The following is a 55,863-nucleotide window of genomic DNA, read 5'->3' on the forward strand; positions in this document are numbered from 1 at the left end:
TGTGTTCCGGCGGGGCCCTCGTAGGGGGGTGGGTCAGGCACGGCCCGTGGTGCGGAAGCGCCGGTACAGGGCGGCTCCGGCCAGGACCAGGGCCCCGCTGCCCGCCAGCGCGGGGAAGGTGGCGTCGGCGCCCGTGCTGGCCAGGGCCGTCACCACCTCGGACTGCGCCTCGCTCCGCTCGCCGGACGCGGCCTGGGCGGCCGGCTCGGGCTCGTGCTCGGGTGCCGAGGGCACGTGCCGGGGCGGCTGCGCCGCGGGCTCCTGCGGGGAGGCGGGCTCCTCGCCGTGCGTGTCGCCGGGGCCGTTCACGGACGTGTTGCCCAGGACCGGGTTCCCGATGCCGACGACGTCCACCGTGTTGCCGCTGACGTTCACCGGCAGATCGACGGGGAGCTGGACGCCGTCGCCGGAGACCAGGCCCGGCGACTGGGCCGCCTCGGCGTCCGCGGCCGCACCCGAGGAGGCGTGCTCGTCGCCACCGCCGCCGGTGTTGGCGCAGGTGTTGCCCGCCGCCGGGTTCAGCAGTCCCACCACGTTCACGGTGTTCCCGCACACGTTCACCGGCACGTCCACCGGTAGCTGGATGGCGTTGCCACTGGCCGCGCCGGGCGAGCCGACCGCAGCCGCGTCCGCCGAGGAGTCGGCGTGCGCCGGCATCACCACGGCCATCGCGCCGGAGGCGGCGGCGAAGGCGATCACCCCGTTTCGGGCAACCCGTCTCATAGGTCCCTGCCTTCCAGACATCGTCACGGGCCCGTCGCCCGCATCAGGTAGAACGCGGGCGAAGCGGTCCAGTAATGGCCGATCGCCCTTTCACCCCATCGGGCGGCCAGCCGCTCCGACTGTCGGGAAATCGGCTGAACCGGTGCACCCGCGAGGTCCTGACCACGGGCTGTCGCGCTGCGTCACCCGTCCGGAGGCGGCCCCGGGTGAGCCCGCCTATCGTGAGCGAGGGCGCCGGTTCCCGACCGACGACGGGGCGTCCGGGAGGCACTGATGCTGGCCAAGCTGTCGACGCGTCCCACGGTGCGCCGCTGCGCGCTCGCCGGAGCCGCCGCGCTGACCCTGCTCGCCGCGGGACTGCCCGCCGCCGTCGCCGAGGGCGACGACGGACCCGACCTGTCCCGGTTCTACGACCAGACGGTCACGTGGTCGGCGTGCGAGGGCGACGACATGCCCGACGACCTCCAGTGCGGCAAGGCGACCGTCCCGCTCGACTACGCGCACCCCGGCAAGGGGACGCTCGACCTGGCACTCGCCCGCTACCGCGCGACGGGCGACAAGCAGGGTTCGGTGGTGCTGAACTTCGGCGGCCCCGGCGGCGCGGGGGTCCCCCAGCTCGCCTACGGCGGCAAGGAGTTCATGGACCTGACCGACCACTACGACGTGGTCACCTTCGACCCGCGCGGCGTCGGCCGCTCCTCGCCGGTGAGCTGCGGGGCGGGCCAGGAGGACGCCTTCGCGGCGACCGTCGGGGGCCCGCCCGACCTCGGCGACCCGCGGACCGTCCTCGACCGGTTGAAGAAGGCGGCCGACCAGTGCGCCGCGCACTCCGGTCCGGTCCTGCCGTACATAGGCACGGTGCACGCCGCCCGGGACCTGGACGTGCTGCGCGCGGCGCTCGGCGACAAGAAGCTCAACTACCTGGGTTTCTCCTACGGGACCCGGCTCGGCGCGGTGTACGCGGCCGAGTTCCCGCACCGCGTCGGCCGCATCGCGCTCGACGGCGTCGACACGCTGACCGAGCCGCTGGCCGAGCAGGGACTCGCCGGGGCCGCGGGCCAGCAGGTCGCGCTGGAGGACTTCGTCACCTGGTGCGTGAAGGACATCGCGTGCCCGTTCGGCACCGACGCGCGTGCCGCCCGCGACGAGGTCGTCCGGCTGGTGCGCTCGCTGGACGACGATCCGGTGCCCTCGGACTTCGGGCCGCCGTTCACCGGGCAGGACCTGGTCGCGGCGCTCAGCCAGGCGCTGTACAGCGAGGAGTGGTGGCCGTCGCTGGAGCGGGCGCTGTCGCAGCTCGTCGAGAACGGCGACACCAGCGGGGTGATGACCTTCGCCACCGGCGGCATGACGCTGCCCGTGCGGTCCCCGCGGCCGACGCCGGGCGCCCTCGTCGACGAGGAGGACGTGCCGCTCGACAACCTCCCGGCGGCGCTGATGGCGATCAACTGCGCGGACGACCCCGACCGCCCCGCCGCCGGGCGGATCGCCGCCGACCTGCGCCGGCTGCGGGCCGAGTACGAGCAGGTCTCGCCGGTCTTCGGCCGCTACCGGCTCACCCAGGTCCTGATGTGCTACGGCCGCCCCGCGGGCACCGACTACATACGCGACGAGGTCAAGCGCGTCGACACCCCGAAGATGCTGCTGGTCGGCACGCGTGGCGACCCGGCGACCCCCTACCGCTGGACGGAGGAGACCGCGCGGCGGCTCGGCCCGTCGGCGGTCGTGCTGGACAACAAGGGCGAGGGGCACACGGGGTACGGCTCGTCCAAGTGCGTGCACCGCAAGGTGGACGACTTCCTGATGTACGGCTCGCTCCCGCCCAGCGGCAGTTCGTGCCTGTCCGAGCGCGAGGACTGAGCGCCCGTCAGGCCCGCTCGGTGACGAACGCATCGAGGACGGCGGTGAGTTCGGCAGGCTTCTCGACCGGCAGCTCGTGGCCGGCGTCGAGGACGCGGACGGTGGCGTCCGGGTACGCGGCGGCCAGCTTGAGCATCTGCCCGACCGGGAGCTGGACGTCGTGGTAGCCGTGGACCATCAGGGTGGGCGTGCGGATCTCTGCGGCCCGGTCCAGCACGTCGAAGCCGCGCATGGCGCCGTACAGCGTCATCACCACCTCGCGCGGGGTGTCCGCGGAGTCCCTGATGTACCGCCGGACCTCCTCGCGCGGGTAGCCGGGCGCGAAGGCGCGCTGGATGTTCGCGGCGACGAACAGCTTGAACGGCACCAGGGTGGAGACGGCCATCAGCAGGCCCCGCGCCCGGTTGTAGGCCATGCGGCCGATGGAGTTGACCAGCACCATCCGCTCGACCCGCTCGGGGTGTTCGAGCGCGATGGTCTGCGCGATCATCCCGCCCATCGAGTGGCCGACCAGGACGCACCGTTCGATCTCCAGGTGGTCCAGCAGGGCGATGACGTCCCGCGCCAGCTCGCCGATGGTCCGCACCCCCGCCCCGCCGCTGTCGCCGTGCCCGCGCAGGTCGAGCCGCACCACGCGCCGCCGCTGGGCGAAGTGCGCCACCTGGTGGTCCCAGCGGTGGCGGTTCGCGGTCCAGCCGTGCACGAACACCAGCGGCACCCCGCCACCGTCGCGCGGGCCCTCGTCGTCGTACGCCAGCGGTGCGCCGGCGACTTCGAGCTGCGGCATGGGTGCCTCCTGCGGGTGCGGTCCTGGACCGGGGCGGCCGCGGCCGGCCCCTGCGGTTACTGACGCGTACGGTAACCGGCGGGCGGGTGCGGCGTCACCGCGTCCGGGGTGCGGAAGACCATGGTCACGAGGCGGTTTGCACCCATTCGCCCTATCGTGCTGTGCATGGAGCACGCACTCAGCCCCGCCGTCCTCTCCGAGCTGCGCCGCCCGCGCCCCTACCCGGCGGTGTCCGTGCTGACGCCGACGCACCGCCGCGGACCCGACACCGCCCAGGACCCGGTGCGGCTGCGCAACGCCGTGGCCGCGGCGAAGAAGCAGCTGGAGTCGGACCCGGCGGTCACCCGCGAGCGGCGCGTGGACGTGGTGGACCAGCTCGACCGGGCCCTGTCCGAGGTGGACCTCCGGGAGGCCGAGGACGGACTGGCCATCTTCGCCGCTCCGGGCGAGCACCAGGTGTGGACGCTGGCGCGGTCCGTGCCCGAGCGGGTGGTGCTGTCCGACACCTTCCTCACCCGGAACCTGGTCTCGGCGCAGGCCGCCGAGCGGCCGTTCTGGGTGCTGTCGGTCTCCGCCGACCGGGTCACCCTCTGGAACGGCGGCGCCGGCCAGGTCGCCGAGGAGCGCTCCGGCGGCTTCCCCCTGACCCGCGGTCAGGAGAACTTCGACGCCGAGCGGCTGGAGCGGGTGGGCAACCTGCCGAGCACCTTCCGCGACGAGGGCACCCGCCACTTCCTGCGCGACGCCGACACCGCGCTCGCCGGCCTGCTGCGGGAGAACCCGCGTCCGGTGTACGTCACCGGCGAGCCGGCCGCGCTGTCCCTGCTGGACGAGTTCGGCGGCGCGGCCCGCGACGCCGTGCACGTGCCGCGCGGCGGCCTCGCCCACGGCACGCCGGAGGCGGTGCGGCAGGCGGTGCGCCCGCTGCTCGAGGAGGAGGCGCGGCGGCAGAACGAGGCGGTGGCCCGGGAGCTCGAAGCCGCCCGCGGGCACCGCACGTTCGCGGCCGGCGTCGACGAGCTCTGGCAGAGCGCCCGGGAGGGCCGGGTGCGCCTGCTCGCCGTCGAGGAGGACTACCGGGCCACCGTGCGCGACGCCGGCGACCACCTGGAACCGGCCGACGGCGACGACCTCGACGCCCGCGAGGACATCGTGGACGAGATCGTCGAGCAGTGCCTGGAGACCGGCGCCGAGGTGCGCTTCGTCCCGGACGGCACGCTCGGGGACGCCCGGGGCATCGCGGGCGTCCTGCGCTACTGACCCGCCCCGCGCCACCGGCCGGTCCTCCCGGGGCCACCGGCCGCCCCCGGCCTGCGCGCATGACACCCTGTGGACCGTGCGGGCGGGATGCCGCGCGCGTGTACGGCCCCGCTCACGGGCCGGGTGGGTGCGGGCTGGGGAAGGAGCCGGGATCGTGTCGGAGCTGCTGGGAGTGGCCGTCCTGGGTGCGGGCCACATGGGGGCCGACCACGTACGACGTCTCGACCGGGGGGTGAGCGGGGCCAGGGTGGCCGCCGTGGCCGATCCCGACACCGGGCGCGCCGAGGAGGCGGCCGCCGGGATCGAGGGGGTCACGGTGCACGCCGAGGCCGAGGCGGCGCTGGACGCGCCCGGCGTCGGGGCGGTGCTGATCGCGTCCCCGGGTCCGGCGCACGAGGAGGCCCTGCTGGCGGCCTTCGCGCGGGGACTTCCGGTGCTGTGCGAGAAGCCGATGGTGCCGGACTCCGACGGCGCGCTGCGCGTGGTCGAGGCGGAGGCGCGCGGCGGGCGCCGGCTCGCGCAGGTCGGCTTCATGCGCCGCTACGACGCCGAGTACCGGCGGCTGAAGCGGGTGCTGGACGGCGGGCGCCTGGGCCGGCCGCTGATGCTGCACTGTGTGCACCGCAACGTCTCCTCGCCGCCCGGCTTCACCAGCGCCATGCTGATCGACAGCTCCGTGTCGCACGAGATCGACGCGGCCCGCTGGCTGCTCGGCCAGGAGCTCACCGCGGTGACCGTGCTGCGCCCGCGCCCCTCGGCCGGCGCTCCGCAGGGCCTGCTGGACCCGCAGTTCGTGCTCTTCGAGACGGACGGCGGCGCCCTCGTCGACGTGGAGATCTTCGTCAACTGCGGCTTCGGCTACCAGGTGCGCTGCGAGGCGGTCTGCGAACACGGCAGCGCCCGCGTCGGCGAGGACCACGGCGTGCTGCTGACCACCGCGGGCACGGCCGGAGCCGAGGTGCCGCAGGACTACCTGGTGCGGTTCGCCGACGCCTACGACCGCGAGGTGCAGGCCTGGGTGGACGCCACCCGGCAGGGCCGGGTCACCGGCCCCACCGCCTGGGACGGTTACGCGGCGTCCGCCGTGGCCGAGGCCGGCATCCGCGCGCTGGAGAGCGGCCGGCGCACTCCCGTCGACCTCGCCCCGCGCCCGGCGCTGTACGGCACGAGTCGCTGAGCGTTCCGGCCGGGGGGCTGCTGCGGGGCCACGGGGCCACGTGGTCAGACGCCGTCGAAGAGGGCGGTGAGCCCGCGGTCGACGTCGGCGCCGACGTCCTCCTGCCCGGCCGCGACCACGGCGTAGCTGCGCAGCAGGAAGCGGTGCAGCGCGGCCGTGTCGAACCGGACCAGGGCCAGGCCGTGCGGCGAGTGCAGCTCCAGCACCGTGCGGTGCGGTCCGCAGGGCCAGATCCGCACGTCCCCCGTGCCGGCCGAGCCGCCCAGCCCCTCCTCCAGCAGCGCGCGGCCGAAGGTCCAGGTGCAGCTCTCGCCGTCCAGGCTGACCTCGGCCGGGAAGTCGATGTGGACCGCCAGCGGGTCGCCCGAGGCGTACCGCAGGGTGGCCGCGACGGGCAGCTCCCGCTCCTCGGCGGTGATCAGCCGGGCCTGGGCGGATTGCTCAAGGGTGATGTCCATGTCTGTACGAGCGCGCAGGGGGTCATCCGTACACCGCAGCGCCCCGGAATCGATGTGACCTGCACCACACCTGGATGAGTGGACCCGCCCGCGCGGCATCCCTCGCGACCCCACCGCCCCCGGCGGCGACGCGGCACGGCCCACACGGTGGAACGCACGAGCGACGAACACCTGACCGGTGGACCGACGGGCCCCTCGCGTCCCTCAAGTCACGTACGCCGTCTACGACTTGGCCGGGCCGGGAGGTACGCCGGCGGCGCAGCCGCAACCATCCGGGGAAGACGCTGGCATATGCCGGAAGCACCACCGTATCGTGTGTCGCCGAATCCCTTACACGGCGTCGCGGGCTGTGCAACAGTCGTAACGGCCCTCCCGCCCGCCCTGGTTCCCCCGTCCCCGCATCGGAGCGCGTCATGCCGTCCCACCTCTCTGCGGATCGCCCCGCCGCCCAGCCGCCCGGACGCGGCTCGGTGGAGGCGCTGATCTCGCAGACGCGGCGGCTCAAGGGCGAGGTGGACGCCGTACGACGCGACGCGCAGGGCGACGGGGCCGACCCGCAGGGCCGGTGGCGGCGCGCCCTGTACGACCTCGCCCTGCACCAACTCGACGACCTAGACCAGCACTTGGCACAACTGCGCGAGGGCCCCCCGGCCCCGCCCGCCCCGGACACCGACCGTGACGGCGACGGCCGCCCCGGCTCCGTGCCCGCGGGCGACGCCCTGCTGAGCCGGGTCGGCAGTGCCGAGTGGAACCTGCTGACGGACGAGGCGGTGTGGTCCGGCGAGCTGTACGAGATCCTCGGGCGCGACCCCGCCGCTCCCGCGCTCACCCTCGACGAACTGCCGTCCCTCGTCCTGGAGGAGGACCGGCCGCGGCTGACGGCGATGGTGACGGACTGCCTCGTCGACGCGCGGCCCATCGACGGGGAGTTCCGTGTGGTCCGCGCCGGCGGCGAGGTCCGCGCCGTGCACATGATGGGCGAACCCGTGCTCGCCGCCGACGGCAGCGCCGCCGCGATGTGGGCGGTGCTGCGGGACGTCAGCGCGCTGCGCCGCAGCCGGCAGGCGGTCGGCGAGACGCGTGACGCGCTGCACCGGCAGGACCGGGCGCAGACCGGGCACCGGGTCACGGTCCAGCCGCAGGGAGCCGCCCTTCCCCCGTGGCGCGGCTCCCTGCGGCTCCCGCACCGAGGACCCCGCTCGCTCGACCTCGCCGCCCACCACCTGCCCGCCACGGCCGGCCCGCCGGTCGGCGGCGACTGGTACGACGTGCTCGAACTGCCGGACGGGCAGGCGGTGTTGAGCGTCGGCGACCTCACCGGACACGGTCCTGCCGTCGCCTCCGGCACGGCGATGCTGCTGGGCGCCCTGCGCGGCATGGCGCTGGCCGGCACCGGGCCCGACCGGCTGATGACCCTGCTGAACCAGGTGCTCGACGCCACCGCGCAGCCCGCCCTGGGCAGCGCGGTGTGCTGCCGGTACCGCCCCGAGGACCGCACCCTGACCTGGGCGCAGGCCGGACACCCCGCCCCGCTGCTGTTCCGCGACGGGACGGGGCGCCGGCTCACCCCACCGCAGGGCGTGCTCCTCGGCGCCACCGCGGGCGCCGTCTACGGACAGGCGGAGGAAAGACTGCGGGAGGGCGATGTGCTCCTGCTGCACACCGACGCACTGGTGCCCACGCACGGCGACACGTCGGCCGTGCACCGCCTCCTCGGCCTCGCCCCGCACCTGACCGCGGCGCGCACCGCACAGGACTGCTCACGGCTGCTGGCGGCCGAGTTCGGCGCCACCGCCCGGACGGACGACGCGTGCGTGCTGGTGGCCCGGGTGACCTCCTGAGCCACTCCCCGGCGCACCCCGCGCCCGGCACCCTCACGCCGGTGCCGAACTCCCCCTGTTCCCCTTCGTCCTGGGCAGCGCCAGCATGATCTCCTCGCGCAGCTCGCTGATCTTCGGGGACGAGGAGTACTGCGCGGTGAGCCGGTACATCTGGCGCAGCCGGTCCCAGGTGCGGCGCGAGGAGTTGGCGCCCATCGACATCAGCGCCAGCCGGGCGTAACGCGCCGCCTGTTCCGGGTCGTCGGCGATGAAGCAGGCCGAGGCCATGGACAGGTGGTCGAAGATCTTCGACCGCTCCCGCCCGTCGACCCGCAGCGCCAGTGCCTTCCCGGCGTAGTGCTGGGCGTGCACGGCGGCGTCCGGCTCGAACTCGGCCAGCGTGCGGTACGCCAGGGCCTGCATGCCGTAGAGGTCCTCGGCCTTGAACGTCTGCATCCAGGGCGGCGGTTCCACGTCGCCCCGGTCCGCGACGAACAGGTCCTCGGCCCGGCCGAGCGTGCGGCGCATGGCCTGTCCCTTGCCCATCGACGCCTGCGCCCACGCCTCGATGGTGTGGAACATGGCCCGGGTGCGGGGCAGCACCCGGTCGCCGGAGCCGGACTGGGCGAGCTTCATCAGGTCCAGGGCCTCGTCGGGCCGGCCCAGGTGCACCATCTGGCGGGCGGCGCGGGACAGGGCCTCGCCGGCCCGGGGCCGGTCGCCGCCCTCGCGGGCCGCGTGCGCGGCGATGACGAAGTACTTCTGCGCCGTGGGTTCCAGGCCCACGTCGTGCGACATCCAGCCCGCGAGGACCGCGAGGTTGGCCGCGACGCCCCACAGGCGGCGCTGCAGGTGCGGCGGGTGGTGGTAGGCGAGCATGCCGCCCACCTCGTTGAGCTGGCCGACCACCGCCTTGCGCTGCAGGCCGCCGCCGCGGGCGGCGTCCCAGGCGCGGAACACCTCGACGGAGCGCTCCAGTTCCTCGACTTCCTCGTGCCCGACGGGGGCGGCCTCATAGCGGTCGAACCCGGCGGGGTCGGCGTGGAGGGGACGGTCGAGGACGGGAGCGTCGGCGGACAGGGTCGGATCGGTGTGCAGCCAGTCGTACATGGCGCTGCTGAGTGCGGAGCCCGCGGTGAGCGCGACACCCGCGCCCACCAAGCCGCGTCGGTTGAGCATGAGGTCCATTCCCGTGAATTCGGTGAGGACCGCGGCGGTCCGCTCGGGCGCCCACGGCACACCGTCGGGATGCTCCACATTCCCGTCGCCCTGCCGTTTCCCCGTGCGCCCGTGCCGGACCAGACCGAGGTCCTCGATGGTCACGACACGGCCGAGACGCTCGGTGAACAGGGCCGCCAGCACCCGCGGCACCGGATCGCGCGGGATCTCGCCCGTGTCGATCCACCGCCGCACCCGCGAGGTGTCGGTCGCCAGCTGGGGGTGGCCCATGGCCGCCGCCTGCCGGTTGACCAGCCTCGCGAGTTCCCCCTTGGACCAGCCGGCCAGGCCGAACAGGTCCGCGAGGCGGGTGTTGGGTTGTCCGCTCACGTCAAAGCCCCCAGGTTCTCGGCTGAGTTGACAGTAGCCCCGGCACAGTTGCCGGGCGACTATTCGCCAGGGTCCGCCAGGGTGCGCCAGATGGTGTGCCAGGGGACGACGGGTGTCAGGTAGGAATGCGCCACCCCGACCCGGTCGCTTGTCACATGACGGACGCACTTCCCCAGGGTGCACCCGGGCGGCCGGCCGGGGCAGCGCATTCGATGTCGAGGCACACGAAGGGATCTGTTTCGCCCATGTACACAGCATCGTCCTCCGTGTCCGCACCGCTCCGGCCGCTCCGTCCCCGCCAGGGCGGTGGCCCCTACCTCGACCCCTCCGCGCGGTCGGCGCCGCCCGCGCTGGTGGGCCGCCAGCGCCGCGCGCCGGGACTCGGGGCCCAACCGCTCAGCGGGAGACTCGACTTGTCCGGCCCCCAGGGCGCCCAGTTGCGCACCGCCCTCGCGTCGGTGCACCGGATCTGTCCCGAGTTCGCCCCCGTGCAGGTACTGCGCCGCAGCGGGCGCTCGGTGCTCCTGGTCGGCACGACCGGCCGCAGCACGGCCGTCGCCAAGTGTTTACTCGACCCCTCCCCCGCCCGGTCCGAGCACATCCGGCGGGAAATAGCCGCGTACCGCACGTTCGTCCGGCACCGCCCCCCGGTGCGGGCGCCGAGGCTGATCGCGGCGGACCCGGACAACTGCACGCTGGTCATCGAGCGGATGCCCGGACGGGCCGCCGCGCTGACCCGGCACCCCCTGCAGGTCCCGCCCCGCGCGGACATCAGGGCGGCGCTCGGCGCGATCTGCCGGCTCAACGCCTGGCGGCCGCCGGCGGGCAGCTTCGACGCACCGCTGGACTACGCGGCCTGCGTCTCGCGCTACTACGAGCTCGGCCTGCTCACCGACCGGGACCTGGGCGACCTGCAGAAGCTGCTGCACGGCATCGCGGCGAGCGCGGGCCGGCACGGCATGGGCCAGTTCTGCCACGGTGACGCCCTGCTGTCGAACGTCCTGCTGTCGCCGGCCGGCCCGGTGCTGGTGGACTGGGAGCACGCGGGCTGGTACCTGCCGGGCTACGACCTCGCCACGCTCTGGTCGGTCCTGGGCGACGCGCCGGTGGCCCGCCGCCAGATCAGCCAGCTCGCGCAGTCGGCGGGCCCCGCGGCCCGCGACGCCTTCCTGGTGAACCTGATGCTGGTGCTGACCCGGGAGATCCGCACCCTAGAGACGGCCGTACAGCGTTCGCTGCACGACGCCGCCCCGACGGCGGCCGGGGCCCAGCCGGGAGCCGCGCCGTCCGGCGAGGAGCAGCGGCTGCTGCTGCGGCGGCTGCACGACGACTGCCAGCTCGCGCGGCGAGCGGTGCGCGCCGCGGTCGGCACTCGCTGAGGCCGAGGGAACGGAAGGCCCGTGCTGTGCCGCGGCGACGGCGCACCACGGGCCTCCGTCCGTCCCGATCTTGGCAGCCCGCCCGCGACACCCCCATTGGTGTAAGCCACTGAAGCACCGCAGGCCCGCGGGCCGCCGCCACGAAACTCGCCGAACCCCCTGGTGACGAGGGAAATCACCGGTGTGTGGGCATGATTGACGGATCGTCGGCCAGCCGATACCACTGACACGCTCGGCCCCGCCCGCACCCCCACGCACCCCCGTTCCAGGAGGCCGCTTTGCGAGGATCCCTCACCCCCACCCGGAGAACCGTCGGCACGGCGGCGGCCGCAGCCCTGCTGCTGCCCCTGCTCGGCGCGGCCCCTTCGGGCGCGTCGCCGTCGGAACCGGCCGCGTCCGGCACCCTCCAGCAGGCGTTCGCCCACGCCGCCGCCGAGTACCACGTCCCGCAGAGCGTGCTCCTGGGCGTCTCCTACCTCCAGTCGCGCTGGGACGCCCACGCCGGGGCCCCGAGTGTGACCGGCGGCTACGGTCCCATGCACCTCACCGATGCCCGGACCGCGCTCGCCGCGGCCGAGCACCACGCCGGGGGCACCGAGGACGCGCGCGGCGACAGCGCCCGCCCGGCCCTGCGCCCCGAGGTGACGCTGCCGAAGGCCGACGAGCTGCCGGCCCGCCTGAAGACGCTGCCCCAGGCGGCCGGCCTGACCGGGCGGAGCGACGCGGACCTGCGCACCGACCCGGCGGCGAACATCGAGGGCGGCGCCGCCCTGCTGGCCGCCGACCAGCGCGCGCTCGGCGAACCGCTGAGCGCCGACCCGGCCGACTGGTACGGCGCGGTGGCCCGCTTCTCCGGCGCCGACGACACGGCGACCGCGGCCGCCTACGCCGACGACGTGTTCGACGTCATGCGCACCGGTGCCCGCCGCACCACGGACTCCGGCGAGCCGGTCGCCCTGGCCGCGCGGCCGGGCCTCGCGCCCGACACCCGCCAACTGCGGCGCGCCGGGCTGCGCGCGGGCTCGGCGGAGGGCACCGAGTGTCCCGCGTCGGTGTCGTGCGAGTGGATCCCGGCGCCCTACGAGCAGTTCGGGGACAACGACTACGGCAACCACGACCTGGGCGACCGCCCGGCCTCGCAGCGCATCCGCTACATCGTCATCCACGACACGGAGGGCGCCTGGGAGGGCGTGCTCAACCTGGTGCAGGACCCGACCTACGTGTCCTGGAACTACACGCTGCGCTCCACCGACGGCCACATCGCCCAGCACGTGAAGGCCAAGGACGTGGCCTGGCACGCGGGCAACTGGTACGTGAACGCCGCCTCGATCGGCCTGGAGCACGAGGGCTTCCTCGCCGCGCCGGACGCCTGGTACACGGAGGCGATGTACCGCGCCTCGGCCCGGCTGGTGAAGTACCTCTCCGTCCAGTACGGCATCCCGCTGGACCGGCAGCACATCCTGGGCCACGACACGGTGCCCGGGCCGACCACGTCGACGGTGCCGGGCATGCACACCGACCCGGGCCCGTACTGGGACTGGGCGCACTACTTCGAGCTGCTGGGCCACCCGCTGCGGCCGACGCCCACCAAGAGCCGTTCCGTGGTGACCATCCGGCCGGACTACGCGGCCAACCAGCCGGTGTACACCGGCTGCACGACGGCGGGCGAGCCGTGCGCGGCGCACGGGTCCAGCGAGGTGCGGCTGTACTCCGACCACGACGAGAACGCGCCCCTGATCAAGGACATCGGCCTGGGCACGACCCCGACGACCGGCGTCAACGACCTGTCCTCACGGGTCTCCACGGGCCAGCAGTACGCGGTGGCCGACCGCTGGGGCGACTGGACGGCGATCTGGTACCTGGGGCAGAAGGCGTGGTTCCGCAACCCCGCCGAGCAGCCGACGGCGGTGCCCGCGGCGGGTCTGGTGATCACGCCGAAGGAGGGCCTGGACAGCGTCCCCGTGTACGGCCGGGCCTACCCGGAGGCGTCCGCCTACCCCGCGGGCGTGCCGGTGCAGGCGGTGTCGCCGCTGCGGTACACGGTGCTCAAGGGCCAGCGGTACGTGGTGGGCGACCGGGTGCCGGGTGAGTACTACTACGCGGTCACCTTCACGACGGACTCCCACCGGGTGGTCGCCGGCAAGGACCTGTACTACGAGATCCAGTACGGCCACCGGGTGGCGTTCGTCCGGGCCGCGGACGTGGACGTCGTCCCGGCGGCCTGACCCGCCGGGCCGCCTCAGCCCTGCTGGAACAGCTCCGCCGGGAGCGGCTTCAGCAGGGCGTACAGGTCGTCCGTGATGGGGCGGTCCCAGGCCGCGATGGTGACCAGGACGTTGTCGCTGCGGTCGAACTGCACGCAGGAGATGCGGCTCTCGGAGAGCTTGAGGCGGCGCACGATCAGCAGGTTGTCGCCCTGCATGACCGGGACGTCCTCGACGCCGACGACGGTCACCTCCTCGTCGTTGCCCAGTGCGAGGAGCAGCTGGGCCACCTCGAAGGGCACCTCGCCCTCGGCGACCTCGCGGGCCGGGGAGCCCTCGGGCAGGTTGCCGATGATCATCGCGGGGCCGCGGCCGCCGAAGAGGTCGTAGCGCAGGTAGACGCCCTGGCAACTGCCGTCGGGGGCGGGCAGCAGGCCGGCGCCGAGGTTGCCGGGCCAGTCGCCCGGGTCCATGGCCAGTACGTCGAAGTCGGGCCCGGCGGGCGTGGCGCTGCGGCGGCGGAGGAACGACATGCCGCCATGGTACGGGTCCGGGGGCCGTCGACGCCGTGCGGGCCGCGCGTCCTCCGGGGCGGTGACGGGAGGGGCCGCCGGGTGCGCGGGGCGGCTCATTCCTCGACGGGTGAGGGGGGCACCACCACGACGGGGCTCGCCGCGTGCAGCAGGACCGCGTGGGTGACGGAGCCCAGCATGCGGGTGGGCGCGAGGAGGCGGCGGCGGTGGCGGCCGACGACCACCAGGTCGGCGTCCTGGGAGGCGGCGACCAGGTGTCCGGCGGCGTCGCCGGGCGCGGGGCGGGCGTCGGCGCGGACGCCCGGGTGGCGTGCGCGGTGGGGGGCGAGGAAGCCCTCGGCGAGGGTGCGGGTCTCGTTCTCGATCACGCCCTGGTCGACACCGGCCGGGACGAGTTCGCCGGGCGCCGACCAGGTCTGGACGGGCCACGGGTAGGCGGCGACCGCCTGGACCCGGGCGCCGCGCAGGACGGCCTCGGTGAACGCGAAGTCGAGGGTGCCGTCGTCGGGGGCGTCGACCTTCAGGCCGACGACCACGCGGGGCCCGGGCTCCTGGAGGACCGCGTCGTCGACCTGCCGGCCGGGCCGGGGCACCACGACGACCGGGCACTCGGCGTCGCGGGCGGCGGTCAGCCCGTTGGAGCCGAGCAGCAGGCCGGCGAAGCCGCCGCGGCCGCGCGAGCCGAGCACCAGCAGCCGGGCCTCCGCGCCGAGCCCGGGCAGCAGTCCGCCGGGGGCGCCGTCGAGGGCGATGTACTCGGTGTCCGGCACCTGCCCCGCGGCCTCGACGCGGGCGCGGGCGTCGAGCAGGACGGGGTCCTCGTCCGGGGCGGGCGGGACCACGATGGGGGCGCCGGGCTGGGTCCAGGCGGCGTAGTGGCGCACGTGCGCCACGCGCAGCGGCGCGTCGCGCAGGCGTGCGGCGTGGAGGGCCCAGTCCAGGGCGCGCAGACTGTCGTCGGACCCGTCGACCGCCGCGACGACCGGCAGACTGCTCATGATCCTCACCTCCGGAGTGCGACCGTGCTCCTGCTGGGGCCACCTTCGCGCAGGTGCCCGCCCCGGCAGGGCCTCGCCGCGTCGCGTGTCCGGAAAACGGGCCACAACACGCCCGGATGGCGCCCCGGCCCGCCGGCGTGCGGCGGATCAGGTGAGGTCGAACTCCCCTTCCCGCGCCCCCGACACGAACGCGCCCCATTCGGCGGGCGTGAAGATCAGGGAAGGGCTCTCGGGCCGGCGGCTGTTGCGCATCGCGATGAACCCCTCGACGAAGGCGATCTGGACATCCCCCAGGCCGCGGCTGCTGGACTGCCAGTCGGCGTTGCTGAGGTCCAGCTCCGGCTTGTCCCAGCCCACGACCCGCTGCTGCTGGATGGTGCTCTCGGCCACGTCCGTGCTCCTCCCGGTTCCGTCGTCCGCGGCCAGCCTAGCGATCGTGCCGTACCGCGGACAGAGCACATGAGCGGGACTTCCAGGACTTGTGGGACCCGGGGCCGGCGTGCCGCGGGCGGCCCGAGGGTCTGACGGGCCCCGGGAGGACCAGGTCGTAAGGTGCGCGGCACCGCCGCTCCGGTCAGGAACGCGTCGACCCGCTCCGTGAACCACTCGGGGTCGTCGAGCCACGGGTAGTGAGCGGCGCCGGGCTGCACGACGAAGCGGGCGCCGGGGAAGGCCTCGGCCGCCCGGCGGGCCAGGTCGGGCCGGGGACCGCCGTCCAGGGCGCCGGCGAGCACCAGCACCGGGGCGGCGCACCGGGCCAGCGCGGCACGGGTGGCCGGCGGGTCGTAGGCGCCGTCGGAGCCGTACACCTCGGCGGCGGCGTCGTTGCACTGCTCGTCGGCGGCCGCGTCGTGCGCGATGGCCGCGGCGTCCCAACGACCGTGGAAGAAGGGGGAGATGACCGGGTCGTACTCCGCCGGGTCCCGCAGCCACGCCTCGAACGCCGGGAACGCGTCGGCGAACCAGGGCTCCCCCCGGCGCAGCCGTGCGGCGGCGAGCCGGTCCTCGGCCGTGGGCCGGCAGCCCAGCGCCCAGGGGATGGCGGTCACGAGGACCAGGCGTGCGACGCGCTCGGGGTGACGGGCCGCGTACAGCATGGCCAGGCTGCCGGCGGCGGAGTGGGCGAGCAGGTCCATCCGCTCCAGTCCGAGGTGCCGGCGCAGCGCCTCCACGTCGTCGACCAGGCGGTCGCAGCGGTACGTCGCCGGGTCGGCCGGGACCTCGGAGTCCCCGGTTCCCCGCAGGTCGAGGAGGTGCAGCCGCCGGCGGTCGGCGAGACGGCCGAGGTCGCCGAGGTAGGCGGAGGCCCGCATGGGACCGCCCGGCAGGACGACGAGCGGCGGACCCTCCCCGCGGACGTGGAGGGCGAGGCGGGTCCCGTCGGGCGCGGCGAAGGTCGGCACACCGCGAGATCCTCCGGTCGCGCGCCGGGTGTCCGCAACGGCATTTCGGCGCAGGCGAGAAAGTCGCCCCGGACTCTTGCCAGCGGGCCCGACCGCCTGAATTACTGATCCCGGGTGGATCGACCGAATGATCGGTCGCCCGGTATGGCGTGTACGCAAGGGTTCGGTGCGGTTCGGAGGTGTGGCGTCCATGGCGGAGACGCGGGAACTGTGGGACGCGGGGGAACGGCTCGACGTCGAGGCGCTGCGGGCGCTGCAACTGGACCGGCTGCGGGCGTCGTTGCGGCACGCGTACGCCAACGTGCCGTTCTACCGGGAGGCCTTCGACAAGGCCGGTGTCCGTCCCGACGACTGCCGGTCCCTCGCCGACCTGGCCCGCTTCCCGTTCACCACCAAGGCCGACCTGCGGGAGCACTACCCGTACGGGATGTTCGCCGTGCCGCGCGACCGCGTCCGCCGGCTGCACGCCTCCAGCGGCACGACCGGGCGGCCGACGGTGGTCGGCTACACCGACGCCGACCTCGCCATGTGGTCGGACATGGTGGCCCGTTCGATCCGGGCGGCGGGCGGCCGGCCCGGCGACACGGTGCACATCGCCTACGGCTACGGCCTGTTCACCGGCGGCCTCGGCGCCCACTACGGCGCGGAGCGGCTCGGCTGTACGGTCGTCCCCGCGTCCGGCGGCATGACGTCCCGTCAGGTGCAGTTGATCCGGGACCTGGAGCCCCGGATCATCATGGTCACCCCGTCCTACATGCTCACCCTGCTCGACGAGTTCGAACGCCAGGGCGTCGACCCGCGCTCCACCTCGCTGGAGGTCGGCGTCTTCGGGGCGGAGCCGTGGACCGAGGAGATGCGGCGGGAGATCGAGGAGCGGTTCGGGATCGACGCCGTGGACATCTACGGCCTGTCGGAGGTGATCGGTCCCGGCGTCGCGCAGGAGTGCGTGGAGACCAAGGACGGCCTGCACATCTGGGAGGACCACTTCTACCCCGAGGTCGTCGACCCGTTCACCGGCGAGGTCCTGCCCGAGGGCGAGGAGGGCGAGCTGGTCTTCACCTCGCTCACCAAGGAGGCCATGCCCGTCGTCCGCTACCGCACCCGGGACCTGACCCGGCTGCTGCCGGGCACGGCGCGGGTGTTCCGCCGGATGCGGAAGGTGACCGGCCGCAGCGACGACATGGTGATCCTGCGCGGGGTGAACCTCTTCCCGACCCAGGTCGAGGAGATCGTGCTGCGCACCCCGGGCGTCGCCCCGCACTTCCAGCTCCGCCTCACCCGCGAGGGGCGCCTGGACGCCCTCACGGTCCGCGCGGAGGCCCGCCCGGACGCCTCCCCCGACGACCGGGTCTCGGCCGCCCGCTCCATCGCGGCGGCCGTCAAGGACGGCATCGGCGTCTCGGTCGCGGTGGAGATCGTCGACCCGGAGTCGCTGGAGCGCTCGGTGGGCAAGATCCGGCGAATCGTTGACGAGCGGGTCGAGCGGGACGAGCGGGTCGAGCGGGTCGAGCGGGTCGAGCGGGTCGAGCGGCCGCGCTGAGTCCGCGCAGCGCTCGTCCCCGGCCGCTCACGCGAACCGGTCGCGCAGCTCCCGCTTGAGGATCTTGCCGCTCGCGTTGCGGGGCAGCGCGTCCACGAACAGCACCCGCTTGGGCGCCTTGAAGGCCGGCAGCCCTTCCCGCGCGTGCGCGATCAGCTCCTGCTCGGTCACCTCGCCCCGGGGCACCACCACCGCCGTGATCGCCTCGATCCACTTCTCGTCGGGCAGCCCGACGACCGCGACCTCGGCGACCCCGCCGTGGGTGTACAGCGCGTCCTCGACCTGCCGCGAGGCGACCAGCACGCCACCGGAGTTGATGACGTCCTTCACCCGGTCGACGATCGTGAAGTAGCCGTCGGCGTCGCGGACCGCGAGGTCGCCGGAGTGGAACCAGCCGTCACGGAACGCCTCGGCGGTCTCCTCGGGCTTGTCCCAGTAGCCCTCGCAGAGCTGCGGTGAGCGGTAGACGATCTCGCCGGGAGTGCCGTCGGGCACCTCCTTGCCGTCCTCGTCGACCACGCGCGCGTCGACGAACAGGACGGGACGCCCGCAGGAGTCCATACGGCCCCGGTGCTCGTCGGGGGCGAGGACGGTGGCCAGCGGGCCGATCTCGCTCTGCCCGAAGCAGTTGTAGAAGGCGAGTTCCGGCAGCCGTGCGCGCAGCCGCTCGAGGACGGGGACCGGCATGATCGACGCCCCGTAGTACGCCTTGCGCAGCCCGCCGAGGTCCCGTTCGGCGAAGTCGGGGCGGCCTGCCAGGCCGATCCACACGGTGGGCGGGGCGAACAGGCTGTCCGCGCGGCCCTGTTCGATCAGGTCGAGGAGCCGGTCGCCGTCGGGGGCGTCCAGGATGACGTTCGTCGCGCCGACGGCCAGGTACGGCAGCAGGAAGACGTGCATCTGCGCCGAGTGGTACAGCGGCAGCGCGTGCACGGGCCGGTCGCCGGCGCTGAGGTCGAGGGCGGTGATGGCGCTCAGGTACTCGTGGACCAGGGCGCGGTGGGTCATCATCGCGCCCTTGGGCCGGGCCGTCGTGCCCGAGGTGTACAGCAGTTGCACCAGGTCCTCGCTGCGCGGCTCGGGCCCGTCGTACGGGGCTGCGCCGGCGAGGCGGGCAAGCAGCGCGTCGTCGGTGTCGCGCAGCGCCAGCGCGGGGGTGCCGTCCGGGAGCCGTGCGGTCAGGTCGGGGTCGGTGAGGACCAGCGCGCTGCCCGACTGGCGGACCAGGTAGGCGAGGTCGTCGCCGGTGAGGTTCTGGTTGACGGGCACGTGCACCAGGCCGGCGCGGGCGCAGGCGAGGAACGCGATGAGGTAGGCGTCGGAGTTGTGGCCGTAGGCGCCGACCCGGTCGCCGGGGCCGAGGCCCTGGGCGAGCAGGACGCCCGCCGCCCGGGAGACGGCGTCGTCGAGTTCCTCGTAGGTCCAGGTGCGGTCGCGGTACTCGACCGCGACGCGCGCCGGGGTGCGCCGGGCGCTGCGCCGCAGCACCCCGTCGACCGTACTGCCGTGTCCGGGCGTCATGGCCCTGATCCTCGGCGCGCCACCGGCAGGGGTCAAGCTCAGGCGTCGAGCTCGGAAGTCGGGCCGCCCGCGCCGGAGCCTGCCCCAGGGGCGGGGCCTGCCCCTGGGGCGGGCCGCGTGCCGGGCACGCCGCGGCCGCCGGCCCATCTGGGGACGGCGGCCGCGGCGGGGGACTCTCCCGGGGGCCCGGGGCAGGCGGTCAGCCGCTGAACACCGCCTTCTGCACCTCGTTGGGTCCGTCGAAGTGGTCCTGCTTCAGACCGTCGAGGGAGCTGACGACCTTGTCGTCCGCGTGGTTGCGGCGGGCGCAGTCGACGAGGTCCTTCTTCTCCGCCGGGTAGTCCATGCCGCTGAGGGCCTTCTGGAGGTCGATGGGGCTGAGGTCCGCCATGGCATCCTCCTGCGATATGCCGGATTCGTCTGGACTTGTCGCAGTACCCGGTCCCGGCCGCCCCATGCGACTCGATCGGCGCGCCGCTCAGCGGGCCTCCCGCTCCAGGACCGCCATGGCCGCGTTGTGGCCCGGCACCCCGCTGACGCCGCCCCCGCGCACCGCGCCCGCGCCGCACAGCAGCACGTTGGGGTGGCGGGTCTCCACGCCCCAGCGGCCGGTGCCGTCCTGGGCCCAGGGCCAGGACAGGGCGCGGTGGAAGATGTGGCCGCCGGGCAGCCCGAGGTCGCGCTCCAGGTCGAGCGGGGACTTGGCCTCGATGCAGGGCCGGCCGTCCGCGTCCGTGGCCAGGCAGTCGGCCAGCGGTTCGGCGAGGTGGGCGTCGAGCTGGGCGAGGGTGCGCCGCAGGAGCTCCTCGCGGACGGCGTCGTTGTCGCGCTCGAAGAGCCGGGCGGGGGCGTGCAGGCCGAAGAGGGTGAGGGTGTGGTGGCCCGCGGCGGCCAGGTCGGGGCCGAGGATCGTCGGGTCGGTCAGGGAGTGGCAGTAGATCTCCGAGGGCGGCGCGTCGGGCAGCTCTCCGGCGGACGCCCGGGCGTGTGCGTCGGCGAGCTGCCCGTAGTTCTCGGCGATGTGGAAGGTCCCGGCGAACGCCTCACGTGGGTCCACGGAGGTGTCCCGCAGTCTCGGCAGCCGCTTGAGCAGCATGTTCACCTTGAGCTGCGCCCCCTCGGCGGGGGCCGGCGGGGCGTCGCCGGTGAGGGCGGCGAGGGCCTGCGGGGAGGCGCCGACGAGGACGTGCCGGGCGGCGGCGACCCCCTCGCCGTCGGCGCTGCGCCAGGCGACCTCGGCACTGCGGCCGTCGGTGTCGATGCGCACGGCCTCGTGGCCGGTGGCGATCACCGCACCGGCGGCGCGGGCGGCGCCGGCCAGCGCGTCGGTGAGGGCGCCCATGCCGCCGACGGGCACGTCCCAGGCGCCGGTGCCGCCGCCGATCACGTGGTAGAGGAAGCAGCGGTTCTGGGCCAGCGAGGGGTCGTGGGCGTCGGCGAAGGTGCCGATCAGGGCGTCGGTGAGGACCACGCCCCGCACGAGGTCGTCGGTGAAGCGCTCCTCGACGGCGACGCCGACCGGCTCCTCGAACAGGGCCCGCCAGGCCTCCTCGTCGTCGACGCGGCGGCGCAGCTCCTCGCGGGTGGGCAGGGGCTCGGTGAGGGTGGGGAACACCGAGCGGGCGACCCGTCCGGTCATGCCGTAGAACCGCTGCCAGGCGTCGTACTCGCGGTCGCCGCCGGTCAGCCGGGCGAACGCCTCCCTGGTGCGCCGCTCGCCCCCGCCGACCAGCAGGCCCGTGGGCCGTCCGGCGCGCTCCACGGGCGTGTACGACGAGATGTCGCGGGTGCGCAGCCGGAAGTCGAGGCCGAGGTCCTGGACGATCTTCGCGGGCAGCAGGCTGACCAGGTAGGAGTAGCGCGACAGACGGGCGTCGACGCCGGCGAAGGGGCGGGTGGAGACCGCGGCGCCGCCGGTGTGGTCCAGCCGCTCCAGGACCAGCACGGACCGGCCTGCGCGGGCCAGGTAGGCGGCCGCGACCAGGCCGTTGTGGCCGCCGCCGACGATGACGGCGTCGTAGCTGCGGGATCCCTCGTGTGCGGACATGGTTCTTGGTAACACGCGGTGATCCACTCCGGCCAGGGTGCGGCGTCCGCCTGGCCTGGCCGGCGCGGCGGGTCAGCGCAGCGTGCCCAGGAAGGTCGTGCACGCCCGGGCGCACGCCCGGCAGGCCGCCGCCGCCTCCTCCGCGCCGGGGTAGGCGTCGAAGACGTGCGCGGTCTCCAGGCAGACGGTGCGGCACCACTCCAACTGGACGCGGATGCCGTCCTCGTCCTGGCGGTTCTCCTCGGACAGGACGCGGCACGTCGCGTCGCACACCTCGGCGCACATGATGCCCTTGCGCCGCGCCAGTTCCTGCTGTTCGGTTCCGTCCGGGTCCACGAGGCTCGCACGCACCGCGCAGGCGCGGGCACACTCGGTGCAGGCCTGTGCGCACGCGAAGCGCTCCTCCAGGAACCGGAAGAGCTCCTGCTGGTCCTGCTGCTCCTGCTGGGATGTCGTCCGGGTCACCCTGCGCGGGTAGCCGCCGCCCGCTGCCCCAAACCCCGGCGCCACGGCGGCGGATGCGGGCGTCGGACACCCCGGCAGGGTCGCCCGGCCGCACACCGTGCGCGGCGGCGCGGGGACGGTGCGTGACACCGCACGCAGCAGTCACCCCGACCGCGATTCGCGCCCGATTCAGGGGGTATTGCACCGGTATGACTAGCGCATCCATGCAACTGGCCGCCCCCAGCGGTCTGCTCAGTCTCGGGCTGTTCCTCGTCGCCATGGCCCTGCTGGGGTTGCTGGGCGGCGGCTTCTGGCTGGGCTACCGGGTCAAGATGAACGAGTCGCCGCGGCCGCGTCCCGAGGAGCAGCCGCAGTTGCCGCCGGAGGGCCCGGTCCACGAGGTCCGTGAGAACCGTGAGCCCGACGACGTCCCGCGGATACCGAAGGGCGAACGCCCGCTCACCCCGTACGAACTGACCAACATGCGGACCCGGACGAGCACGTCGACGACCCGGCCGCGCTGGAGCAAGGGCAGCAGCGGGTCGTTCGGCGGCGGCGGTCTGGGCGCGCACTGACCCCCGTCCGGCGCGGAGGCGGCGGGCTCCCGGTTCTCACCCGGCCGCCTCCGCGACGGCGAGTGCCTGCCGCGCGTACGGGCGGCCGAACAGCACGGTGTGCACGAGCAGGGGGAAGAGCTGGTGCAGGCCGATCCTGTCGCGCCAGCCGTCCGCGAGGGGTGCGGTCTCCTGGTAGCCGTCGAGCACCCGGTCCAGGTGGGGGCAGCCGAACAGGTGGAGCATCGCCAGGTCGGTCTCGCGGTGGGCGCCGTGCGCGGCGGGGTCGACGAGCCAGGCGCGGCCGTCGGCGTCCCACAGGACGTTGCCGTTCCAGAGGTCGCCGTGCAGCCGCGCCGGGGGCTCGGCGGGCCCGGCCAGGCCGGGCAGCCGTGCGCACAGCCGCTCCAGCACGGCCGCCTCGCGGGGACGGAGGCTGCCGGCGTCGACGGCGGTGCGCAGGTAGGGCAGCACCCGGTGCTCGGCGTACCAGGTCGGCCAGTCGTCGCCGGGGACGTTGCGCATCGGCGCGCGTCCGATGGCCGCCTCGCGCGGACCGCCCGGCGGCGGGGCGCCGAACGCCGGGGCGCCGGCGGCGTGCAGCGCGGCCAGCTCGCGGCCGAGGCGGACGGCCCCCTGCGGTGTGGGCCGCCCGTCGGGCACCCGGTCCGTGACCAGCCAGTGCTCCTCGGAGCCGTGCACGGCGGGCACGGGGACGGCGTCCGCCCGGGCCAGCCAGCGCAGCCCGGCCGCCTCGGCCCGTACGGCGTCCGGGCCGTCCCCCCGCTTCACGACGACCGTGCGCCCGTCGTCCAGGTCGACCTCGTGCACGGCCGTGGAGAGCGGGCGGTGGCGCAGGGCGCGGGCAGAGGCGAGGCGGGCGGCCGCGGCGAGGGGGCCGTCGGCGGCGGGGAGCGGACCGTGGGGCACGGCGCCCAGGCTAGGGGGTGTCGAGTCGTGCGTGTCGCGGATCCGCGTCGGGCTTCCTACACTGCGAGCTCCAGCGGATCGCGGCGAGGGGAGTCGGGCACATGGCCGAGCACAAGGCGCCGAAGCTGTCGGGCAAGGTCTACGAGAGCGAACTGCTGCGACTGCAGATGGAGTTGGTCAAGCTCCAGGAGTGGGTGCGGGCCGAGGGCAAGCGCCTGGTCGTGGTGTTCGAGGGGCGTGACGCGGCCGGCAAGGGCGGCACCATCAAGCGGGTCACCGAGCACCTCAACCCACGCGTCGCGCGCATCGCCGCCCTGCCGAAGCCGACCGAGCGCCAGCGCAGCCAGTGGTACTTCCAGCGCTACGTCGAGCAGTTGCCGGCCGGCGGGGAGATCGTGCTGTTCGACCGCTCCTGGTACAACCGGGCCGGGGTGGAGCACGTGATGGGCTTCTGCACGAAGGGTGAGCACCAGCTCTTCCTGCGCCAGTGCCCGATCTTCGAGCGGATGCTGGTCGAGGACGGGATCCTGCTGCGCAAGTACTGGTTCTCGGTCAGCGACACCGAGCAGCAGGAGCGCTTCCGCAAGCGGCTGGAGGACCCGCTGCGCCGGTGGAAGCTGTCCGCCATGGACCTGGAGTCCATCACCCGCTGGGAGGCGTACTCGCGGGCCAAGGACGAGATGATGGTCCACACCGACATCCCCGAGGCGCCCTGGTACCACGTGGAGAGCGACGACAAGAAGCGGGCGCGGCTGAACATGATCGCGCACCTGCTGGACTCGGTGCCCTACCGCGAGGTCCCGCCGGCGGTCCTCGACCTCCCGGAGCGGCCCGAGTCGACCGGGTACGTGCGCACCCCTCGCGACCTGCAGACCTACGTCCCGGACCACGCAGCGACCTTGTGAGGGCCGCGGACCCCCTTGTCCGGCCGGGCAGGCCGCGACGCCCGGGCGGGCCGCGCCGGGTGAGCCGGGGGCGGCCGGCCCTGGTGGCGCCCGGGGTCGGTGTGGTGTCCTGGAAGCAGGACGGGTAGGACGGCGCCGGACCACGAGGGGAAGCGGCCGCCGGCCGCGCCGTCGCGGCCCGCGACGAGCGAGTGTCCTCCCGCCCGCCACGCGGCGCCGACCCCGACCTCGCACCCGTGTCGGCCCGCCGCAAGGAGGTGGCCCATGCGGTTCGTGGACCGGACGGAGGCGGGACGCCTGCTCGCCCGGAGGCTGGAGCACCTGCGGGGCCGGGACGTGGTGGTCCTGGGCCTGGCGCCGGGCGGGATGCCCGTCGCCAGGGAAGTGGCCCGGCACCTCGGCGCGGCCCTGGACGTCCTCGTGGTGCGCGCGCTGGGCGTGCCCTGGCAGCCGGAGCTGGCCTTCGGCGCCGTGGGGGAACACGGGATGCGCGTCCTGGACGACGACGTGATCCGGCACGTCGCCCTGGCCGCGGAGGACCAGCGGGCCGTGGAGCGCGCCGAACGCGCCGAGGTCGCCCGGCTCACCCGCCGCTACCGCGGGGAGCGGGCGCCCGAGCCGGTGGCCGGGCGCACGGTCGTGGTCACGGACGAGGGCATGGCCGACGGGGTCACCGCGTCGGCGGCCTGCCGGGCCGTCCGCGCACGCGGCGCCGTCCACGTCCTGCTGGCCGTGCCGGTCGCTCCCGAACGCGCCCTGGCCCGGCTGCGTCCGGTGGCCGACCAGGTGGTCTGCCTGCAGCCCCTGCGCCACCTCGGCTCGGTGGGCGCCTGGTACCGCTCCTTCCCCCGCGTCGAGGACGACACGGTGCCCGGCCCGCCCGCCCGGCCGCTGCGGGAGCAGCCCGGCACGCCGGCCGCCGCGGACGCGCCCACGGCACCGTCCGGGACGGCGCACGGGGACGCCCGCGCCGAGGCGGTGGAGAAGGACGTGCCCGCCGGGCCGGTGCGGCTGCGGGCCCGGCTCACCGTGCCGGACGCGGCGTACGGCCTGGTCGTGCTCGCCCACGGCGACTGCGTCGGCGGCGCCACCGCGTGCGACTGCCCCGGCCACCGGCGCGTCGCCGCCCTGCTGGTCCGGGCCGGCCTGGGCACGCTGCTGCTCGACCTGGTGACCCGGGACGAGGCCCGCGACCGGCACCTGCCGTTCGACATCGTGCTGCTCGCCCGCCGGCTGCGGGCGGCGACCCGGTGGGCGCGCGACGAGACGCGGCTTCCGGTGGCGTACTTCGGTTCCGGCACGGCGGCCGCGGCGGCGCTGGAGGCCGTGGCGCTCGATCCCGGTATCCGTGCCGTCGTCGGCTGCGGCGGCCGCCCCGACCTGGCCCGTCCGGCCACGCTGGCCGCCGTCCACGTCCCCACGCTGCTCGCGGTCGGCGCCCGGGACACCCGGATCCTGTGCCTCAACCGGCTCGCCGCGGACTGGATGCACTGCGAGCACCGGGTCGCCGTGCTCCCCGGTGCCGGGTCCGTGCCGGAGGACCCCGCCGCACGCGACGAGGTCGCCCGGCTGGCCGGGGAGTGGGTCACGGCCCACCTCGGGGCCGCGCGGGGCACACCCGTCGGCTGAGGACGGCCCCGGCGGCCGGGGCCCGGTGGGTCGGGTCAGCCCTCCCGGCTTCAGCCCTCCCAGCTCCAGTCGGCGACCTCGGGCAGGTCGGTGCCGTGCTCGCGGATCCAGTCGCGGTGGCGCAGCCGGGTGTCCTCCATCCGCTGGCGTACGCCCGCGGCGCGCACCGCGAGCCCGGGGACGCGGTCGATGACGTCCATGACGAGGCGGTAGCGGTCGAGGTCGTTGCCGACGACCATGTCGAACGGGGTCGTCGTGGTGCCGACCTCCTTGTAGCCGCGCACGTGCAGGTGGCCGTGGCCGGTGCGGCGGTAGGCGAGGCGGTGGATGAGCCACGGGTAGCCGTGGTACGCGAAGATGACCGGCCGGTCGGCGGTGAACAGCCCGTCGTACTCGAAGTCGCTCATGCCGTGCGGGTGTTCCCCGGCGGGCAGCAGCCGGGCGATGTCGACGACGTTGACCACGCGCACCGCCAGGTCGGGCAGGTGACGGCGGAGGAGCTGGGCGGCGGCCAGGACCTCCAGGGTGGGGACGTCACCGGCGCAGGCGAGGACCACGTCGGGTTCCCGGTCGCCGGTCTCGGTGCCGGCCCACTCCCAGATGCCCGCGCCGCGCGCGCAGTGCACCCGGGCCTGGTCCAGGGTCAGCCAGTCGAAGGAGGGCTGTTTCCCGGCCACGACGACGTTGACGTAGTCGCGGCTGCGCAGTGCGTGGTCGGCCACGCACAGCAGGGTGTTGGCGTCCGGCGGCAGGTAGACCCGTACGGCCTCGGGGCTCTTGTTGAGGACGTGGTCGACGAAGCCGGGGTCCTGGTGGGAGAAGCCGTTGTGGTCCTGGCGCCAGACGTGCGAGGTGAGCAGGTAGTTGAGGGAGGCGACGGGCGCGCGCCAGGGCAGCCGGCGGGTGACGCGCAGCCACTTGATGTGCTGGTTGACCATCGAGTCGACGATGTGCACGAACGCCTCGTAGCAGGAGAACAGTCCGTGCCGGCCGGTCAGCAGGTAGCCCTCCAGCCAGCCCTGGCAGGTGTGTTCGGAGAGGATCTCCATCACGCGGCCGTGCCGGTCGAGGTGTTCGTCGACCTCGAGGGTCTGTGCCTGCCACGCCTTGCCGCTGGCGGTGTAGACGGCCTGGAGCCGGTTGGAGGCGGTCTCGTCGGGGCCGACGAGGCGGAAGTCGCGGCGGTCGGCGGTGGCGCGCATGACGTCCTCGAGCAGGTCGCCGAGGACGCGGGTGGGTTCGTGCAGGGTGGTGCCGGGCTTGTCGACGGCCACGGCGTAGGTGTCCAGGTCGGGCATCGGCAGCGTGCGCAGCAGCAGGCCGCCGTTGGCGTGCGGGGTGGCGCCCAGGCGGCGGGTGCCGGCGGGGACGCAGGCGACGACCTCGGGGCGGGGCGCGCCGTGCTCGTCGAAGAGTTCCCCGGGCCGGTAGGAGCGCAGCCACGCCTCGAGTTGGCGCAGGTGCTCGGGGTTGTCGCGGACCGCGGCCAGCGGGACCTGGTGGGCCCGCCAGGTGCCCTCGACGGGCAGGCCGTCGACCTCGGCGGGCCCGGTCCAGCCCTTGGGGGTGCGCAGCACGATCACCGGCCAGCGGGGCCGCTCGGCGGCGCGGCCCTCGCGGGCGGCGCGCTGGACGGCGGCGATGCGGTCCAGGGCGGTGTCCATCGCCTCCGCCATCGCCCGGTGCACGGCGGCGGGGTCGTCGCCGGTGACGTGGAGGGGGTCGTGGCCGTAGCCGCGCAGCAGCTCGTCGAGTTCGGGCTCGGGGAGGCGGGCGAGCACGGTCGGGTTGGCGATCTTGTAGCCGTTGAGGTGGAGGATCGGCAGGACCGCGCCGTCGTGGACGGGGTCGAGGAACTTGTTGGAGTGCCAGGACGCGGCCAGCGGTCCCGTCTCGGCCTCGCCGTCGCCGATGACGCAGGCCACGACCAGGCCGGGGTTGTCGAAGGCGGCCCCGTAGGCGTGCGAGAGGGAGTAGCCGAGCTCGCCGCCCTCGTGGATGGAGCCGGGCGTCTCGGGCGCGACGTGGCTGGGCACGCCGCCCGGGAAGGAGAACTGCTTGAACAGCCGGGCCATGCCGGCGGCGTCCTGCGGGACGTCCGGGTAGATCTCGCTGTACGACCCCTCCAGCCAGGAGTTGGCGACCACGGCCGGCCCGCCGTGCCCGGGCCCCCACACGCACAGCGCGTCCAGGTCGCGGGCCTTGATCACGCGGTTGAGGTGGGTGTGCACGAGGTTGAGACCGGGTGAGGTGCCCCAGTGACCGAGCAGGCGGGGCTTGACGTGTTCGGGGCGCAGCGGCTCGGTGAGGAGCGGGTTGGCCATGAGGTAGATCTGGCCGACGGACAGGTAGTTCGCGGCGCGCCAGTGGGCGTCGAGCGTCCTCAGTTCGTCGTCGGTGAGCACGGTGGACGCCTGCCGGGGGTCGACGGACATGCGGGTTCCCTTCCGGGTCGCGGTGCGGTGGGCGGGGTGCCGTGGCGCACCCGTCCACCCTCTCCCGCCCGCCGGGTACCCGACAGGACCGGTCGACCCATTCGGGCGACCCCGGCCGGCCCCGGCGGCGCCGTGCGGCTCAGGCGCCCCGCTCCCCCGGTCCCGCCTCGTCGGCCCGGGCCCGGTCCAGCCCGTTCACATGGGCCACATTGCCCCGGTCCTCCGGGTCCTCGCTCGGTCCGGCCGTGAACCAGGCGTCCAGGATCTCCTTCAGCAGCGGTCCCGAGGTCAGGCGCAGGCTGAGGGCGAGGACGTTGGCGTCGTTCCAGCGGCGGGCCCCGTCGGCCGTGGCGCCGTCGGTGCACAGCGCCGCCCGCACTCCGGGCACCTTGTTCGCGGCGATCGAGGCGCCCGTGCCGGTCCAGCAGCACACGACGGCCTGGTCGGCCCGCCCGTCGGCCACGTCCCGCGCGGCCCGCGCCGAGCACACGGCCCACTGGGGGTCGTCGCCGGGCGCCAGCGCCCCGTGGGTGAGCACGTCGTGCCCCCGCTCGCGCAACTCCGCGACCAGCGCGCGGGCGACGGGTTCGTCCATGTCGGAGGAGACGGAGATCCGCATGCCGCGAGCTTAGGGGGTGCCCTGCTTCTCGGGCCGGGCGAGACACCCCTTAGGGGGTGTCGGACCGTGCGCTCGCGTCCGGCGTCGGCCGTCCGGTCCACACGCCGTCGGTCGTGCCGACCGGGTTGCCCGACGGGATCAGCCCGCTGTCGAGCACCGTCCTGGCCAGCGGGGCGAGCAGATCGGCGAGGCGTTGGGTGGGGGCGGCGCCGAGGGTCCGCCAGGGGCGGGCGGCCGCGGCGTCGGTCTCCGCCTCGATCCGGGCGCGCGCCGCCGCACCGGCCGCGGTGAGGCGTCCGTGGGCGTCGAGCCAGTCCCGCCCGCGCAGGTCCTCGACGGCCGTCCCCCAGGCGTCGGCGTCCCACTTGCGGCCCAGCCGCAGCAGGTCGGCGTCGGACTCCCCCGCGGCGACCTTGAGGACCATGGCGGCCACCGGTCCGACGCCGTGGGCGACGAGCACGGCGATGTGCCCGTCGCCGCGGTGCTCGCGCAGGGTCGTCAGGGCCTGCCAGAGCCGTACGTGGGGCAGGTCCGGCCGGTCCAGGGCCTGGTTGGCGCCCCCCAGCACCCGCCCCGCGGTGTCGGCGGCCTCGGCGGCCCGCCAGGCCAGGTCGGCGGCCTCCGTGAGGTCGGCGGAGGCGACGCGTCCGGCGCCGTACAGGCGGGTGAGGGCGGCGTCCATGGCCCGCCACCGGGCGGCGACGACCTCGGCCGGGTCGGCGTACCCCCAGGCGTCGGGCAGGGCGCCGGCCACGTGGGCCGGGTGGAAGACGTAGAAGGCACTGGTGACGACGGAGGCGGGCACGGGGCCGAGGGGCGCGGCGCGCAGCGCGAAGTAGCCCATCCAGAAGCCGCGCATCCCGAGGCCGTCCGCGGCCTCGCGGGCCTCGGGGCTGAAGTAGACCAGGTCGTGCACCGGTTCGCCGAGCTCCCACATCGTGCGTGCGACACCGTCGCCGTTCACGTGCTGCCCCTTCCGTCGGCTCGTCCCTGCCGGGAGGCAGCATCTCCTATGACCACGGTCATAACAAGGGCGCCGCGTGTCGCAGGACCGGGCGACGGGCGAAGGGGCGACGGGCGACGCGCGGTGGCCCCGGTCCGTGGAGGACCGGGGCCACCGGTGTCACGTGGTGCCCGCCGCGACGGCGGGACGCCGGGATCAGACCAGGTCGAACCGGTCCGCGTCCATGACCTTCGTCCAGGCCGCGACGAAGTCCGTCACGAACTTCTGCCGTGCGTCGTCGCTCGCGTAGACCTCGGCCAGCGCCCGCAGCTCGGAGTTGGAGCCGAAGACCAGGTCGGCACGGCTGCCGGCCCACTTCAGCTCACCGGTGGCCGCGTCGCGGCCCTCGAACGTGGTCTGGTCCTCGGAGGTCGCCTTCCACGTCGTGCCCAGGTCGAGCAGGTTGACGAAGAAGTCGTTGGTCAGCACCCCGGGGGTCGTGGTGAGGACACCGAGCTGCGACTGCTGGTGGTTGGCGCCGAGCACGCGCAGGCCGCCGACCAGGACCGTCATCTCGGGGGCGCTCAGGGAGAGCAGGTTGGCGCGGTCGAGCAGCAGGTACTCGGCCGGCAGGCGGTTGCCCTTGCCGAGGTAGTTGCGGAAGCCGTCCGCGGTCGGCTCCAGCGCGGCGAATGACTCCGCGTCGGTGTGCTCCTCGGTGGCGTCCACCCGGCCCGGCGTGAACGGCACCTGGATCTCGACGCCGGCCTCCTTGGCGGCCGCCTCCACGGCGGCGGAGCCACCGAGGACGATCAGGTCGGCGAGGGAGACCTTCTTGGCGCCGGAGGAGGCGTTGAAGTCCTGCTGGATGCCCTCCAGCGTGCGCAGCACGAGCGCGAGCTGGTCGGGGTCGTTGGCCTCCCAGCCGCGCTGCGGCTCCAGGCGGATCCGGGCGCCGTTGGCGCCGCCGCGCTTGTCGGAGGCGCGGAACGTCGAGGCGGACGCCCACGCGGTGCTCACGAGCTGGGAGACGGTCAGGCCGGACTCCAGCAGCTTGGTCTTCAGGGTGGCGACGTCGCCGGCGTCGATGAGCTCGCCCTCGCGCTCCGGCAGCGGGTCCTGCCACAGCAGCGTCTCCTCCGGGACCTCCGGGCCGAGGTAGAGGGACTTCGGGCCCATGTCACGGTGGGTCAGCTTGTACCAGGCGCGGGCGAAGGCGTCCGCGAACTGGTCCGGGTTCTCCAGGAAGCGGCGGGAGATCTGCTCGTAGACCGGGTCGAAGCGGAGCGACAGGTCCGTGGTGAGCATGGTCGGCAGGTGCTTCTTGGCCGGGTCGTGCGCGTCCGGGATGATCGGCTCGGCGTTCTTGGCGACCCACTGCTTGGCGCCGGCCGGGGACTCGCTGAGCTCCCACTCGTGGCCGAAGAGGATCTCGAAGAAGTCGTTGCTCCAGCGGGTCGGCGTGGTGGTCCAGGTGACCTCCAGGCCGGAGGTGATGGTGTCCCCGCCCTTGCCGGTGCCGTAGGTGCTGCGCCAGCCGAGGCCCTGCTCCTCCAGGGAGGCGGCCTCGGGGTCGTCGCCCACGTGGTCGGCGGGGCCGGCGCCGTGGGTCTTGCCGAAGGTGTGGCCGCCGGCGATGAGGGCGACGGTCTCCTCGTCGTTCATCGCCATGCGGCGGAACGTCTCACGGATGTCGCGGGCCGCGGCCAGCGGGTCCGGGTTGCCGTTGGGGCCCTCGGGGTTGACGTAGATCAGGCCCATCTGGACGGCGCCGAGCGGGTTCTCCAGCTCGCGGTCGCCGCTGTAGCGCCGGTCGTCGAGCCAGGTGGTCTCGGGACCCCAGTAGACGTCCTCCTCCGGCTCCCAGACGTCCTCGCGGCCGCCGCCGAAGCCGAACGTCTCGAAGCCCATGGACTCCAGGGCGACGTTGCCGGCGAGGATCATCAGGTCGGCCCAGGACAGGCTCTGGCCGTACTTCTTCTTCACCGGCCACAGCAGCCGGCGGGCCTTGTCGAGGTTGGCGTTGTCGGGCCAGCTGTTCAGCGGCGCGAAGCGCTGCTGGCCGGCGCCGGCGCCGCCGCGGCCGTCGCTGATGCGGTAGGTGCCGGCGCTGTGCCACGCCATGCGGATGATCAGCGGGCCGTAGTTGCCGAAGTCCGCGGGCCACCAGTCCTGCGAGGTGGTGAGCACCTCGGCGATGTCCCGCTTCACGGCCGGAAGGTCCAGCGACCGGAACGCCTCGGCGTAGTCGAAGTCCGCACCGAGCGGGTTGGCGACGGCGGGGTTCTTCGCGAGGATCTTGACGTTCAGCCGGTCGGGCCACCACTGACGGTTGCCGCCGCCCTGCGTCGGGTGGGCGGCACGCCCGTGCGCCACCGGGCAGCCTCCCGTGCCCTCCGTGCCCTCCGTCTTGGGGTCGGTGACGATCGCGTCGGGGTTCTCAGCCATGCAGGGATTCCTTCCGAACTGGGTGGATCACTGTGCTCAGGAGCGGTGGGCGGTGGAGCAGTCGGGGCACAGGCCCCAGTAGATGACCTCGGCCTCGTCGATCGCGAAACCGTGGGCGTCGGAGGCGGTCAGGCAGGGCGCGTCGCCGACCGCGCAGTCGACATCGGCGACGGCACCGCACGCGCGGCACAGCACGTGGTGGTGGTTGTCGCCCACACGGCCCTCGAACCGGGCGGGGCTGCCGGCCGGTTCGATCCGGCGTATCAGTCCGGCCGCGGTGAGCGCGTGCAGCGCCTCGTACACGGCCTGGACGGAGATGTGCCCCACGCGCTCGCGCACACCGGTGGCGATGGCCTCGACACCGAGGTGGTCGCCCTTGCGGACGGTCTCGAGCAGCGCGACACGGGCGGCCGTCACCCGCAGGCCGGCACCGCGCAACTCGTCGGCGGTGGACGGGGACTGGGGTGCGGTCATGCCCGCGACCCTTCCACATAAACACGAACGGTTCAAGAAAAAGAACCGTTAAAGATTGGTGCCGTGGCGGGGGGTGCGGAGGGTCTTCCCGGGGGCGGCGGGGGTGGTCGCGGTGGCGCGGACGTCGGTTCCGGTGGCGCTGCCGGGTGCTTCGGCGACGGCTGGGGGCGGCTGGGGCGAGGGTCGTCTTCGTAGCAGGGGGCGCGGGGCGGCTCGGGGACGCGCGCCGGGCGGTAGCACGCGGGTCCGACGGCCGACCGCCGCGTGACAGCGCCGCCGTGATGGATGACGGCGTGGTGTGATGGCGGCGTGAGCCGCGCCGTCGAAGACACCCACCGCCGTATGCTCCGGGCCCGGGACGCCATGGACCGCGCCTACGCGCAGCCCCTCGACGTCCCCGCGCTGGCCCGGATCGCGCACGTGTCCGAGTCGCACTTCACCCGCACCTTCCGGGCCACCTTCGGCGAGACGCCGCACCGCTACCTGCAACGCCGGCGCGTCGAGCGGGCGATGTTCCTGCTGCGGGAGACGCACCGCCCGGTCACGGAGATCTGCTTCGAGGTCGGCTTCAGCAGCCCGGGCACGTTCAGCCGGACGTTCCGTGACATCGTCGGCCGCTCCCCGCGGGCGTACCGCAAGGAGACCGCGGCGGCGAGGTCGGCAGCGGTGCCCGTGCACGTGCCGACGTGCTTCACGATGGCCTGGACGCGCCCGTCCGACAGCCGCCCCGGGGCGGTCCCCGGCAGCTGACCCGAGTGCGGCGCCGGACGACTCCCCGCCCTTCCCGACTCGGCGGTTTCGGAGAAGTTTTCCCCGCCCGGGAGCACTAGCGTGGCGCCCATGTTCACAGGGATCACGCACTCACAGATCTACGTCCTCGACCAGGACGAGGCCCTCGACTTCTACGTGGGCAAGCTGGGCCTCGAGGTGACCGCCGACGCCGATCTCGGCTTCATGCGCTGGCTGACGGTCGGTGTGCCGGGCCACCCCGAGCGCCAGATTCTGCTGGAGAAGCCGGGCCCGCCGGCCCTGTCCGAGGAGACGGCCGAGCAGGTCCGCGCACTGCTCACCAAGGGGGCGACCGGCGGCCACCTCATCTTCAGCACGGACGACTGCCGCAAGACCTACGAGACGCTGCGCGACCGCGGCGTGGAGTTCACCCAGGAGCCCACCGAGCAGCCGTACGGCATCGACTGCGGCCTGCGCGACCCGTTCGGCAACAGCATCCGCTTCACCCAGCCGACGGGCTGAACCACGGCGCTCCGGCCGTCCCGGAGCAGGGCCCGGAACGAGTTGAGGGTGTCCTTCAGGAGGCGGGCGAGCTTCGCCCGCCTCGTCGACATCCACCGCTCCGGTCGTCGTACCTGACGGACACACAACCGCCTGCCGGCCCGGCTCTATGGCTCCCGCGGGACCGAGCGGGACAGGCGGACCGCTGACACGAGGAAGAAGATGCCGCCGAGCGTGGCGTAGCCGGCGAGGGCCGTCAGCGTGGGGTCGTCCTGGGTGGCACTGCGGATGAAGCTCGCTCCGGCGAGGACGGAGATGCCGCCGCTGAGGATCATGGCCCACTGGCCGCCCATCGACCGACGTGCCAGGCCCACGAGGAGCTGGACCAGGCCGGAGACGATCGCCCAGGCGCCCCAGACCCGCAGCACGTCGGCGACGCCCGAGGTGCTCGCGACGGCGACCCCGATCACGGCGAGCACGCTGACGGCCATGTTGGCGTACAGGCCCTTGAGCGGCCCGGCGGCACGTGCCGACCTGGCGTCCACCACGGCCGCGGCCACGTCGAACGCCGGGTAGAGGGCCAGCAGCAGCTTGACCCCGGTGGTGAGTTCGGAGCCGCTCAGGAGCAGGAGCGCCGCCCATGCGAGGGCGAAGACGCAGCGGATGACGTAGAGCCGGCGAAGTGCGGGCTTCGCTCCGACGGACTCGGCCGAGGCGGGGACGGGAGCGGGGGCTGTGGATGTCATGGGTGGTCCTCCGACGACTGATCGGGCGGTGTGAGTAGAGAGAACGGTCTCTCTACTTCTTGGCCGCAGCCTGGCACAGCTTCCCCTTCGTGACAAGAGAGAGCGTTCTACCCGCTACGATGGTCGGCATGACGAGGACGGAAGCCGGGGCAGGCACCGGCAGGCGGGTCTCCGAGGCCCGTGAGCGGCTGCTGAGGACCGCCGGACAGCTCTTCTACGCCGAGGGCATCCACACCGTGGGCGTCGACCGCCTGGTCGCCGAGGCGAAGGTCACCAACGCGACCTTCTACCGCCACTTCCGCAGCAAGGAGGACCTCGCGGTCGCCTACCTGGGAAGCGTCGACCAGGCGATCCGCACCCAGATCGACTCCCTGACGGCCGCGGACGTACCGACCGACGCCATCCTGCGGGGCATCGGCGCATCCCTGGTCGAGCAGATCCGCTCGCCCGGTTACCGCGGGTGCGCCTTCCTCAACGCGGCAGCGGAGTTCCCCGACCCGGCCCACCCGGTCCACCGCGCCGTCGTACAGCACCGCGAGTGGTTCCTGCGGACGATCACGGAACTGTTCGCCGACATCACCCCCGTACAGGCCGATCACGCCGGACGCCACTTCGTCATGCTCCGTGACGGCGCGATGAGCGCCGGGTACCTCGGCGACCCGGTGGCGGCCGGCGAGACCCTGCTGCGCGGCATCGAGGGGCTGCTGCGAGTCCACATGGCGCGCGGGGCCGACGGGAGCACCGCCTCCCCGTCCGGCCACGCCCCCGCGGAGGCCACGCCGGTCCCGGGCGTCGACTGCTCACCGACCGGCGCCTGACCACGTCCAGCCGTTCTCCAGCCGGCCAGCCCTCCGCCATCTAGCTATGTTGACATAGGTATCCGGCCGTACCTAAGCTCGCCGTCATGCCCCCGCACAGCGCGTCCGCGCAGGACCTCGACCGCGTGGCCGCCGGCCTCGTGGCGTGCCTGCCTGCGCTGGGGCGGGCCCTGGAGCGGCAGGTGGATCTGGTGTATCCGCACCCCAAGCCCTCCGAGGCCCAGCTCGCGCTGCTCCGGCACGTCGGCGACCACGACGGGGTGACCGTCCGGGCGGCGGCCGAGGCGCTGCTGATGAAGCCCAACAACGTCAGCGCCCTGGTCACCCAGCTCACCGAGCAGGGTCTGCTGGAGCGCCGGCAGGACGCCTCCGACAAGCGCGTCGCCCACCTGCACCTCACGCCGGTCGCCCGGCAGCGCCTCGGCGAGGTCAGGCAGTTGATGGCCGGCCACCTGACGGGTGCGCTGCGCGCCCTGACGGAGGGCGAGCTGGACGCCCTCGGCTCCGCGCTGGGCGCGTTGAACGCGCTGGGCCGGCACCTGCCCGCCGCCCCCGCCGTCACCACCCCCACCGCCGCTCACTGAGCGCGGCGCCGGGCCCGTCGTAGGGCCCGGGGGCGGTGCGTGCGGCCCCGCGGTCGCCTCCCCACGTTCCCCCTCTCCCCCTCTCTCCCTCTTCCCCTGTTCCGGCCCCTCCGGCGTCGGCGATGCGTCGTCGTGCGCGCCCCCTGTGGCGCGCCGGTCCGCCGTCGCCCGCCGGCCGGTCCCGGGCAGGCGCACGTACGAAGGACAGGCACTTCCATGCCCTCCGTGGACATCCACTCCTCCACGCCGGCGGCCTCCGTCGCCGCTCCCCCGGACCAGCCCCGCGGCCTGCGGGCCAACCCCTGGCTGACGCTGATCGCCGTCGCGTTCGGCCTCTTCATGGTCGGTCTCGACGGTTCGGTCGTCTCCATCGCCAACCCCGAGATCGGCCGCGACCTGGGCGCGTCCACCGCCGACCTCCAGTGGGTCACCAACTCCTATCTGCTGGCGCTGGCCGCCGCACTCATCCTCGGCGGCAAGCTGGGTGACCGGTTCGGGCGCCGGACGTTCTACCTGGTCGGCGTCGCCGGGTTCGCCGTGGCGTCCGTCGCCATCGGGCTGAGCGGGTCCATCACGGGCGTCATCGCCTTCCGCGCGGTGCAGGGCTTCTTCGGCGCGCTGCTGATGCCCAACACCCTCGGTCTGCTGCGGGCGGTGTTCCCGCCGCGCAAGTTCGGCATGGCGGTCGGCATCTGGGCCATGGTCTCCTCCGTCTCCACCGCCCTCGGTCCGATCGTGGGCGGGCTGCTGGTGCAGCACGTCGACTGGGAGTCGGTCTTCTTCATCAACGCGCCCATCGCCGTCGCCGCACTGGTCTTCAGCGCCCTCGTGCTGCCGCAGAGCAGGAACACCGCGGCCCGGGGCGAGAGGTTCGACCTCGCCGGGGTCGTGCTGCTGGCGGCGGGGCTGCTCGCCGTCGTGTTCGGCGTGGTCAAGGGCGAGACCTGGGGCTGGACCTCGGGCGGCACCCTGGGTGCCATCGGGGCGGGCGTGCTGGTGCTGGTGGCCTTCGGCCTGTACGAGAGCCGGGTGGCCGCCGCTCCCCTGCTGCCGACGCGCCTGTTCCGCAACCCGGCGCTGACCATCGGCACCGTCATCACCGCGCTGAACTTCTTCGTGCTGCTCGGTGTGATCTTCTTCGTGATGCTCTACCTGCAGAACGTGCGCGGGTTCTCCCCGGTCGAGGCCGGGGTGCGCACCCTGCCGCTGAGCCTGGCCTCGGTGGTGGCCTCGCCGCTGGGCGCGGCCCTCACCGAGCGGTTCGGGCCGCGGTTCACCATGCCGCTCGGCATGGCGCTGCAGGCGGTGGCCTGCTTCGTGATGCTCGGCTGGGCCGCCGACTCGTCGTACGCCCTGATGTGGCCGCCGTTCATCGCGCTCGGGCTGGGCGTGGGCATGGTGATGTCGTCGTCCTCCGATGCCATCGTGGGCAACGCGCCCGTCCGGGACGGCGGTGTGGCGGGCGGTCTGCAGGCGACGGCCCTGCAGGTCGGCGGCGCGCTCGGCACGTCGGTGCTGGTGTCGCTCATCGGCAGCCGGGTCGGCTCCACCCTCACCGGCGAACTGACCTCCGCCGGGGTGCCCGCCGACGCGGCGGCGGGGCTCGGCGAGGCGAAGGACGCCGTGGCGATGGGTGTCGCGCCCGTCCCGGACGCCCTGCCCGCACAGCTGCGGACAGCGGTCGTCGAGGGCAGCCACCAGGCGTTCATGAACGGTGTGCACACCTCCGTGCTGGTCGCGGGCGTGCTGTGCGTGCTGGGCGCGCTGGTCGCCGCGGTCGGCGTGCGCCGGGCTCCCGGGGCGGCCGCCGAAGGGTGACCGCGGACGGGGCCCGCCCGCCCCGGGGGCGTTTCCTTCAGCAGGCCCCCCGGTGTGATCGCTCGACGCCGTACCCACCCGCGCGCGCCCCCGGCGGAATCGCACGCGACGCTCCCCCCACCCGACGGTGTTCCCCCTGGATGGTTCCCGACGGACGTGACCTTCGCCGTCACAAGGTCGATACTTCCTCCAGGGGGTCACCCGTCCCCGACCGTCCGCCGCACCCACGACCACCCCCTCCCCCGACCGGCCGCGAGGCAGGCCGGAGGGCCACCCGCCCAGCCCCCTCGGAGGTACTCATGAGGATGCTCATCAACGTTCCCGAGACCGTGGTCGCCGACGCGTTGCGGGGCATGGCGGCCGCCCATCCGGAACTGACCGTGGACGTGGACAACCGCGTGGTCGTACGGCGGGACGCGCCGGTCGCCGGGAAAGTGGCCCTGGTCTCCGGAGGCGGCTCGGGGCACGAGCCGCTGCACGGCGGCTTCGTCGGGCCCGGCATGCTGTCGGCGGCCTGTCCCGGCGAGGTGTTCACCTCCCCCGTGCCCGACCAGATGGTGCGGGCCGCGGCGGCCGTGGACAGCGGTGCCGGGGTGCTGTTCGTCATCAAGAACTACACCGGCGACGTGCTGAACTTCGAGATGGCCGCCGAGCTGGCCGAGGACGAGGGCATCCAGGTCGCCAAGGTGCTCGTCGACGACGACGTGGCGGTCACCGACAGCCTGTACACGGCCGGGCGGCGCGGTACGGGAGCCACCCTCTTCGTCGAGAAGATCGCCGGGGCCGCGGCCGACGAGGGACAGCCGCTGGAGCGGGTCGAGGCGGTGGCCCGGCAGGTCAACGAGAACTCCCGCAGCTTCGGCGTCGCCCTGAGCGCCTGCACCACGCCCGCCAAGGGCGGCCCGACGTTCGACCTGCCCGAGGGCGAGCTGGAGTTCGGTGTCGGCATCCACGGCGAGCCGGGGCGCGAGCGGCGGCCGATGATGACCTCGCGGGAGATCGCCGACGCCGCCGTGCAGGCGATCCTCGACGACATGACGCCCCGCAACCCCGTCCTGGTGCTCGTCAACGGCATGGGCGCGACCCCGCTGCTGGAGCTGTACGGCTTCAACGCCGAGGTGCAGCGGGTGCTCACCGAGCGCGGGGTGGCCGTCGCCCGTACGCTCGTCGGCAACTACGTGACCTCCCTCGACATGGCCGGCGCGTCCGTCACCCTGTGCCAGGTCGACGAGGAGCTGCTGCGGCTCTGGGACGCCCCGGTGAGCACGCCCGGGCTGCGCTGGGGCCGGTGAGGGCCCCGGCCCGCCACCGCACCGACCCGCACCCGTACGCACCCGACACGCAAGGAGACACCGTGCTGGACGCCGACTTCTTCCGCCGTTGGATGACGGCCACCTCCGCGTCCGTCGACCGCGAGGCGGAGCGGCTCACCGCCCTCGACTCGCCCATCGGCGACGCCGACCACGGCAGCAACCTGCGGCGCGGCTTCGCCGCGGTCACCGCGGCGCTGGAGAAGGAGGCCCCGCGCACACCGGGCGCCGTCCTGATCCTCGCCGGGCGCCAGCTCATCTCGACGGTCGGCGGCGCGTCCGGGCCGCTGTACGGCACGCTGCTGCGCCGCACCGGCAAGGCGCTCGGCGACGCGCCCGAGGTCGGCCCCGAGCAGTTGGCGGAGGCGCTGCGCGCGGGCGTGGACGCCGTGATGCAGCTCGGCGGTGCCGCGCCGGGCGACAAGACCATGATCGACGCGCTGGTCCCGGCGGTCGACGCCCTCGCGGACGGGTTCGGCGCCGCCCGGGCCGCCGCCGAGCAGGGCGCCGAGGCCACCACGCCGCTGCAGGCCCGCAAGGGGCGGGCCAGCTACCTCGGCGAGCGCAGCATCGGGCACCAGGACCCAGGGGCCACCTCGGCGGCCCTGCTGATCGCCGCGCTCGTTGACGCCGGCACGGACGGGGAGTGAGGGCCGCCATGAGCGACGACAGGCTGGTCGGCATCGTCCTCGTCTCGCACAGCGCGGCCGTGGCGGAGTCCGTGGCCGAGCTGGCCCGGGGGCTGACGGGCGGCGGCCCCGACGTCCCGGTCGCCGCGGCCGGCGGCACCGAGGGCGGCAGCCTCGGCACCAGTGCCGAGCTGATCGCGGCGGCCGCCGCCGCGGTGGACCGGGGCGCGGGGATCGCCGTCCTCACGGACCTCGGCAGCGCCGTCCTGACCGTGAAGGCGCTGCTCGCGGAGGGCGACGAGCTGCCCGGCGACACGCGGCTGGTCGACGCTCCGTTCGTCGAGGGCGCGGTCGCCGCGGTCGTCACGGCGGCCACCGGCGCCGACCTGGACGCGGTGGAGGCGGCGGCCGCGGAGGCGTATACCTACCGCAAGACCTGAGGGGGTCGGCTACTCCTCCTGCCCGCCCTCGGTATCCGCGCCCTGCCCGTCCGGTTCCTCGTCGGACGGGGCGTCGGCCGACTCCTCGGCCGGGTCCGTCGTCCCGTCCGACGCCGCCTCCCCGGGCGGGTCGTCCGACCCGGCGGTGGTGGTCGCGGCCGGGGCCGCGGGTCCGTCGGGCGTCGCCGTGGCACCGTTCGCGGTGTCGCCGCGGACGAAGAGGCGGGCGAGGCGCTCCCCCGTGGCCACGGCGGCCGCGTGGTCCTCGATGGGCTTGACCTCGGAGTCCCTGAAGACGATGTAGGTGACGCCGGAGGGCGTGCCGCCGCCGTGCGGGTCGGGGCGGATGCCGAGGCCCACGGCGGTGGCGTAGGACGCCTCGCCGATGATGTCGTCCGGGCCGACGTCACCGACGACCGCGTACTGGACACGGTCGCCGTAGACGACGGCCGCGACCGATCCGCCGTGCACCCCGTCGCGGCGGTGGTCCCAGATGTCGCTGGGCGCCGGGACGACGACGTACGGCAGGGTCTCGGCGCTCAGGTCGCGGCCGTCGGACTGCTGGAAGGCCGTGCCGGGGGCGAACAGGGGGTCCGTGCGGGCGTTGCAGTGCCGGCCCGGGCGGCCGTCGCAGTCGATGTCCAGGTCGGCCTTCCAGAAGACGACGCCGCCCGTGGCGCACACCGGGACGGTGGCGGGCGTGTCGTGGTCGGTGCGGTAGCGGCCCTGGGAGACGGGTGTGCAGTCGCGCACCCTGGCCAGGAGGTCCGCCGCGCTGACCGCGCCCCCGTGCCGCGGTGCCGGACCGCCCAGGGGCGGCGGCGCCGTCGGGGAGGCGGCGGAGGACGGGAAGGCCGGGGCCATCAGGGCGAGGCCGGCCACGGCCAGGGTCAACGACTGGGCACGCACGGAAGGGACCCTCTCATGGGGGAGGTGACGAGCACTCAGCCCAATCTCGTGGGGGTCGCCCTACCGGGCCATCCGAAGGGGGCCGTACGGAGCAGGGTGCTGACGCGGTGACAGGGAGCGGGCGCCGGCGCCCGTCGGGGACGCCGGCCGCCCGGCCGCCCTTCGGCGCGGGATCAGCGACGACAGCGGTCCGCGCCATCGGCACGAACTCCCCAGTGCTGCGGGGGGAGTTCGCCCGTGGGACCCTCAGCATACGTAACCCTCCCGGGTGACCACCAACGCCGGCCCGCCACGCCACGCCCTCTTGATGTGTTCGCATCATCGCGGCATATTGGTCCGGACCATTGCCGCCGTTCCGGGCCGGGAGGCGAGGCCGTGCGACGCGTAGGGCCGTACTCAGCGATGCTCGCGGGGGTGCTGGCGCTCGGCTGCGGCTGTGCGTCGGCGAACGGCGACGGCACCGCGGCCGAGGGCTCGGCGCCCGGGGCGCCCACCGGGGTGACCGCGGCGGCGGGCAGCGCGACCAGCGTGCACGTGATGTGGAACGCCGTCGGCGCGACGTCCGGTGTGAGGGCGTACGAGGTCTACGAGGGGTCCGCCAAGGTGCGCGAGGTGCCGGGCTCCGTCCACATGGTCGACGTCGTACGGCTCACCCCCGGCACCGCGTACGCCTTCACCGTGCGCGCCCGGGACGGCGGGGGCCGGCTCGGCCCGCCCAGCCGCGAGGTGCGCGCCACCACGCCGGCGGCCACGGCCGCCGACCGCGCCGCGCCCACCCGGCCCGGCGGGGTCGAGGGCCGCGCGGTGGGCGCGACGGCCGTGCAGCTGTCCTGGTCCGCCGCCACCGACGACCGCGCGGTGGTGTCGTACGACGTCTGCCAGGGCGGCACGAGGATCCACAGCGTCGGCGGCAACCAGACGGCGACCGTCGTCACCGGGCTGCGGCCCGGCACCCGCTACTCCTTCACCGTGCGGGCCAGGGACGCCGCCGACAACGTCTCCGCCGCCGGGCCCGCCGTCCGGCTGACGACCCCGCCCGGCACCGGCGCCGCCGACCGGGACACCGCGCCCGCCGGTTTCCGCGCGACCACCCACCGGGCGGACGGGGCGTACTACCTCGACCTGGCCTGGGTACCGCCGCGGGTGGACGGGCCGGTCACCGAGTACGAGATCCGGCTCGACGGCCGCCGTGCCACCTCGCTCGTGTGGGGCGGCGCCGCGCCCCGCGACACGGCCTCCTACAGCTTCTACCTCGGCGAGGAGACCGGGCGGACGGTGCGGGTGCGGCTGCGGGCACGGCTGCCCGACGGCACCTGGGGCGCCCTGTCGGCCGAGCGCTCGGTGACCACCGGGACCACGGGACCCGGCGCGGGCTGACCGGCCCGCACCGGTCCGCCGGAGCGGGTCCGTCACCCGGCCGGGTGCCGTCCGGGTGCGGGAGGGCGGACGGCACCGTTGGCTGGCACCGAGGCAGCACGGGCGTACCCGATCCTCGGCGGCGCAAGGGATGTACCGCCAACCGTGCCGCCGGAGGACATCCGATGACCGACTCACGTCTTCTCGTCCGCTCCGCACTCACCGTGGCAGCCGCCGCCGCGCTGCCCCTCGCCCTGACCGCCGGCCCGGCCGCCGCCCGGGCGCAGGGGATCTCCGTGAGCACGGTGGGCACCACCGTCTCCGTGGTCACCAGCGCCTGCACCACCCAGACCAACGGCACCTGGGGCACCGGCTCGCTGCTCAGCAGCGGTCAGACGTCGTTCGCGCAGGGGCGGCAGGTGGCCCTGTCGGGCACCTCCGTCAGCCAGTCGGCGGCCTGGTCGAACGTCAGCCCCGGCACCTACAGCGTCATCGTCACCTGCGCCAACGGCACCACGGCCGGCACCCAGTCGGTCATCGTGTCGGCCCCCGTCACCCGCACACCCACGCCGACGGCCTCGGCCTCGCGCGGGGTGATGGGCGGCTCGGGCGGCTCCGTCCGCGACTACGGCACCGTCACCCTGGCGGCCGGCGGCACGCTGGTGGGCGCGGGTGTCATCGCGGCGGCGTGGTTCCTGCGCCGTCGCTCGAAGCCGTACCGCCTGTGACCTCGGACAGGCCGGCGACCTCGGCGAGCGCGTGGGCGAGCCACCGCGTCCAGAAGGTCTCCAGGTCGATGCCCGCGCGCAGCACCAGGTGACGCAGCCGGTCCTCGGGGCCGTCCCGGCCGGGCGGGAAGTCGCGCCGCTCGATCTCCTCGTACTCGGCCAACTGCCGCCGGTGCAGGTCGAGGTGGCGGCCCAGGTCGGCCTCCAGGCCCGCGGTGCCGACCACGGCGGCCGCGCGCAGCCGCAGCAGCAGCGCGTCCCGCTGCGGCTTGGGGTCCTGCCCGGCCGCGGTCCAGCGGGCCAGTTCGGCGCGGCCGGCGGGCAGGACCTCGTAGGCCTTCTTCTGCCCGCGGGCCGGCTGCTCGGACGGCAGGGCCCGGATGAGGCCGTCGGACTCCAGCTTCCCCAGCTCGCGGTAGATCTGCTGGTGCGTGGCCGACCAGAAGTACCCGATCGACCGGTCGAACCGGCGGGTCAGCTCCAGCCCCGACGACGGCTTCTCGAGCAGGGCGGTGAGGATCGCGTGCGGGAGTGACATGGCCTCATCCTAGGGACGGCCGCTGCACGGACCGGCCCTACAGGGCGGCCGCGACCTCGGTGCCCTGCTTGATCGCGCGCTTGGCGTCCAGTTCGGCGGCCACGTCGGCGCCCCCGACGAGGTGCGGGGTGCGGCCGGCGGCCAGCAGCTCCTCGTACAGGTCGCGGCGCGGTTCCTGACCGGTGCACAGCACGATGGTGTCGACCTCCAGGACGGTGCTCCGCTCGCCGACGGTGATGTGCAGCCCGGCGTCGTCGATGCGGTCGTAGCGCACGCCCGGGACCATGGTCACGCCGCGGTGCTTGAGCTCGGTGCGGTGGATCCAGCCGGTGGTCTTGCCCAGCCCGGCGCCGACCTTGGTGGTCTTGCGCTGCAGCAGGTGGACCGAGCGCGGCGGGGCGGGCCGCTCGGGTGCGGCGAGGCCGCCCGGCGCACGGTAGTCCGTGTCGACGCCCCAGTGGCGGAAGTACGTCGCCGGGTCCTCGCTCGCGCCGTCGCCGCTGTCGGTGAGGAACTCGGCGACGTCGAAGCCGATGCCGCCGGCGCCGAGCACGGCGACGCGCTTGCCGACCTCGGCGTCGCCGCGCAGCACGTCCAGGTAGCCGACGACGCTCGGGTGGTCGACGCCGGGGATCTCGGGGGTGCGCGGGGTGACGCCGGTGGCGACGACGACCTCGTCGTAGCCGGCCAGGTCGGCGGCGGTGACGGGGGTGTCGAGGCGGACGTCGACGGCCTCCTCGGCGAGCCGGTGGCGGAAGTAGCGCAGGGTCTCGTCGAACTCCTGCTTGCCCGGCACCCGGCGGGCGACGTTGAGCTGCCCGCCGACCTCGCTCGCGGCGTCGAACAGGGTGACGTCGTGGCCGCGTTCGGCCGCGGAGACCGCGCAGGCCAGGCCCGCGGGACCGGCGCCGACCACGGCGACGCGCTTCCTGAACCGGGTCGGGGAGAGCACCAGCTCGGTCTCGTGGCAGGCGCGGGGGTTCACCAGGCAGGAGGTGATCTGCCCGCTGAAGGTGTGGTCGAGGCAGGCCTGGTTGCAGCCGATGCAGGTGTTGATGGCCTCGGGCCGGCCGGCGGCGGCCTTGGCGACGAACGCCGGGTCGGCGAGCATCGGGCGGGCCATCGACACCATGTCGGCCACCCCGTCCGCGAGCAACTGCTCGGCGACCTCGGGGGTGTTGATGCGGTTGGTGGTGACGAGCGGCACCGACACCTCGCCCATGAGCCGCCGGGTCACCCAGGTGTAGGCGCCGCGCGGCACGGAGGTCGCGATGGTGGGGATGCGGGCCTCGTGCCAGCCGATGCCGGTGTTGATGATCGTTGCGCCGGCCGCCTCGACCGCCTTGGCGAGGTCGACGACCTCCTCGAGCGTGGAGCCGCCGGGGACGAGGTCGAGCATCGAGAGCCGGTAGACGACGATGAAGTCCTCGCCGACCGCCTCGCGCACGCGCCGGACGATCTCCAGGGGGAAGCGGGTGCGGTTCTCGTGGGAGCCGCCCCAGCGGTCGGTGCGGTGGTTGGTCTGGCGGGCGGTGAACTCGTTGATGAGGTAACCCTCGGAGCCCATGATCTCGACGCCGTCGTAGCCGGCCTGCCGGGCCAGGCGGGCGGTGCGGGCGTAGTCGTCGATGGTGCGCTCGATGTCGGCGTCGCCGAGCTCGCGCGGCACGAAGGGGCTGATCGGCGCCTGGAGGGGGCTCGGGGCGACGAGGTCGCGGTGGTAGGCGTAGCGGCCGAAGTGCAGGATCTGCAGGGCGATCCGGCCGCCCTCGCGGTGCACGGCCGCGGTGACGACGCGGTGCTGCTCGGCTTCCGCCTCGGTGGTGAGGCGGGCGCCGCCCTCGTAGGGGCGGCCCTCGTCGTTGGGGGCGATGCCGCCGGTGACGATGAGGCCCACTCCACCGCGGGCGCGCTCGGCGTAGAAGGCCGCCATGCGCTCGAACCCGCGCTCGGCCTCCTCCAGGCCGACGTGCATCGAGCCCATCAGGACGCGGTTGGGCAGCGTGGTGAAGCCCAGGTCGAGGGGGCTCAACAGGTGGGGGTAACGGCTCATCGGGGCCCTCCGTGCAGGGTGTCGTCGACCCTGTTGTAGAGGACCCCGAAGCTTTATGCAACTAGTTGCAGAACCGGTCCTGTCCGCCGGACGAGCCGCCGGCGGCCGTGCCGGGGGCCGTGGCGTGGGGCTACTTGCTCTCCAGCAGGACGTGCAGCTCCTTCTCCTGGTCACCGGAGGAGTGACTCACGTCACGCACGCTGAACTGGGCGTCCAGCACCTTGCGGAGCTGCTCGATGGCCCAGTAGCCGCCCTGCGCGTCGGCCGTGACGGTGGACGAGAGCCGGGCGGGCGGCGGGAACTCGTGGGCCTCGCTGACCTCGAAGGTGCCGAGCCAGACCATGGGGCGCGACTCGTGCAGCTGTTCGGGCACATCCTCGGAGCAGCGGTCGGACTCGAAGCACGCGCAGAGCGCGTCGAAGACCACCCGGGCGTCCTCCTTGCTGCATCCGCTGATCTCGACGGAGACGGACTCCTCGTGCGATCGCTCGCGGTCCATCGTGAACGCTCCTCTCGTGACGGTGACGCGCACCGCGAGTTCCCCACGAGCGGCACCGCATCCCCCGGACGCGGCACTTTTCGGTCCGGGGCGCCGGGGACGGCCCGACGGAAGAGCGCGCTCGGCGCCGAGCCGCGTCCGCGCCGGAGGCACAGGCCGGACGCCGGACGCCGCGGGGCGCGGGAGAGCCCGTCGACCAAGTGACGTGGGCCCGCCGGTGCCCGGGCACGGCACCGAGCGGCATCAGCTCCGGAGGACAGGCCGACGCCGGGTGCGGGACGGCCGGAGGGCCGAGAGGCCGGGGCCGGCCAGCCACGGGATGCCCGCCGGCCGGCCGGCGGGCAAGGCGCCGCGCCGTGTCCGGGGCGGCGGGCGGGCCGGGCGCCGGGAGCCCGAGGGTTCGGCCCGCCCTGGCCGCCCGGGGGTCAGCGGCGCGTGAAGCGGTACGTCTTGCTGTCCGTGAGGACGCAGAAGCCCGGGGAGACCACGATCACCCGCAGGGTGCCGGTGCGGCGGTCGTAGTCGATGCCCTCGGCCTCGAAGCCGCCCGAGCAGCCGCTGCGCAGGGGAAGCTGGCGCAGGGCCGTGACGTGCCCGGTGACGTCCGAGGAGCCGGGCTGCGCCGAGAGGTCGACCTGCAGCAGTGGCTTGGTCATGCCGAACAGGGACCCCTCGGGGTCGTCGGAGGAGCACAGCAGGGTCGTCGGGCCGGAGAAGTCGCAGCCCTGCACGTCGCGGACGGCGTGGTCGAGGCGGACCGTGGACGCCTGCGGCAGGTTCGCCGACGGCGAGGTGCCCGCGTTGACGCCGGGGGTGGGGAAGACCAGCAGCCGCGTCATGGTGCCCCACTCCCCCGCGAGCATCCACTGGCCGTCGGGCGAGATCGCCACCCAGGAGTTGTTCAGGGCCTCGCCGGGGCTGAGCGCGTGCACGTACTCCGACCAGCCGCCGCCGGGCGCCTGCACGCGGAACATCTTCGAGGTGCCCGAGTCCTGTTGGTAGGGCTCGACGTAGTAGCCGTTGTACGAGGCGTCGGGGTCGCCGACGTGGTTCCAGCCGCGGACCGACAGGCCGACCGGGATGGTACCGATGCCGGTGTACCGGTTGGGGCTGCCCGCCGGCACCTCGACGGAGGTCAGGCCCTGGCTCTCGGTCAGCGGGTCGGCGCGGTCGGAGCCGACCTCGGTCCAGGTGTCCGCCGCCGCGGCGGGCGGGGCCGCGGACAGGGCGGCGGCGGCCGCGGTGGCCAGGACGACGAGCGCGGTGCGGGCCGCGTGACGACGGCGGCGGCGGGCAGGGCGCAGGGGCATGGGCCGACTCCTCGACAGGGGGGTGGGTGGCGCGGGTCGGCGCACAGTCTGGCGGTGTTCGGTAGTCATGTACAGACCAACCGGGTGGACGCGGGCGGTCCGATCGGCGAACGGCGCCCGTCCTCGTCCCGGGGGAGGATGGAGGACGGCACGCAAGGCATGGGAGAACAGGGTTGGGCGCGGTAGAACAGGGGGAGTCGGCACGGGGGACGGCGTGCCGCGGCGACAGTGCGGAGGCGGTGCGTGGCATGAGTGCAGCCGAACCGGCGGCGGCCGGCGGCCCCATACGGCCCGGTGGCCTCCTCGACGTCCTGAACGTGGCCTCGGTGGTCCTGGACGCGCGGGGGCGCATCGTGCTGTGGAGCCCCCAGGCCGAGGCCCTGTTCGGCTACCCGGCGCAGGAGGCGCTGGGCCGCTACGCCGCGCAGGTGATGGTGCACGAGCGGCACGTCGAGCTGGTCGTGAAGCTGTTCGCCGACGTCGTGGAGACCGGCCGCAGCTGGGCCGGCGCCTTCCCGATCCGCCGCAAGGACGGCAGCACCCGGCTGATCGAGTTCCGCAACATGCGGCTCCTGGACGACCACGGCGACGTCTACGCCCTCGGCCTGGCCGCCGACCGGCCGACACTGCGCCAGGTGGAGCAGGACCTCGCGCTCTCCACCCGTCTGGTCTCACAGTCACCGGTCGGGCTCGCCGTCCTCGACACCGACCTGCGGTACGTGTCCGTCAACCCGGCGCTGGAGCGCATCGACGGCGTCGCGGCCGACGCGCACCTGGGCCGCACGCTGCGCGAGGTGGTGCCCCTGCTGGACGCCGACGCCCTGGAGGAGGCGGCCCGCCGGGTGCTGCGCACCGGTGAGCCGGTCGTCGACCGCGCCACGGTGGGGCGCACCCCGGCGGACCCGGACGAGGACCACGCCTGGTCGATGTCGCTGTACCGGCTGGAGGACGCCCGCGGCGCCGTGCTGGGCGTGGCGGTGTCCGTCGTGGACGTCACCGAACAGCACCGGGCCGGCGTCGAGGCCGAGGCGGCCCGCCGGCGCCTCGCCCTCATCGCGGACGCCTCGGCCCGCATCGGCACCACGCTCGACCTGGAGCGCACCGCCCGCGAGCTGGCCGACGTGGCCGTGCCGGAACTCGCCGACGTGGCCGCCGTGGACCTGCTGGACGCGGTCGTCGCGGGCCGTCCCGGGACCTTCGGACCGACCGAGTCGGCCGTCATCCGCGCGCTGGCCGTGCGCGCGTACGCCTCCCCCGAGGCGCTCGCCGCGGCCGACCCGCCCGGCCAGGTCGCCCGCTACGGACCCGACCGGCTGGTCACCGAGTGCGTGCGCACGGGCAGTCCGGTGCTGGTGCCCGAGGTGGCCGACGACGACTACGTGCGCATCGCCCGCTCCCCCGACGCGGCCGTGCTGCTGCGCCGGTCGGGCGTCCACTCCTACCTGGCCGTGCCGCTCATCGCACGCGGCGAGGTGCTCGGCGCCCTGGACCTCAAGCGGACCGTCAACCCCGAGCCCTTCACCGAGGACGACCTGCTGCTCGCCCGGGAACTGGCGGCGCGCGCGGCCGTGCAGATCGACAACGCCCGCTGGTACCAGAACGCCCGCACCACCGCGCTCACCCTCCAGCGCAGCCTGCTGCCCAGCCACCCGCCGGTCACCGGCGGCCTGGAGGTGGCCTCCCGCTACCAGCCGGCCGGGGCCACCATCGAGGTCGGCGGCGACTGGTTCGACGTGATCCCGCTGGACGGCGGGCGGACCGCGCTGGTCGTCGGCGACGTGATGGGCAGCGGCATCGACGCCGCCGCCACGATGGGCCGGCTGCGCACCGCGACCACGACGCTGGCCTCGCTCGGCCTGGATCCGGCCGTGCTGCTCGAGCACCTCGACCGCATCACCTCCGGCCTCGACCACTCCATCGCCACCTGTGTCTACGTCGTCCACGACCCGGAGCTGGGCCAGTGCCGGATCGCCAACGCCGGTCACCTGCCGCCGGTGCGGCTGCGCGCCGGCCGGGCGCCCGAACTGCTGGACCTGCCCACGGGGGCGCCGCTCGGGGTGGGCGGGGTGCCGTTCGCCACGACCACCGTCGACTTCGCCCCCGGTGACCGGCTGGTGCTGTACACCGACGGGCTGGTGGAGACCCGCCGGCACTCCCTCGACGAGCGGCTGGACGCCCTGCTCGCCCTGCTGGACGGGCCCGGCCGGCCGCTGGAGGAGCTGTGCGACCTGCTCCTGCGCACGCTGCACCAGCCCGACAACCACGACGACGTGGCCCTGCTCGTGGCCCGCGCCCGCGAGCGCGGCTGACGCGGACGGAGCGGCCCTCGCGGTGCGTCCGGTTCACAGGCATTTGTTACGTCGTCCTTACCCCGCCGCCCGGACAATCACAGGGAGGGGTGGGCCGTGTCGTCGGGCCGAGGAAGGTGAGCCGTGATGCAGGAGCCGGAGCGGGAGCACAGCAGCGGCGGTGCCCGGGACGAGGGCGGTGGTGGTGTGCCGCCCGGGGCGGAGGTGCTCGCCTCCGGGCCGCCCGGGCGCCCCTCGCCGTCGGGGCGGTGGCGGGGCGGCTCGCGGCGGGGCCGCGCGGTGGTCGCGGCCGCCACGGTCGCCGTGCTCGGCCTGGGCGGCACGGTCGCCTACGCCGCGACGTCGGGCGGCTCCGGCGGCGGCACGGCACCGGCCGCCCCGGGCTCCTCCTCGGCGCCGTCGCCCGACCGGCACGGGCGCGGGCCGTGGTCCGGCTTCGGCGGGAACGGGGTGCACGGCGAGGCGACCGTGAAGGACCCGGACTCGGGCGACTGGATCGTCCGCACCTGGCAGCGCGGCACCGTCGAGGGAACGGACGGCGGCCGGGTCACCGTGAAGAGCGAGGACGGCGCCTCGTGGACCTGGACGGTCGGCAAGGACACGACCGTCCGCCGGGAGGGGGGCTCCGCCACCGGGGCCGGCGCCCTGAAGAAGGGCGACAGCGTCCTGGTCGTCGGCACCCGGGACGGCGACACGAGGACCGCCGACCGCGTGCTCTCCGGCACCTTCACCGAGCGCGACGACCACGGGGACCACGGCGAGCACGGCGACAAGGACGGCAGGCACGGCCACGGTCCCTTCGGCGACCGCCCGGGGCACCGGTGGGGCGACGACGGCACGCCCTCACCGGCGCCCTCGGGCAGCGGCGCGGCCACCTGACGTCAGTGCGCGCGCGTGCCCACCACCACGTGGGCCCAGCGGTCGTCGTCCACCGCGAGGCGGGCCGTCAGGCCGCCGGCGGTGAACGCCTCCACGGCGGCCGGTGCCTGGCGCTCGCTCGTCTCGACCAGCAGACAACCGCCGGGCGCCAGCCACCCGGACGCGCCGGCGGCCACCCGGCGCAGCACCTCGAGGCCGTCGCCACCGCCGTCCAGCGCGGCCAGCGGCTCGTGGTCGCGGGCCTCCGCCGGCAGCAGGGCCACCTCACGGGAGGGGACGTAGGGCACGTTCGCGGCGAGGATGTCCACCCGCCCGCGCAGCCGGTCCGGGAGCGGACCGAACAGGTCGCCCTCGTACACCCGCCCGCCCAGGTCCGCGAGGTTGCCGCGGGCGCAGTCCACGGCGGCCGGGTCGAGGTCGGCGGCGTGCAGCTCCACGGAGCCGAGGGCGGTGGCGAGGGCGGCGCCGACCGCGCCCGAGCCGCAGCACAGGTCGACGACCACGCGGGCGTGCGGGGCGTGCACGAGGGCCTGGTCCACCAGGAACTCCGTGCGGCGGCGGGGCACGAAGACCCCGGGGGCGACGGTGACGCGCAGGCCGTGGAACTCGGCCCAGCCGACGACGAGTTCCAGCGGCTCGCCGTCGACACGCCGGGCGACCAGGGCGGCGGCCTCGTCGGGGGTGCGGGCGGCGGCGAGGATCAGCCGGGCCTCGTCCTCGGCGAAGACGCAGCCGGCGGCACGCAGCGCGGCGACGACGGCCTCGTGGGACGAGGGCGAGGGGGCGGGGGACGGTGACAGGGGTGGCATGACAGCCGTGGGGCCTTTCGGAGGGCGAAGGGCGCTCCTACGGTCCCTGGCGCCGGCCTTCCGGGCCGTGCGGAGGGAGGAGCACCCGCTGCGGTACTGCGGTGATGGGTCCCACCTCCTCGGTTCCACCGGTGCGCGGCCTATCCGCCACCGGACGGTCACCCTACCCCAGCGCCCCCGGCCCAACGGCCCTGCCCCGGCGGCCCGATGGGCGGCACCGCACAGTTGTACTATGCAACCATGAGTGGTCGGTCAGGCACGGGTCGGCGCGGCGGAGACGGCGCGGGGGCGGCCGTGGAGGTCATCCAGCGGGAGATGACGGTGTTCGCCCGGCGGGCCCGGGCGGCGGCGGGCCGGATGCACCCGGAGCTGTCGCTGGTGTCGTACACGCTCCTCGGGCACCTGGAGGAGAGCGGCGGCTGCCGGGCGACCGACCTGGCCGCGCACTACGCCCTGGACAAGTCGACCGTCAGCCGTCAGGTGTCCGCGCTGGAGCGCGCGGGTCTGGTCGAGCGGCGCCCGGACCCGGAGGACCTCCGCGTGCAGGTTCTCGACCTCACCGCGGCGGGCCGCAGCGCTCTCGCCCAGGTCACCGAGCGCCGCCGGGCGGCCTTCCGGGAGCGGCTCGCGGACTGGGACGCGGCGGACCTGGAGAGGTTCGCGGCCTACCTGGTGCGCTACAACGCCCGTCCGGCCGAGGACGACTGAGCCGGCACCGTGCGCTCACGGGGCAGGCCCGGACACCCGGGTGCCTCAGGGGACACCCGGCTCCCTCGGCGGGCGCCCGGGGTCCCTCGCGGAGGGCCCGAGGCCCCTCCGAAGGCGCCCGGGTGCGCGGTCACGCCACGCCCACCGCCTCCCGGTCCTCCTCCCCCAGCCGCTCCGGCGCGCGGGCCGCGAGGAACACAGTCCTGAGGCGCAGCCGGAACCCGAGGGACTCGTAGAGGCGGATGGCATCGGTGTTGCCGGCGCCGGTGTGCAGGAACGGTGTCTCGCCGCGCTCACGGATGCCGTGGGCGACGGCGAGGACCAGCCGGGACGCCAGGCCCTGCCCGCGGGCGGCGGGGTCGGTGCACACGGCGCTGATCTCGGTGTAGCCCGGCGGGTGGAGGCGCTCGCCGGCCATGGCCACCAGGCGGCCCTCCCGGCGTATGCCCAGGTAGGTGCCGAGCTCGATGGTGCGCAGCTCGAACGGCCCGGGCCGGGTGCGGGCGACCAGGTCGCGCATCTCGGGGACGTCGGCGGGACCCAGGCGGACCGCCTCGGGGTCGGGCGCGGCGGCGAGGCCGTCGTCGACGAGCTGGACGCCCTCGGTGCGGAAGGTGATCTCCCAGCCCTCCGGCACCGCGCCGCGGAAACCGGGCAGCGGGATGTCCGCGCCCGGCCCGGCCAGCGCGGCCAGGTCCGCCCAGTCGTCGGCGTCCGGCTCGTCCGGCAGGGCCAGCCACGGCGACACGTCGACCGGGTAGCGCAGGACCCGTCCGCGGCGTTCGGCGAAGTGCGCGTGCGGGCCGGTGAGGGACGCCAGCGCCGGGTTGTCCAGCACGTGCCGGGCCGGCCGCCCGCCCGGGTCGTGCGACGCCGCGCTCACGCGTCCGCCCCCACTTCGATGACGACCTTGCCGTGCGCGTGCCCGTTCTCGACCTCGCGCAGGGCGGCTCCGGCCTGCTCCAGCGGGTAGGTGCGGGTGACCAGGGGGTCCAGCTCCCCGCGCACCACGAGGTCCGCCACGGCGTCCAGGACCGCGGCGGTGCGGGCGCGGACCACACGGGCACCGCCGAGCGCCCGGACCGCGTCCTCCGTCGCGCCGGCCGTGATGAGCCGGGCCCGGTCGGTCAGCAGGTCGGCCGCCTCGGTCAGCACCTCGCCGCCCACCAGGTCGTACACCGCGTCCACGCCGTCCGGCGCGGCGGCCCGGGCCCGCTCGGCCCAGCCCGGCCCGGAGGGCACGTGCACGGCGCCCAGGGCCTCCACGGAGTCCTTCTTCGACTCGCTCGCCACGCCGATCACCCGCAGGTCTTCGGCGCGGGCGATCTGGGTCGCGGCCACGCCGACGCCGCCGCCCGCGCCGGTGATCAGCAGGGTGGCCCCGGCGGGCAGGCCGAGCTGGCGGACGCCGTCGTAGGCGGTCGCGGCGGCGACGGGGAGGGCGGCCGCGTCGGTGAAGGACAGGCCGGCCGGCTTGTGGGCGGTGATGCCGGCGGCGAGGAGCGCGTACTCGGCGTAGCCGCCGGCGACCGCGGTGCCGAACACCTCGTCGCCGGGTGCGAAGCCGGTGACGCCCTCGCCGGTCTCCTCGACGACGCCCGCCACCTCGTTGCCCAGGACGGCCGGGAAGGTCTGCTCGCCGTCCTCGCCGGGGCGCCGGAAGCCGGTGCGCTGCTTCCAGTCGACCGGGTTCACACCGGCCGCGCGCACGGCCACCAGCACCTCACCGGGGCCGGGGCGGGGCCGGTCGACCTCGATCAGCGCCTCGGTCTCCGGGCCTCCGTACCGCGTGAAGACGTACGCCTTGGGCATCGCTTCCCTCTCCTTCGTCCGCGCGGCCCGACGGGGGCCGCCACCAGTGGGCAAGGGAGGCGGGCCGGACGCTATTCCCCGCGCCCGTGGAAGTTCATACCGCCTTAATGATCGCGGTCCCCCCGGGGTCGGGGGCACGGCTGACGTGGCCTTACGGTGGAAGGCGCACCCCGCGCGCGGCACCGCGCGCACCCGTCGTCACCGAGGCAGGCACCACCCCGTATGAACGTCACGCGAGGCTTCACCGGACGCTCGCGCGCCCGGCACCCCGGACTCCCCCCGGGCCAGTACGACGCGGGCGACGACTGGCCCGTCCTGTCCGCCGAGGTGACGCCCGACCTCGCGCCCGAGGAGTGGACGTTCCGCGTGGACGGGCTGGTCGCCGAGGAGCGCACCTGGACCTGGGCCGAGGCACGGGCGCTGCCCGGGTCGGTCTACGAGGGCGACATCCACTGTGTGACGAGCTGGTCCAAGTTCGGGGTGCGGTTCTCGGGCGTGTCCCTGGACGTGTTCCTGGACGCGGTGCGGCCCGACCCGGCCGCGACGCACGCCGTGGCCTACGCGCACACCGGGTACACCACCAGTCTCCCGCTGGCGGACCTGCGGGGCGGGCGCGCCTGGATCGCCTTCGACGCCGACGGCGCGCCCCTGCCGCCCGAGCACGGCGGCCCGGCGCGGCTGCTGGTGCCGCACCTGTACTTCTGGAAGAGCGCGAAGTGGATCGCCGGCCTGCGCCTCCTCGACCACGACGAGCCCGGGTTCTGGGAGCAGAACGGCTACCACGCGCGCGGCAACCCCTGGCAGGAGCAGAGGTACTCCGGTGACTGACCTCGCCCCCGCCGCCGAGCGGGCCCCCGCTCCCCTCGCGACCCGGTTCGCCGTGCCCGGCCGGATCGCCGTGGACGCGCCGCAGGCCGGCGAGTGGCAGCCGGCCACGCTCAGCGCGATCCGCCGTGAGACGGACCGCGCGACGACCTTCCGGCTCGCGGTGCCCGGCTGGCCGGGGCACCTGCCCGGCCAGCACCTGATGCTGCGGCTGACCGCCGAGGACGGCTACACGGCCCAGCGGCACTACTCGATCGCCTCGGCGCCCGACGACTCGGGCCACATCGAGCTGACCCTGGACCACGTCGAGGGAGGTGAGGTCTCCGGCTGGTTCCACACCGAGGCCCGGCCGGGCGACCGGGTGGAGGTGCGCGGCCCGGTGAGCGGGTTCTTCGCCTGGCCCGGCGACCGGCCCGCCCTGCTGATCGGCGCGGGCTCCGGGGTCGTGCCGCTGATGTCCATGGTCCGGCACCACCGGGCGCGCGGACTGGACGTGCCGCTGCGGCTGCTGGTGTCCGCGCGCACCCCCGAGGAGCTGATCTACGCGGGCGAGTACGGCCCGGAGACCACGCCGGTCTTCACCCGCCGGGCGCCGGCGGGCACGGCCGTGGGCCGGCTGAGCGCCGCGCACCTGGCGCCGGTGCTGGCGGAGCGTCCGGCCGGCGGCTGGGAGGCGTACGTGTGCGGGTCGAACGCGTTCGCCGAGCACGCCTCGCGCCTGCTGGTGGCGGCCGGGCAGCCGGTGGATCGCATCCGCGTCGAGCGCTTCGGCTGACCGCCGGACGCCCCGCGGCGCCGGGGCGACACCGGCTTCCCGTTGAACAACGGCTCCGGTGGGGGTACCACATTCCTGTGGGCACTCGTCCGCGTGCGACGAGGAGGTCGACGTGCGAATCCGGGTGCGCGGCTGGCGG

General features: G+C 74.7%; 52 protein-coding genes and 1 pseudogene (1 of these 53 cut by a window edge). 26 read left to right on the forward strand and 27 right to left on the reverse strand.

Annotated elements, in window-relative coordinates; translation table 11 throughout:
• Positions 1-33: 33 nt before the first annotated feature.
• Positions 34-723, reverse strand: a complete 690-nt coding sequence (locus E4U92_RS08805) for a chaplin (protein WP_137299738.1) — start codon at positions 721-723, stop codon at positions 34-36.
• 273 nt (positions 724-996) lie between these two features.
• On the opposite strand from E4U92_RS08805, the gene E4U92_RS08810 reads away from it, so the two are divergent.
• Positions 997-2,583: an alpha/beta hydrolase gene (locus E4U92_RS08810; RefSeq protein ID WP_137299739.1), complete on the forward strand. Its 1,587-nt coding sequence runs from the start codon at positions 997-999 to the stop codon at positions 2,581-2,583.
• A 7-nt stretch (positions 2,584-2,590) separates the two neighbouring features.
• Here E4U92_RS08810 and E4U92_RS08815 read toward each other — a convergent pair whose 3' ends face one another.
• Positions 2,591-3,370 carry an alpha/beta fold hydrolase gene (locus tag E4U92_RS08815; RefSeq protein ID WP_137299740.1) on the reverse strand — a complete coding sequence of 260 codons (780 nt, stop codon included), beginning with the start codon at positions 3,368-3,370 and terminating at the stop codon, positions 2,591-2,593.
• A gap of 165 nt (positions 3,371-3,535) precedes the next feature.
• Between E4U92_RS08815 and E4U92_RS08820 the strand changes: the two genes are divergently transcribed.
• Positions 3,536-4,630: a baeRF3 domain-containing protein gene (locus E4U92_RS08820; RefSeq protein ID WP_137299741.1), complete on the forward strand. Its 1,095-nt coding sequence runs from the start codon at positions 3,536-3,538 to the stop codon at positions 4,628-4,630.
• Positions 4,631-4,784: 154 nt separating this feature from the next.
• On the forward strand, positions 4,785-5,807 hold the full coding sequence (locus E4U92_RS08825; RefSeq protein ID WP_137299742.1) for a Gfo/Idh/MocA family protein: 1,023 nt from the start codon (positions 4,785-4,787) through the stop codon (positions 5,805-5,807).
• A 44-nt stretch (positions 5,808-5,851) separates the two neighbouring features.
• On the opposite strand, the gene E4U92_RS08830 is transcribed toward E4U92_RS08825, so the two are convergent.
• On the reverse strand, positions 5,852-6,265 hold the full coding sequence (locus E4U92_RS08830) for an SsgA family sporulation/cell division regulator (protein ID WP_137299743.1): 414 nt from the start codon (positions 6,263-6,265) through the stop codon (positions 5,852-5,854).
• 413 nt (positions 6,266-6,678) lie between these two features.
• On the opposite strand from E4U92_RS08830, the gene E4U92_RS08835 reads away from it, so the two are divergent.
• Positions 6,679-8,106 (forward strand): PP2C family protein-serine/threonine phosphatase, encoded by a 1,428-nt coding sequence (locus E4U92_RS08835; RefSeq protein ID WP_137299744.1) that lies wholly within the window; start codon positions 6,679-6,681, stop codon positions 8,104-8,106.
• Between the two features lie 33 nt (positions 8,107-8,139).
• Here E4U92_RS08835 and E4U92_RS08840 read toward each other — a convergent pair whose 3' ends face one another.
• Entirely contained in the window at positions 8,140-9,633 is a 1,494-nt protein-coding gene (locus E4U92_RS08840) for a DNA-binding protein NsdB (protein ID WP_137299745.1), read from the reverse strand.
• Between the two features lie 245 nt (positions 9,634-9,878).
• Between E4U92_RS08840 and E4U92_RS08845 the strand changes: the two genes are divergently transcribed.
• Positions 9,879-11,012, forward strand: a complete 1,134-nt coding sequence (locus E4U92_RS08845) for an aminoglycoside phosphotransferase family protein (RefSeq protein WP_137299746.1) — start codon at positions 9,879-9,881, stop codon at positions 11,010-11,012.
• A 278-nt stretch (positions 11,013-11,290) separates the two neighbouring features.
• A complete protein-coding gene (locus E4U92_RS08850; protein WP_137299747.1) occupies positions 11,291-13,237 on the forward strand; it encodes an N-acetylmuramoyl-L-alanine amidase in 1,947 nt (648 codons plus the stop codon).
• A gap of 14 nt (positions 13,238-13,251) precedes the next feature.
• On the opposite strand, the gene E4U92_RS08855 is transcribed toward E4U92_RS08850, so the two are convergent.
• From E4U92_RS08855 to E4U92_RS08870, 4 genes and pseudogenes are all read right to left on the reverse strand, one after another.
• Positions 13,252-13,749 (reverse strand): hypothetical protein, encoded by a 498-nt coding sequence (locus E4U92_RS08855; RefSeq protein ID WP_137299748.1) that lies wholly within the window; start codon positions 13,747-13,749, stop codon positions 13,252-13,254.
• 95 nt (positions 13,750-13,844) lie between these two features.
• The gene (locus E4U92_RS08860) at positions 13,845-14,747 is read right to left on the reverse strand and encodes a universal stress protein (protein ID WP_137299749.1); all 903 of its coding nucleotides are present in this window, start codon (positions 14,745-14,747) and stop codon (positions 13,845-13,847) included.
• Positions 14,748-14,894: 147 nt separating this feature from the next.
• Positions 14,895-15,137 carry a DUF397 domain-containing protein gene (locus E4U92_RS08865; protein WP_137299750.1) on the reverse strand — a complete coding sequence of 81 codons (243 nt, stop codon included), beginning with the start codon at positions 15,135-15,137 and terminating at the stop codon, positions 14,895-14,897.
• A 167-nt stretch (positions 15,138-15,304) separates the two neighbouring features.
• Positions 15,305-16,150 (reverse strand): annotated as a pseudogene (locus E4U92_RS08870) (alpha/beta fold hydrolase); the annotation flags it as partial.
• A gap of 190 nt (positions 16,151-16,340) precedes the next feature.
• Between E4U92_RS08870 and paaK the strand changes: the two are divergent.
• Complete coding sequence (gene paaK, locus E4U92_RS08875) at positions 16,341-17,690, forward strand: phenylacetate--CoA ligase PaaK (protein WP_137299751.1); 1,350 nt, start codon at positions 16,341-16,343, stop codon at positions 17,688-17,690.
• A gap of 27 nt (positions 17,691-17,717) precedes the next feature.
• Here the strand turns inward: paaK and E4U92_RS08880 are convergent, their stop codons facing one another.
• The 4 genes from E4U92_RS08880 to E4U92_RS08895 all read right to left on the reverse strand — a co-directional run bounded on the left by E4U92_RS08880 (position 17,718) and on the right by E4U92_RS08895 (position 21,723).
• Positions 17,718-19,211, reverse strand: a complete 1,494-nt coding sequence (locus tag E4U92_RS08880) for an acyl-CoA synthetase (protein ID WP_137299752.1) — start codon at positions 19,209-19,211, stop codon at positions 17,718-17,720.
• A gap of 199 nt (positions 19,212-19,410) precedes the next feature.
• The gene (locus tag E4U92_RS08885; RefSeq protein WP_137299753.1) at positions 19,411-19,602 is read right to left on the reverse strand and encodes a DUF2795 domain-containing protein; all 192 of its coding nucleotides are present in this window, start codon (positions 19,600-19,602) and stop codon (positions 19,411-19,413) included.
• Positions 19,603-19,689: 87 nt separating this feature from the next.
• Positions 19,690-21,258, reverse strand: a complete 1,569-nt coding sequence (locus tag E4U92_RS08890) for a phytoene desaturase family protein (protein ID WP_137299754.1) — start codon at positions 21,256-21,258, stop codon at positions 19,690-19,692.
• A gap of 72 nt (positions 21,259-21,330) precedes the next feature.
• Positions 21,331-21,723, reverse strand: coding sequence for a four-helix bundle copper-binding protein (locus tag E4U92_RS08895; RefSeq protein WP_137299755.1), 393 nt, complete (start codon positions 21,721-21,723; stop codon positions 21,331-21,333).
• Positions 21,724-21,911: 188 nt separating this feature from the next.
• Here E4U92_RS08895 and E4U92_RS08900 point away from each other — a divergent pair, with 188 nt between their 5' ends.
• Positions 21,912-22,277, forward strand: coding sequence for a DUF6479 family protein (locus E4U92_RS08900; protein WP_174863761.1), 366 nt, complete (start codon positions 21,912-21,914; stop codon positions 22,275-22,277).
• 36 nt (positions 22,278-22,313) lie between these two features.
• On the opposite strand, the gene E4U92_RS08905 is transcribed toward E4U92_RS08900, so the two are convergent.
• Positions 22,314-23,186, reverse strand: a complete 873-nt coding sequence (locus E4U92_RS08905) for a fructosamine kinase family protein (protein ID WP_137299756.1) — start codon at positions 23,184-23,186, stop codon at positions 22,314-22,316.
• 101 nt (positions 23,187-23,287) lie between these two features.
• Here E4U92_RS08905 and ppk2 point away from each other — a divergent pair, with 101 nt between their 5' ends.
• Complete coding sequence (gene ppk2, locus E4U92_RS08910) at positions 23,288-24,091, forward strand: polyphosphate kinase 2 (protein WP_137299757.1); 804 nt, start codon at positions 23,288-23,290, stop codon at positions 24,089-24,091.
• 264 nt (positions 24,092-24,355) lie between these two features.
• Positions 24,356-25,720, forward strand: a complete 1,365-nt coding sequence (locus tag E4U92_RS08915; protein ID WP_137299758.1) for a phosphoribosyltransferase family protein — start codon at positions 24,356-24,358, stop codon at positions 25,718-25,720.
• 50 nt (positions 25,721-25,770) lie between these two features.
• Here the strand turns inward: E4U92_RS08915 and E4U92_RS08920 are convergent, their stop codons facing one another.
• From E4U92_RS08920 to E4U92_RS08940, 5 genes are all read right to left on the reverse strand, one after another.
• Positions 25,771-28,155, reverse strand: a complete 2,385-nt coding sequence (locus E4U92_RS08920; protein WP_137299759.1) for a phosphoketolase family protein — start codon at positions 28,153-28,155, stop codon at positions 25,771-25,773.
• Positions 28,156-28,294: 139 nt separating this feature from the next.
• Complete coding sequence (locus E4U92_RS08925) at positions 28,295-28,774, reverse strand: RpiB/LacA/LacB family sugar-phosphate isomerase (protein ID WP_137299760.1); 480 nt, start codon at positions 28,772-28,774, stop codon at positions 28,295-28,297.
• A gap of 49 nt (positions 28,775-28,823) precedes the next feature.
• Positions 28,824-29,738 (reverse strand): SCO6745 family protein, encoded by a 915-nt coding sequence (locus E4U92_RS08930; RefSeq protein WP_229862442.1) that lies wholly within the window; start codon positions 29,736-29,738, stop codon positions 28,824-28,826.
• 195 nt (positions 29,739-29,933) lie between these two features.
• Positions 29,934-32,165, reverse strand: coding sequence for a catalase/peroxidase HPI (gene katG, locus E4U92_RS08935; protein ID WP_137299761.1), 2,232 nt, complete (start codon positions 32,163-32,165; stop codon positions 29,934-29,936).
• Between the two features lie 36 nt (positions 32,166-32,201).
• On the reverse strand, positions 32,202-32,639 hold the full coding sequence (locus E4U92_RS08940) for a Fur family transcriptional regulator (protein ID WP_137299762.1): 438 nt from the start codon (positions 32,637-32,639) through the stop codon (positions 32,202-32,204).
• Between the two features lie 309 nt (positions 32,640-32,948).
• Here E4U92_RS08940 and E4U92_RS08950 point away from each other — a divergent pair, with 309 nt between their 5' ends.
• Both E4U92_RS08950 and E4U92_RS08955 read left to right on the forward strand, forming a co-directional pair.
• A complete protein-coding gene (locus E4U92_RS08950) occupies positions 32,949-33,389 on the forward strand; it encodes a helix-turn-helix domain-containing protein (RefSeq protein WP_174863763.1) in 441 nt (146 codons plus the stop codon).
• A 90-nt stretch (positions 33,390-33,479) separates the two neighbouring features.
• Positions 33,480-33,890: a VOC family protein gene (locus tag E4U92_RS08955; RefSeq protein WP_137299764.1), complete on the forward strand. Its 411-nt coding sequence runs from the start codon at positions 33,480-33,482 to the stop codon at positions 33,888-33,890.
• A 146-nt stretch (positions 33,891-34,036) separates the two neighbouring features.
• Here the strand turns inward: E4U92_RS08955 and E4U92_RS08960 are convergent, their stop codons facing one another.
• Positions 34,037-34,615 carry a hypothetical protein gene (locus E4U92_RS08960; protein ID WP_137299765.1) on the reverse strand — a complete coding sequence of 193 codons (579 nt, stop codon included), beginning with the start codon at positions 34,613-34,615 and terminating at the stop codon, positions 34,037-34,039.
• Positions 34,616-34,734: 119 nt separating this feature from the next.
• Here E4U92_RS08960 and E4U92_RS08965 point away from each other — a divergent pair, with 119 nt between their 5' ends.
• From E4U92_RS08965 to E4U92_RS08990, 6 genes are all read left to right on the forward strand, one after another.
• Complete coding sequence (locus E4U92_RS08965; RefSeq protein WP_137299766.1) at positions 34,735-35,433, forward strand: TetR/AcrR family transcriptional regulator; 699 nt, start codon at positions 34,735-34,737, stop codon at positions 35,431-35,433.
• 86 nt (positions 35,434-35,519) lie between these two features.
• On the forward strand, positions 35,520-36,017 hold the full coding sequence (locus E4U92_RS08970) for a MarR family winged helix-turn-helix transcriptional regulator (RefSeq protein WP_137299767.1): 498 nt from the start codon (positions 35,520-35,522) through the stop codon (positions 36,015-36,017).
• A gap of 216 nt (positions 36,018-36,233) precedes the next feature.
• Positions 36,234-37,835 (forward strand): MFS transporter, encoded by a 1,602-nt coding sequence (locus E4U92_RS08975; RefSeq protein ID WP_137299768.1) that lies wholly within the window; start codon positions 36,234-36,236, stop codon positions 37,833-37,835.
• A gap of 299 nt (positions 37,836-38,134) precedes the next feature.
• The gene (dhaK, locus tag E4U92_RS08980; RefSeq protein WP_137299769.1) at positions 38,135-39,127 is read left to right on the forward strand and encodes a dihydroxyacetone kinase subunit DhaK; all 993 of its coding nucleotides are present in this window, start codon (positions 38,135-38,137) and stop codon (positions 39,125-39,127) included.
• A 62-nt stretch (positions 39,128-39,189) separates the two neighbouring features.
• Entirely contained in the window at positions 39,190-39,795 is a 606-nt protein-coding gene (gene dhaL, locus E4U92_RS08985) for a dihydroxyacetone kinase subunit DhaL (RefSeq protein WP_137299770.1), read from the forward strand.
• An 8-nt stretch (positions 39,796-39,803) separates the two neighbouring features.
• Positions 39,804-40,214 carry a PTS-dependent dihydroxyacetone kinase phosphotransferase subunit DhaM gene (locus tag E4U92_RS08990; protein WP_137299771.1) on the forward strand — a complete coding sequence of 137 codons (411 nt, stop codon included), beginning with the start codon at positions 39,804-39,806 and terminating at the stop codon, positions 40,212-40,214.
• Positions 40,215-40,223: 9 nt separating this feature from the next.
• Here E4U92_RS08990 and E4U92_RS08995 read toward each other — a convergent pair whose 3' ends face one another.
• On the reverse strand, positions 40,224-41,123 hold the full coding sequence (locus tag E4U92_RS08995) for a glycoside hydrolase family 75 protein (RefSeq protein ID WP_137299772.1): 900 nt from the start codon (positions 41,121-41,123) through the stop codon (positions 40,224-40,226).
• A 402-nt stretch (positions 41,124-41,525) separates the two neighbouring features.
• On the opposite strand from E4U92_RS08995, the gene E4U92_RS09000 reads away from it, so the two are divergent.
• On the forward strand, positions 41,526-42,500 hold the full coding sequence (locus tag E4U92_RS09000; protein ID WP_137300132.1) for a fibronectin type III domain-containing protein: 975 nt from the start codon (positions 41,526-41,528) through the stop codon (positions 42,498-42,500).
• Positions 42,501-42,664: 164 nt separating this feature from the next.
• Positions 42,665-43,207 carry a hypothetical protein gene (locus tag E4U92_RS09005; protein WP_137299773.1) on the forward strand — a complete coding sequence of 181 codons (543 nt, stop codon included), beginning with the start codon at positions 42,665-42,667 and terminating at the stop codon, positions 43,205-43,207.
• Here E4U92_RS09005 and E4U92_RS09010 read toward each other — a convergent pair.
• From E4U92_RS09010 to E4U92_RS09025, 4 genes are all read right to left on the reverse strand, one after another.
• Complete coding sequence (locus E4U92_RS09010) at positions 43,155-43,745, reverse strand: PadR family transcriptional regulator (protein WP_137299774.1); 591 nt, start codon at positions 43,743-43,745, stop codon at positions 43,155-43,157. The genes E4U92_RS09005 and E4U92_RS09010 overlap by 53 nt on opposite strands.
• 37 nt (positions 43,746-43,782) lie before the next feature.
• Positions 43,783-45,798 carry an NADPH-dependent 2,4-dienoyl-CoA reductase gene (locus tag E4U92_RS09015; protein ID WP_137299775.1) on the reverse strand — a complete coding sequence of 672 codons (2,016 nt, stop codon included), beginning with the start codon at positions 45,796-45,798 and terminating at the stop codon, positions 43,783-43,785.
• 130 nt (positions 45,799-45,928) lie between these two features.
• Positions 45,929-46,297 carry a hypothetical protein gene (locus E4U92_RS09020; RefSeq protein WP_137299776.1) on the reverse strand — a complete coding sequence of 123 codons (369 nt, stop codon included), beginning with the start codon at positions 46,295-46,297 and terminating at the stop codon, positions 45,929-45,931.
• 425 nt (positions 46,298-46,722) lie between these two features.
• A complete protein-coding gene (locus E4U92_RS09025; protein WP_137299777.1) occupies positions 46,723-47,607 on the reverse strand; it encodes a hypothetical protein in 885 nt (294 codons plus the stop codon).
• A 248-nt stretch (positions 47,608-47,855) separates the two neighbouring features.
• On the opposite strand from E4U92_RS09025, the gene E4U92_RS09030 reads away from it, so the two are divergent.
• The gene (locus tag E4U92_RS09030; RefSeq protein ID WP_174863765.1) at positions 47,856-49,916 is read left to right on the forward strand and encodes a SpoIIE family protein phosphatase; all 2,061 of its coding nucleotides are present in this window, start codon (positions 47,856-47,858) and stop codon (positions 49,914-49,916) included.
• Between the two features lie 126 nt (positions 49,917-50,042).
• Positions 50,043-50,795, forward strand: coding sequence for a hypothetical protein (locus tag E4U92_RS09035; protein ID WP_137299778.1), 753 nt, complete (start codon positions 50,043-50,045; stop codon positions 50,793-50,795).
• Positions 50,796-50,797: 2 nt separating this feature from the next.
• Here E4U92_RS09035 and E4U92_RS09040 read toward each other — a convergent pair whose 3' ends face one another.
• Positions 50,798-51,604, reverse strand: a complete 807-nt coding sequence (locus E4U92_RS09040) for a putative protein N(5)-glutamine methyltransferase (RefSeq protein ID WP_137299779.1) — start codon at positions 51,602-51,604, stop codon at positions 50,798-50,800.
• Positions 51,605-51,844: 240 nt separating this feature from the next.
• On the opposite strand from E4U92_RS09040, the gene E4U92_RS09045 reads away from it, so the two are divergent.
• Positions 51,845-52,312 carry a MarR family winged helix-turn-helix transcriptional regulator gene (locus tag E4U92_RS09045; protein WP_137299780.1) on the forward strand — a complete coding sequence of 156 codons (468 nt, stop codon included), beginning with the start codon at positions 51,845-51,847 and terminating at the stop codon, positions 52,310-52,312.
• Positions 52,313-52,442: 130 nt separating this feature from the next.
• Here E4U92_RS09045 and E4U92_RS09050 read toward each other — a convergent pair whose 3' ends face one another.
• Positions 52,443-53,195: a GNAT family N-acetyltransferase gene (locus tag E4U92_RS09050; RefSeq protein ID WP_137299781.1), complete on the reverse strand. Its 753-nt coding sequence runs from the start codon at positions 53,193-53,195 to the stop codon at positions 52,443-52,445.
• Positions 53,192-54,124, reverse strand: a complete 933-nt coding sequence (locus tag E4U92_RS09055; protein ID WP_137299782.1) for an NADP-dependent oxidoreductase — start codon at positions 54,122-54,124, stop codon at positions 53,192-53,194. The genes E4U92_RS09050 and E4U92_RS09055 overlap by 4 nt, the downstream gene beginning before the upstream one ends.
• 222 nt (positions 54,125-54,346) lie before the next feature.
• Between E4U92_RS09055 and E4U92_RS09060 the strand changes: the two genes are divergently transcribed.
• The 3 genes from E4U92_RS09060 to E4U92_RS09070 all read left to right on the forward strand — a co-directional run.
• The gene (locus tag E4U92_RS09060; protein WP_137299783.1) at positions 54,347-54,952 is read left to right on the forward strand and encodes a sulfite oxidase-like oxidoreductase; all 606 of its coding nucleotides are present in this window, start codon (positions 54,347-54,349) and stop codon (positions 54,950-54,952) included.
• 52 nt (positions 54,953-55,004) lie between these two features.
• Positions 55,005-55,724, forward strand: a complete 720-nt coding sequence (locus tag E4U92_RS09065; RefSeq protein WP_137300134.1) for a ferredoxin reductase — start codon at positions 55,005-55,007, stop codon at positions 55,722-55,724.
• A 112-nt stretch (positions 55,725-55,836) separates the two neighbouring features.
• Positions 55,837-55,863: the 5' end (the start) of an Rv1733c family protein gene (locus E4U92_RS09070; RefSeq protein ID WP_137299784.1), read on the forward strand. Its footprint extends 561 nt past the window's final position; the window shows 27 of its 588 coding nt (coding positions 1-27); it begins with the start codon at positions 55,837-55,839; the stop codon falls past the right edge of the window.

Source organism: Streptomyces galbus, from assembly GCF_005280195.1.
Taxonomy (GTDB): domain Bacteria; phylum Actinomycetota; class Actinomycetes; order Streptomycetales; family Streptomycetaceae; genus Streptomyces; species Streptomyces galbus.

Bases quoted from the DNA above. Each gene is read 5' to 3' on its own strand.
- E4U92_RS08955 (WP_137299764.1), top strand. From the start codon at position 33,480: ATGTTCACAGGGATCACGCACTCACAGATCTACGTCCTCGACCAGGAC.
- E4U92_RS09020 (WP_137299776.1), bottom strand. From the start codon at position 46,297: ATGGACCGCGAGCGATCGCACGAGGAGTCCGTCTCCGTCGAGATCAGC.
- E4U92_RS08940 (WP_137299762.1), bottom strand. From the start codon at position 32,639: ATGACCGCACCCCAGTCCCCGTCCACCGCCGACGAGTTGCGCGGTGCC.
- E4U92_RS08915 (WP_137299758.1), top strand. From the start codon at position 24,356: ATGCGGTTCGTGGACCGGACGGAGGCGGGACGCCTGCTCGCCCGGAGG.
- paaK (WP_137299751.1), top strand. From the start codon at position 16,341: ATGGCGGAGACGCGGGAACTGTGGGACGCGGGGGAACGGCTCGACGTC.
- E4U92_RS09055 (WP_137299782.1), bottom strand. From the start codon at position 54,124: ATGCCCAAGGCGTACGTCTTCACGCGGTACGGAGGCCCGGAGACCGAG.
- E4U92_RS09060 (WP_137299783.1), top strand. From the start codon at position 54,347: ATGAACGTCACGCGAGGCTTCACCGGACGCTCGCGCGCCCGGCACCCC.
- E4U92_RS08860 (WP_137299749.1), bottom strand. From the start codon at position 14,747: ATGAGCAGTCTGCCGGTCGTCGCGGCGGTCGACGGGTCCGACGACAGT.
- E4U92_RS09015 (WP_137299775.1), bottom strand. From the start codon at position 45,798: ATGAGCCGTTACCCCCACCTGTTGAGCCCCCTCGACCTGGGCTTCACC.
- E4U92_RS08820 (WP_137299741.1), top strand. From the start codon at position 3,536: ATGGAGCACGCACTCAGCCCCGCCGTCCTCTCCGAGCTGCGCCGCCCG.
- E4U92_RS09000 (WP_137300132.1), top strand. From the start codon at position 41,526: ATGCTCGCGGGGGTGCTGGCGCTCGGCTGCGGCTGTGCGTCGGCGAAC.
- E4U92_RS08830 (WP_137299743.1), bottom strand. From the start codon at position 6,265: ATGGACATCACCCTTGAGCAATCCGCCCAGGCCCGGCTGATCACCGCC.
- ppk2 (WP_137299757.1), top strand. From the start codon at position 23,288: ATGGCCGAGCACAAGGCGCCGAAGCTGTCGGGCAAGGTCTACGAGAGC.
- E4U92_RS08990 (WP_137299771.1), top strand. From the start codon at position 39,804: ATGAGCGACGACAGGCTGGTCGGCATCGTCCTCGTCTCGCACAGCGCG.
- E4U92_RS09005 (WP_137299773.1), top strand. From the start codon at position 42,665: ATGACCGACTCACGTCTTCTCGTCCGCTCCGCACTCACCGTGGCAGCC.
- E4U92_RS09035 (WP_137299778.1), top strand. From the start codon at position 50,043: ATGCAGGAGCCGGAGCGGGAGCACAGCAGCGGCGGTGCCCGGGACGAG.
- E4U92_RS08965 (WP_137299766.1), top strand. From the start codon at position 34,735: ATGGTCGGCATGACGAGGACGGAAGCCGGGGCAGGCACCGGCAGGCGG.
- E4U92_RS09045 (WP_137299780.1), top strand. From the start codon at position 51,845: ATGAGTGGTCGGTCAGGCACGGGTCGGCGCGGCGGAGACGGCGCGGGG.
- E4U92_RS09040 (WP_137299779.1), bottom strand. From the start codon at position 51,604: ATGCCACCCCTGTCACCGTCCCCCGCCCCCTCGCCCTCGTCCCACGAG.
- E4U92_RS09010 (WP_137299774.1), bottom strand. From the start codon at position 43,745: ATGTCACTCCCGCACGCGATCCTCACCGCCCTGCTCGAGAAGCCGTCG.
- E4U92_RS08810 (WP_137299739.1), top strand. From the start codon at position 997: ATGCTGGCCAAGCTGTCGACGCGTCCCACGGTGCGCCGCTGCGCGCTC.
- dhaK (WP_137299769.1), top strand. From the start codon at position 38,135: ATGAGGATGCTCATCAACGTTCCCGAGACCGTGGTCGCCGACGCGTTG.
- E4U92_RS08880 (WP_137299752.1), bottom strand. From the start codon at position 19,211: ATGACGCCCGGACACGGCAGTACGGTCGACGGGGTGCTGCGGCGCAGC.
- E4U92_RS08900 (WP_174863761.1), top strand. From the start codon at position 21,912: ATGACTAGCGCATCCATGCAACTGGCCGCCCCCAGCGGTCTGCTCAGT.
- E4U92_RS08960 (WP_137299765.1), bottom strand. From the start codon at position 34,615: ATGACATCCACAGCCCCCGCTCCCGTCCCCGCCTCGGCCGAGTCCGTC.
- E4U92_RS09030 (WP_174863765.1), top strand. From the start codon at position 47,856: ATGAGTGCAGCCGAACCGGCGGCGGCCGGCGGCCCCATACGGCCCGGT.
- E4U92_RS09025 (WP_137299777.1), bottom strand. From the start codon at position 47,607: ATGCCCCTGCGCCCTGCCCGCCGCCGCCGTCGTCACGCGGCCCGCACC.
- E4U92_RS08805 (WP_137299738.1), bottom strand. From the start codon at position 723: ATGAGACGGGTTGCCCGAAACGGGGTGATCGCCTTCGCCGCCGCCTCC.
- E4U92_RS08815 (WP_137299740.1), bottom strand. From the start codon at position 3,370: ATGCCGCAGCTCGAAGTCGCCGGCGCACCGCTGGCGTACGACGACGAG.
- E4U92_RS08835 (WP_137299744.1), top strand. From the start codon at position 6,679: ATGCCGTCCCACCTCTCTGCGGATCGCCCCGCCGCCCAGCCGCCCGGA.
- E4U92_RS08885 (WP_137299753.1), bottom strand. From the start codon at position 19,602: ATGGCGGACCTCAGCCCCATCGACCTCCAGAAGGCCCTCAGCGGCATG.
- E4U92_RS08845 (WP_137299746.1), top strand. From the start codon at position 9,879: ATGTACACAGCATCGTCCTCCGTGTCCGCACCGCTCCGGCCGCTCCGT.
- E4U92_RS08925 (WP_137299760.1), bottom strand. From the start codon at position 28,774: ATGCGGATCTCCGTCTCCTCCGACATGGACGAACCCGTCGCCCGCGCG.
- E4U92_RS08855 (WP_137299748.1), bottom strand. From the start codon at position 13,749: ATGTCGTTCCTCCGCCGCCGCAGCGCCACGCCCGCCGGGCCCGACTTC.
- E4U92_RS08890 (WP_137299754.1), bottom strand. From the start codon at position 21,258: ATGTCCGCACACGAGGGATCCCGCAGCTACGACGCCGTCATCGTCGGC.
- E4U92_RS08970 (WP_137299767.1), top strand. From the start codon at position 35,520: ATGCCCCCGCACAGCGCGTCCGCGCAGGACCTCGACCGCGTGGCCGCC.
- E4U92_RS08975 (WP_137299768.1), top strand. From the start codon at position 36,234: ATGCCCTCCGTGGACATCCACTCCTCCACGCCGGCGGCCTCCGTCGCC.
- E4U92_RS08920 (WP_137299759.1), bottom strand. From the start codon at position 28,155: ATGTCCGTCGACCCCCGGCAGGCGTCCACCGTGCTCACCGACGACGAA.
- katG (WP_137299761.1), bottom strand. From the start codon at position 32,165: ATGGCTGAGAACCCCGACGCGATCGTCACCGACCCCAAGACGGAGGGC.